The sequence below is a fragment of the Runella defluvii genome, assembly GCF_014195535.1.
In the GTDB taxonomy this organism is placed as follows: domain Bacteria; phylum Bacteroidota; class Bacteroidia; order Cytophagales; family Spirosomataceae; genus Runella; species Runella defluvii.
The window spans coordinates 116,991-174,661 of sequence record NZ_JACIBY010000005.1 but is presented as its reverse complement, the minus strand read 5'-3'; the positions used below and the strand labels follow the sequence as shown (position 1 = coordinate 174,661).

At 46.8% G+C, this 57,671-nt stretch carries 45 protein-coding genes (1 of these 45 only partly in view); 25 read left to right on the top strand and 20 right to left on the bottom strand.

Annotated elements, in window-relative coordinates; genetic code table 11:
- Positions 1 to 72: 72 nt before the first annotated feature.
- The 5 genes from FHS57_RS13410 (at position 73) to FHS57_RS13390 (ending at position 8,150) form a co-directional block, all read left to right on the top strand.
- Positions 73 to 276, top strand: a complete 204-nt coding sequence (locus FHS57_RS13410; RefSeq protein WP_122933399.1) for a cold-shock protein — start codon at positions 73 to 75, stop codon at positions 274 to 276.
- Positions 277 to 400: 124 nt separating this feature from the next.
- Positions 401 to 2,731 (top strand): T9SS type B sorting domain-containing protein, encoded by a 2,331-nt coding sequence (locus FHS57_RS13405; protein WP_183974421.1) that lies wholly within the window; start codon positions 401 to 403, stop codon positions 2,729 to 2,731.
- A 57-nt stretch (positions 2,732 to 2,788) separates the two neighbouring features.
- Positions 2,789 to 5,254, top strand: a complete 2,466-nt coding sequence (locus tag FHS57_RS13400) for an OmpA family protein (RefSeq protein ID WP_183974420.1) — start codon at positions 2,789 to 2,791, stop codon at positions 5,252 to 5,254.
- Between the two features lie 95 nt (positions 5,255 to 5,349).
- Entirely contained in the window at positions 5,350 to 6,837 is a 1,488-nt protein-coding gene (locus FHS57_RS13395; protein WP_183974419.1) for a GH3 auxin-responsive promoter family protein, read from the top strand.
- Positions 6,838 to 7,127: 290 nt separating this feature from the next.
- Complete coding sequence (locus FHS57_RS13390; protein ID WP_183974418.1) at positions 7,128 to 8,150, top strand: lytic transglycosylase domain-containing protein; 1,023 nt, start codon at positions 7,128 to 7,130, stop codon at positions 8,148 to 8,150.
- A gap of 84 nt (positions 8,151 to 8,234) precedes the next feature.
- Here FHS57_RS13390 and FHS57_RS13385 read toward each other — a convergent pair whose 3' ends face one another.
- The 5 genes from FHS57_RS13385 to FHS57_RS13365 all read right to left on the bottom strand — a co-directional run bounded on the left by FHS57_RS13385 (position 8,235) and on the right by FHS57_RS13365 (position 13,690).
- The gene (locus FHS57_RS13385; protein ID WP_122933394.1) at positions 8,235 to 8,768 is read right to left on the bottom strand and encodes a YceI family protein; all 534 of its coding nucleotides are present in this window, start codon (positions 8,766 to 8,768) and stop codon (positions 8,235 to 8,237) included.
- A 156-nt stretch (positions 8,769 to 8,924) separates the two neighbouring features.
- Positions 8,925 to 9,704: a polyprenol monophosphomannose synthase gene (locus tag FHS57_RS13380; protein WP_183974417.1), complete on the bottom strand. Its 780-nt coding sequence runs from the start codon at positions 9,702 to 9,704 to the stop codon at positions 8,925 to 8,927.
- A 151-nt stretch (positions 9,705 to 9,855) separates the two neighbouring features.
- On the bottom strand, positions 9,856 to 10,887 hold the full coding sequence (gene hemE, locus FHS57_RS13375; RefSeq protein WP_183974415.1) for a uroporphyrinogen decarboxylase: 1,032 nt from the start codon (positions 10,885 to 10,887) through the stop codon (positions 9,856 to 9,858).
- Between the two features lie 120 nt (positions 10,888 to 11,007).
- Positions 11,008 to 12,414: an FGGY-family carbohydrate kinase gene (locus tag FHS57_RS13370; protein WP_183974413.1), complete on the bottom strand. Its 1,407-nt coding sequence runs from the start codon at positions 12,412 to 12,414 to the stop codon at positions 11,008 to 11,010.
- 1 nt (position 12,415) lies between these two features.
- On the bottom strand, positions 12,416 to 13,690 hold the full coding sequence (locus FHS57_RS13365; RefSeq protein WP_183974411.1) for a sugar isomerase: 1,275 nt from the start codon (positions 13,688 to 13,690) through the stop codon (positions 12,416 to 12,418).
- A 585-nt stretch (positions 13,691 to 14,275) separates the two neighbouring features.
- Between FHS57_RS13365 and FHS57_RS31980 the strand changes: the two genes are divergently transcribed.
- The gene (locus tag FHS57_RS31980) at positions 14,276 to 14,410 is read left to right on the top strand and encodes a hypothetical protein (RefSeq protein ID WP_262889941.1); all 135 of its coding nucleotides are present in this window, start codon (positions 14,276 to 14,278) and stop codon (positions 14,408 to 14,410) included.
- Positions 14,411 to 14,499: 89 nt separating this feature from the next.
- Here the strand turns inward: FHS57_RS31980 and FHS57_RS13360 are convergent, their stop codons facing one another.
- Entirely contained in the window at positions 14,500 to 16,632 is a 2,133-nt protein-coding gene (locus FHS57_RS13360; RefSeq protein WP_183974409.1) for a bifunctional aldolase/short-chain dehydrogenase, read from the bottom strand.
- Positions 16,633 to 16,768: 136 nt separating this feature from the next.
- On the opposite strand from FHS57_RS13360, the gene FHS57_RS13355 reads away from it, so the two are divergent.
- Entirely contained in the window at positions 16,769 to 17,740 is a 972-nt protein-coding gene (locus FHS57_RS13355) for an NAD(P)H-quinone oxidoreductase (protein ID WP_183974407.1), read from the top strand.
- Positions 17,741 to 17,914: 174 nt separating this feature from the next.
- Here FHS57_RS13355 and pheS read toward each other — a convergent pair whose 3' ends face one another.
- The 7 genes from pheS to FHS57_RS13320 form a co-directional block, all read right to left on the bottom strand.
- Positions 17,915 to 18,955 carry a phenylalanine--tRNA ligase subunit alpha gene (gene pheS, locus FHS57_RS13350; protein ID WP_028524824.1) on the bottom strand — a complete coding sequence of 347 codons (1,041 nt, stop codon included), beginning with the start codon at positions 18,953 to 18,955 and terminating at the stop codon, positions 17,915 to 17,917.
- Between the two features lie 46 nt (positions 18,956 to 19,001).
- Positions 19,002 to 20,612: an amidohydrolase family protein gene (locus FHS57_RS13345; RefSeq protein WP_183974405.1), complete on the bottom strand. Its 1,611-nt coding sequence runs from the start codon at positions 20,610 to 20,612 to the stop codon at positions 19,002 to 19,004.
- 141 nt (positions 20,613 to 20,753) lie between these two features.
- The gene (gene hpf, locus FHS57_RS13340) at positions 20,754 to 21,128 is read right to left on the bottom strand and encodes a ribosome hibernation-promoting factor, HPF/YfiA family (RefSeq protein ID WP_183974397.1); all 375 of its coding nucleotides are present in this window, start codon (positions 21,126 to 21,128) and stop codon (positions 20,754 to 20,756) included.
- Between the two features lie 186 nt (positions 21,129 to 21,314).
- A complete protein-coding gene (gene kduI / locus FHS57_RS13335; protein WP_183974395.1) occupies positions 21,315 to 22,151 on the bottom strand; it encodes a 5-dehydro-4-deoxy-D-glucuronate isomerase in 837 nt (278 codons plus the stop codon).
- Positions 22,152 to 22,160: 9 nt separating this feature from the next.
- The gene (locus tag FHS57_RS13330; RefSeq protein ID WP_183974392.1) at positions 22,161 to 23,222 is read right to left on the bottom strand and encodes an NAD-dependent epimerase/dehydratase family protein; all 1,062 of its coding nucleotides are present in this window, start codon (positions 23,220 to 23,222) and stop codon (positions 22,161 to 22,163) included.
- A gap of 2 nt (positions 23,223 to 23,224) precedes the next feature.
- Positions 23,225 to 25,180: a KUP/HAK/KT family potassium transporter gene (locus FHS57_RS13325; protein ID WP_183974390.1), complete on the bottom strand. Its 1,956-nt coding sequence runs from the start codon at positions 25,178 to 25,180 to the stop codon at positions 23,225 to 23,227.
- A 228-nt stretch (positions 25,181 to 25,408) separates the two neighbouring features.
- The gene (locus FHS57_RS13320) at positions 25,409 to 26,860 is read right to left on the bottom strand and encodes an NADH-quinone oxidoreductase subunit N (protein ID WP_183974388.1); all 1,452 of its coding nucleotides are present in this window, start codon (positions 26,858 to 26,860) and stop codon (positions 25,409 to 25,411) included.
- Between the two features lie 39 nt (positions 26,861 to 26,899).
- Here FHS57_RS13320 and FHS57_RS13315 point away from each other — a divergent pair, with 39 nt between their 5' ends.
- On the top strand, positions 26,900 to 27,541 hold the full coding sequence (locus FHS57_RS13315; protein ID WP_183974386.1) for a hypothetical protein: 642 nt from the start codon (positions 26,900 to 26,902) through the stop codon (positions 27,539 to 27,541).
- 61 nt (positions 27,542 to 27,602) lie between these two features.
- On the opposite strand, the gene FHS57_RS13310 is transcribed toward FHS57_RS13315, so the two are convergent.
- Positions 27,603 to 28,790 carry a phosphoglycerate kinase gene (locus FHS57_RS13310; protein ID WP_183974384.1) on the bottom strand — a complete coding sequence of 396 codons (1,188 nt, stop codon included), beginning with the start codon at positions 28,788 to 28,790 and terminating at the stop codon, positions 27,603 to 27,605.
- Positions 28,791 to 28,981: 191 nt separating this feature from the next.
- On the opposite strand from FHS57_RS13310, the gene FHS57_RS13305 reads away from it, so the two are divergent.
- The 7 genes from FHS57_RS13305 to FHS57_RS13275 all read left to right on the top strand — a co-directional run bounded on the left by FHS57_RS13305 (position 28,982) and on the right by FHS57_RS13275 (position 41,440).
- Positions 28,982 to 29,680 (top strand): RNA polymerase sigma-70 factor, encoded by a 699-nt coding sequence (locus tag FHS57_RS13305; protein WP_183974382.1) that lies wholly within the window; start codon positions 28,982 to 28,984, stop codon positions 29,678 to 29,680.
- Complete coding sequence (locus tag FHS57_RS13300; RefSeq protein ID WP_183974380.1) at positions 29,677 to 30,684, top strand: FecR family protein; 1,008 nt, start codon at positions 29,677 to 29,679, stop codon at positions 30,682 to 30,684. The genes FHS57_RS13305 and FHS57_RS13300 overlap by 4 nt, the downstream gene beginning before the upstream one ends.
- A 35-nt stretch (positions 30,685 to 30,719) precedes the next feature.
- Complete coding sequence (locus tag FHS57_RS13295; protein ID WP_221225625.1) at positions 30,720 to 34,217, top strand: SusC/RagA family TonB-linked outer membrane protein; 3,498 nt, start codon at positions 30,720 to 30,722, stop codon at positions 34,215 to 34,217.
- A gap of 161 nt (positions 34,218 to 34,378) precedes the next feature.
- Positions 34,379 to 35,842 carry a RagB/SusD family nutrient uptake outer membrane protein gene (locus tag FHS57_RS13290; RefSeq protein WP_183974378.1) on the top strand — a complete coding sequence of 488 codons (1,464 nt, stop codon included), beginning with the start codon at positions 34,379 to 34,381 and terminating at the stop codon, positions 35,840 to 35,842.
- A gap of 135 nt (positions 35,843 to 35,977) precedes the next feature.
- Positions 35,978 to 37,036: a cellulase family glycosylhydrolase gene (locus FHS57_RS13285; RefSeq protein ID WP_183974376.1), complete on the top strand. Its 1,059-nt coding sequence runs from the start codon at positions 35,978 to 35,980 to the stop codon at positions 37,034 to 37,036.
- 7 nt (positions 37,037 to 37,043) lie between these two features.
- The gene (locus FHS57_RS13280; protein WP_183974374.1) at positions 37,044 to 38,750 is read left to right on the top strand and encodes an arylsulfatase; all 1,707 of its coding nucleotides are present in this window, start codon (positions 37,044 to 37,046) and stop codon (positions 38,748 to 38,750) included.
- 191 nt (positions 38,751 to 38,941) lie between these two features.
- A complete protein-coding gene (locus FHS57_RS13275) occupies positions 38,942 to 41,440 on the top strand; it encodes a glutaminase family protein (protein ID WP_183974372.1) in 2,499 nt (832 codons plus the stop codon).
- Between the two features lie 86 nt (positions 41,441 to 41,526).
- Here the strand turns inward: FHS57_RS13275 and FHS57_RS13270 are convergent, their stop codons facing one another.
- The 3 genes from FHS57_RS13270 to FHS57_RS13260 all read right to left on the bottom strand — a co-directional run bounded on the left by FHS57_RS13270 (position 41,527) and on the right by FHS57_RS13260 (position 44,512).
- Complete coding sequence (locus tag FHS57_RS13270) at positions 41,527 to 41,865, bottom strand: HigA family addiction module antitoxin (protein WP_183974370.1); 339 nt, start codon at positions 41,863 to 41,865, stop codon at positions 41,527 to 41,529.
- Positions 41,866 to 42,108: 243 nt separating this feature from the next.
- Complete coding sequence (locus FHS57_RS13265) at positions 42,109 to 42,714, bottom strand: NAD(P)H-dependent oxidoreductase (protein WP_183974368.1); 606 nt, start codon at positions 42,712 to 42,714, stop codon at positions 42,109 to 42,111.
- A 169-nt stretch (positions 42,715 to 42,883) separates the two neighbouring features.
- Positions 42,884 to 44,512 carry an NADP-dependent glyceraldehyde-3-phosphate dehydrogenase gene (locus tag FHS57_RS13260; RefSeq protein ID WP_183974366.1) on the bottom strand — a complete coding sequence of 543 codons (1,629 nt, stop codon included), beginning with the start codon at positions 44,510 to 44,512 and terminating at the stop codon, positions 42,884 to 42,886.
- Between the two features lie 119 nt (positions 44,513 to 44,631).
- Between FHS57_RS13260 and FHS57_RS13255 the strand changes: the two genes are divergently transcribed.
- Together FHS57_RS13255 and FHS57_RS13250 are read left to right on the top strand one after the other, a co-directional pair.
- Positions 44,632 to 45,534 (top strand): LysR family transcriptional regulator, encoded by a 903-nt coding sequence (locus tag FHS57_RS13255; RefSeq protein ID WP_183974364.1) that lies wholly within the window; start codon positions 44,632 to 44,634, stop codon positions 45,532 to 45,534.
- Positions 45,535 to 45,604: 70 nt separating this feature from the next.
- The gene (locus FHS57_RS13250; RefSeq protein WP_028524845.1) at positions 45,605 to 46,327 is read left to right on the top strand and encodes an RluA family pseudouridine synthase; all 723 of its coding nucleotides are present in this window, start codon (positions 45,605 to 45,607) and stop codon (positions 46,325 to 46,327) included.
- Positions 46,328 to 46,426: 99 nt separating this feature from the next.
- Here FHS57_RS13250 and glyA read toward each other — a convergent pair whose 3' ends face one another.
- Together glyA and rnhB are read right to left on the bottom strand one after the other, a co-directional pair.
- The gene (gene glyA / locus FHS57_RS13245; protein WP_183974361.1) at positions 46,427 to 47,713 is read right to left on the bottom strand and encodes a serine hydroxymethyltransferase; all 1,287 of its coding nucleotides are present in this window, start codon (positions 47,711 to 47,713) and stop codon (positions 46,427 to 46,429) included.
- A 129-nt stretch (positions 47,714 to 47,842) separates the two neighbouring features.
- Entirely contained in the window at positions 47,843 to 48,418 is a 576-nt protein-coding gene (rnhB, locus tag FHS57_RS13240) for a ribonuclease HII (RefSeq protein WP_183974359.1), read from the bottom strand.
- A gap of 75 nt (positions 48,419 to 48,493) precedes the next feature.
- On the opposite strand from rnhB, the gene FHS57_RS13235 reads away from it, so the two are divergent.
- The 8 genes from FHS57_RS13235 (at position 48,494) to FHS57_RS13200 (ending at position 57,080) form a co-directional block, all read left to right on the top strand.
- The gene (locus tag FHS57_RS13235; RefSeq protein WP_183974358.1) at positions 48,494 to 49,270 is read left to right on the top strand and encodes a polysaccharide biosynthesis/export family protein; all 777 of its coding nucleotides are present in this window, start codon (positions 48,494 to 48,496) and stop codon (positions 49,268 to 49,270) included.
- A 6-nt stretch (positions 49,271 to 49,276) separates the two neighbouring features.
- Positions 49,277 to 50,017, top strand: coding sequence for a tyrosine-protein phosphatase (locus tag FHS57_RS13230; protein ID WP_221225624.1), 741 nt, complete (start codon positions 49,277 to 49,279; stop codon positions 50,015 to 50,017).
- Between the two features lie 24 nt (positions 50,018 to 50,041).
- The gene (locus FHS57_RS13225) at positions 50,042 to 52,486 is read left to right on the top strand and encodes a GumC family protein (RefSeq protein WP_183974356.1); all 2,445 of its coding nucleotides are present in this window, start codon (positions 50,042 to 50,044) and stop codon (positions 52,484 to 52,486) included.
- A gap of 176 nt (positions 52,487 to 52,662) precedes the next feature.
- Positions 52,663 to 53,358, top strand: coding sequence for a tetratricopeptide repeat protein (locus FHS57_RS13220; protein WP_183974355.1), 696 nt, complete (start codon positions 52,663 to 52,665; stop codon positions 53,356 to 53,358).
- 106 nt (positions 53,359 to 53,464) lie between these two features.
- Positions 53,465 to 54,379, top strand: a complete 915-nt coding sequence (locus FHS57_RS13215; protein WP_028524851.1) for a PfkB family carbohydrate kinase — start codon at positions 53,465 to 53,467, stop codon at positions 54,377 to 54,379.
- 108 nt (positions 54,380 to 54,487) lie between these two features.
- Positions 54,488 to 55,468, top strand: a complete 981-nt coding sequence (gene hemB / locus FHS57_RS13210) for a porphobilinogen synthase (protein ID WP_183974354.1) — start codon at positions 54,488 to 54,490, stop codon at positions 55,466 to 55,468.
- 105 nt (positions 55,469 to 55,573) lie between these two features.
- Complete coding sequence (locus FHS57_RS13205; RefSeq protein WP_183974353.1) at positions 55,574 to 56,512, top strand: fasciclin domain-containing protein; 939 nt, start codon at positions 55,574 to 55,576, stop codon at positions 56,510 to 56,512.
- A gap of 61 nt (positions 56,513 to 56,573) precedes the next feature.
- Entirely contained in the window at positions 56,574 to 57,080 is a 507-nt protein-coding gene (locus FHS57_RS13200) for a hypothetical protein (protein WP_028524854.1), read from the top strand.
- A 77-nt stretch (positions 57,081 to 57,157) separates the two neighbouring features.
- Here FHS57_RS13200 and FHS57_RS13195 read toward each other — a convergent pair whose 3' ends face one another.
- Positions 57,158 to 57,671: the 3' end of an ArnT family glycosyltransferase gene (locus FHS57_RS13195; RefSeq protein ID WP_183974352.1), read on the bottom strand. Its footprint extends 1,094 nt past the window's final position; the window shows 514 of its 1,608 coding nt (coding positions 1,095-1,608); its start codon lies beyond the right edge, outside the window — the gene reads right to left on this strand; it ends in the stop codon at positions 57,158 to 57,160.

Sequence of the window (57,671 nt, the reverse complement as noted above, 5' to 3'; positions counted from 1 at the left end):
TTCTTATAAATGAGGTGATTGGCAATCAATCCCTTAAATTATTTTCTCATTTTTCTTAATTTTAGTAGTACAATGCAAACAGGAACAGTAAAGTTTTTTAATGAAGCAAAAGGGTATGGTTTCATTATACTTGACGAACCGGGCGACAAACAACAAGAAATTTTTGTACACGTGACTGCTTTAGGTGGCCTTGTCATTCGTGAGAAAGACCGCGTTGAGTTTGAGGCTGTGGAAGGCAAAAAAGGCGTGAATGCAGCGAAGGTAAGGAAAATATAATCTTTACGTTGGCAAAACGGGATGGGGAACGCCTTAAAGCGTTCCCTATTTTTTTGTCCAGATGCCTTTGGCACGATTTATGATATTTTTATTAACTGAAAATTTTTAGGGTTTACAGTTATTTATGAAAGTATCATTACCAATCGGCTTGTTTTTCTTGACAACACTCCTAGCTCAGCTCAGTTGGGCAAGCGGTGTGCAAGATTGCGATGGATTGTCGGCCCCCACGATAAGTAGTGAAAAGCAAGTAACGTGCGCTGGACAGCCGATTATTTTGAAAGCAGCAGGGTGCAGCGGAACCGTAGTTTGGTCGAATGGCAAAACAGGTAGCCCACTGACGGTATATCCATCACAAACAACCACCTACACCGCCTATTGTCAAAAAGATAGCTGCAAAAGTGCTTCATCAAATGCCCTCCCAATTACCGTTACGATTCCAGCAACGCCTGTTGTAAAAGCCAATAAAACGAGCGTCTGCTTGGGAGATACTGTTACCCTGACGGCCACAGGTTGCACAGGAAACTTCATTTGGTCGAATGGCATGTTGGGGGCGAGCATTCAAGTGCAACCCATCAACACCACAAAATATACGGCTACCTGCCGCACCGAAGGCTGCGTAAGTTGCTTTGCCGACGATGTCATCGTATCCGTCGTAGGAGGCGAACCATTGCTGATTTCTGCCACGAAAGCGGCAGTATGCAAAGGAGAAAGCAGTACACTGGCAGCCCGAGGAAATTGCAGCGGGCAAATAAAATGGTCAACGGGAGAAGTAGGGAAAAGCATAACGGTCAAACCCGAAACATCCACCAATTATTCGGTGTTTTGTGCATCGTCAGTTTGTAAAGCGGTAGAAAGTACCCTACGACTCGAAGTAGCACCGCCCGTAACGCCCGTTTTAAAAGCATCAAAAACCGTCATCTGCCAAGGAGAAGAAGTAGTACTAACCGCCGAAAGCTGCAACGGTGCAGTGCTTTGGAATACGAATGACCAAGGCCGAACCCTTACCGTAAAGCCAACGCAACAAACCCAATATACGGCTATTTGTGTGCGTGGCGAATGCCAGAGTAGCGTGTCTCAGCCAGTGGTTATTTCGGTACAAAGCCAAGCCCCTGCTATGCCTGTTGTGGCCGCCCAACTCAAAAATAATTGCCCATTTGTGACGGTAGATTTGTCGAGCGCGCTTCAACAAAAAGCTGCTGAAGGGATTTATTACGAAGCTCGAATGGGTAACTCACCTACGTCAGCGTTGGTAGCAGATGTGGGTGCTATTTCTGAAAATCGTACTTACTACTTATTCGCCCGAAATGCCAATGGTTGCTACAGTGCGCCAGCGGCGGTGGCGGTCAATATTACTCCTTGCGACAAGCCATTGGCGGTGTGTATCAACAACCCTGCGACAGCGCTCATCACCATAACGGAGCGTACAACCATTGGCAACCACTATCTTGAAGGTAAAATCGGAGGCTCGGCTAGCTCAGGGACGTGGAGTAGCAATGGCACAGGAACGTTTAATACCACCAACGGACTGTCAGTGATTTATGCCCCTTCGCCCGAAGACCGTCAGGCGGGAAAAGTGACGATTCGGTTTAGCAGCGACGACCCCGATGGCGCAGGCCCTTGTCAGGCAGGTTCGTCGTTGGTTGAGCTCAAAATAGATGCAAATACCGACAGACCGAAAGAAATGATTGGGGTCAACAAAGTGGTGAAAAGTTGGAAACGACTCAGTACCAATTTGTTCGAAATCGAATACAGCATTCAGGTAGTAAACATGGGTGCCAACGACCTCGTGGAAGTACGGATGGTCGATAGCCTCGACAAAGTGTTTAACAACGGTGCTGTGATTGTCGGGAAACCGTCGGTGGTGGTGATGGATCCTGTCACAAACACCGAAGTAAAATGGGGGCTTGATACTACCTTTACGGGTAGAAATGGCAACTATGAACTGCTGATTCCTGAAGAGTGTAACCTAACGGCAGGGCAGGCACGGGCGGTCAATTTCAAAATAACCATAGATTTTACCAACGCCCAAGACTCGGTTTTCTACAATACGGCTTTTGTAACAGCATTGGACATGAACGGCCATCTCTGCGCCGATAAATCTGCCAATGGCAACTGGCCCGACATTAACCAAAACGAAGACCCTACCGACGATGCAGAGCCAACGCCTATCGCTTTGAACACCCTCCGTGGTGACGATAAAGACGTGTTTATTCCCGAAGGTTTTTCGCCCAACTCAGACGGCATCAACGATTTTTTTGTGATTAAAAAGCCAACCGCACTCAAGGCTTCGGTGGAGATTTACAACCGCTGGGGAGGGATTGTGTACCAGGCCGATGACTATAAAAACGACTGGAACGGAGGCCTGCAAGGGGCACTCACGACAGGAACTTATTTCTATGTTATTAAGCTGAGTGATGGACGCGAGTTTTCAAGATTTTTGACAATAAGTCGTTAAGCATCATTCGTTAAAAAATTATTAGGAGAACCCTACTGGGTAAAAATGCAATCACCCATGAATAAACTCAAGCATCTTTGTTTAGCTGCATTGGTTTCAGTTTCAGCAATGGCACAAACGCCCGTTCGTGAGACGTTGCTCCAACAAGCCAATCGTCAGTTTGATACACAAGCTTACGCCAAGGCAATTGCATTGTATCAAGACGTTATCGACGATGGGTTGCTTCCCGCTAACCAACGTCAGATGACTTTTCTCAACATGGGGTATGCGTATCTCCAATTGGGCGATAGCGAAAGAGCGGCTAGTTTTTACCAGCAAGCATTGGCCGAAAAAGGGCTTTCGGGAGGGCTTACTACGCACTATTTACACTACGCAAAAGTGTTGGCCAACCTCGGACAAATGCAGGAGTCGCAACGGTATTTTGAGCGCTACCAAGCTGAAAAACAGCAAGAAGGCCGACAGATGCAAAGCGCTCAAACCTATACCAAAAAACGAATTACGTACCGCTTAGATTACTTGGGCATCAATACCTCCGACGCCGAATTTAGTCCTATGTACTATAAAAACGGCTTGGTGTATTTGTCGGGCAAGACGTCGGTGTCTTCGGAGTCAACGCAAAAAGGATACCTCGATTTGTTTTATATTCCGAATCGCGACGAAATCAAGGCAACGACTACGCTTCATTCGGATGGAACAGAAACAAGTGGCAAAGAAGCCAATCGGCCCACAGCCTCAGCCTCCAAAAGCAGCCGTTTGGGTAGTGATGCCTACACGCGTCCTACTTCCAACGATTCACGTACGTTAGGCAGCTATAATTCCTACGGACTTAACAGCGAAGCCGCTACGTCCACGGGCGAGGTGGCCAAACCTGGCAAGCCAGTTTCGTTTAGCAAAGAATTGAATACCCGCTTTCACGAAGGCCCCGCAACTTTTAGTGCCGATGGTTCACGCATCATTTTTACCCGCAACAACTTCAATGAAGGTCAAAAAGGGATGAGTGAAGACAACAACATCAAATTAAAGTTATACACGGCGCAGTGGGGCAATGGCGACTGGACGAACGTGCAGGAGCTTGGGTTTAACAGCGACGAATACTCTACCGCCCACCCCGCGTTGAGCAAAGACGGCAATTTGTTGTATTTCGTTTCAGATATGCCAAAAGGAATGGGAGGGAAAGATATTTACGTGTCGCGTTGGGAAAATGAACAGTGGTCGAAGCCAATCAATATGGGCAAAGAGCTTAATACCCGCCAAGATGAAGTATTTCCGTTTGTGGATGAAGTAGGGAACCTCTATTTTTCTACCTCGGGAAGAAAAGGCGGATTGGGTGGTCTTGACTTATACTATGCCGTGTTAAGCAAAGACGGAACCAAGGTGATTGAGGTCATTCACCTAGACGCTCCTATCAACTCTAAAGCCGATGATTTTGGGATTGTAACCGACGGGGCGCGTACCACGGGGTATTTTAGTAGCAACCGCCGCGAGGGCGACGATGATATTTACCGCTTCACGCGTGAAAGTTCGTTGTACGAATGTCGGGAGCTGTTATTGCGCGTGTTTGATGCCGAAACTATGCAACGCCTCGACAGTGCAACGATTGCCATTCGTTCTAAAATAGGAGGAGAGTCAACCGAGAAAACACTTCAAACTGATGCCGATGGCTGGGCGCATCTTTGTTTGGCGTCTGATAACGATTTCATTTTTACGGTGTCAAAAGAGGGTTTTGTTGATAATACCGTCGGTTTTTCTACCCACCACCTGACCGACGACAAACCCACACGGTTAGAACTTAGTTTGGCGCATCCTGTGGTGCTTCAAACCATGGTGAGCCAAAACGAAAATCCTCAAAAAAAAAAAACATCCCTGACTGATTCGCTTCAAAACCTCAAACATTCGCGCGTTAGGGGAATCGTACGGACGGAAACCGACCGTCAACCGATTGAAGGAGTATTGGTAAGGTTACGAAACGAGTGTGATAAAAAAATATACGAAACGATTACGGGGCCTGATGGTAAGTATGATTTTGAAATCCTAGAAGGCTGCGATTATACCTTGATTTACTCCAAAGACACTTACGGGACAAACACCCTCAAAATCGCTAGAGTACCGAAGAAAACCGCACCAAAAGTATTGTCAAACGATGTGGGGTTGCTAAAAAAGGGGGATATTGTGCAATTAGACAACATCTACCACGACCAAGGCAAGCGCACCATTAGCCCCGACGCCGCCCGTGAACTAGACAAGCTAGTGGCTACGATGAAGCGTTATCCGTCGTTGCAAGCGGAGATTCTTTCGCATACCGATAGCCGTGGTGAAGCCAATCGCAACAAAACAGTATCCCAAAATAGAGCACAAGAAATTGTTAACTATATGGTAGCAAAAGGCGTGGCTCGTAAGCGACTAAAAGCAACAGGGATGGGCGAAAGTATGCCAGTAAACGGGTGCGTTGATGGAGTGATTTGTACAGAAGCCGAATACAGACGCAACCGCAGAACCGAATTTAAAGTCGTAGAAATTAGATAAACAACGCTTTTTTTGAGCAAACGCCATAAATCGTCTATTTTTGGTGCGTCGGTAGGTGTATTGCCTTTCCGTATAACCATTATAACTACGAAAAAATGGGCTTTCGCTCTTCGCTTAGTAAGCCACTGGCTCGGTATATTGCTAACCAGCAACAAGGGTGGATGTACAATGCACCCGCCGCTCAAGACAAATGGCGTCAGCGCCTGATTGGTCAAGCCAAACATACGGTGTTCGGACGAGACCACTTTTTTAAGGATATATATTCGTACGAAGATTTTAAACAAGCCGTCCCTGTTCGGGATTATGAAGATTTAAAAGGGTATATCCAACAAGTTATCGACGGCCAAGACGACGTCTTGTGGCCTGCCAAGCCTATTTATTTTGCCAAAACATCGGGTACTACTTCTGGTACTAAATACATCCCTATTAGTAAAGACTCTATCTCCAATCACATTGATTCGGCTCGCAATGCCCTTTTGAATTACATTCACGAAACAGGCAAAGCAGAGTTTTTAGACCAAAAACTTATCTTCTTGTCGGGTAGTCCCGTTTTAGATACCAAAGGAAGCGTGCCCACGGGTCGTTTGTCGGGTATCTCTAACCACCACGTGCCCGCGTACCTACGCACCAATCAAATGCCTACCTACGAAACCAATTGTATTGAGGAGTGGGAAGAAAAACTAGAGCGCATCATCGACGAAACGATTCATCAACCGATGTCGCTTATCTCGGGCATTCCACCTTGGGTGCAGATGTATTTTGACCGTATCATTGCGCGTACGGGCAAACCCATCAAGGATGTTTTCCCTGACTTTCAATTGTTTGTTTATGGTGGGGTAAATTTTGAACCGTATCGTGCCAAATTATTTGACTCGATTGGCAAAAAAATTGATTCGATTGAAATGTACCCTGCTTCGGAGGGTTTTATTGCCTACCAAGATTCCCAAGATTCTGAAGGCTTGTTGTTGTTGGCCGATACAGGTATTTTCTACGAGTTTATTCCTGCCGACGAGTTTTTCAACGAAAACCCCACTCGCTTGACCCTCGAACAAGTGGAAGTGGGTAAAAACTACGCCCTAATTATCAACAACAATGCGGGGTTGTGGGGGTATTCGATTGGCGATACTGTGAAATTTGTGTCTAAAGACCCGTACCGTTTGCTGGTGACTGGGCGCATCAAACACTTTATTTCGGCCTTTGGCGAGCACGTCATTGGCGAAGAGGTGGAGAAGGCACTTCAATACGCGATGCAGCGCCATCCCGAAACCGAAGTCGTAGAATTTACCGTGGCTCCGATGGTGACTCCTTCAGAAGGGTTGCCTTATCACGAGTGGCTCATTGAATTTGCAACACTCCCTAAGAACATGGAGCAGTTTGCCAAAGATATTGACGAACGTTTGGCAAAATTAAACGTCTATTACGATGATTTGATTTCGGGAAGTATTTTACGCCCGCTCAAGATTACCTCTCTTCCCAAAAATGCGTTCATTGACTACATGCGTTCGCAGGGGAAATTAGGTGGGCAAAACAAAGTCCCTCGTTTGGCAAATGACCGAAAAATAGCCGATGCTTTGGCCAAATAACCAATAAAAGCCCCAAAGGCTAGAAGAAAGGTTGCTGTAAAAAGGCGACCTTTTTTTGTTGATTTTTGCTCGTAAAAACGGCTAAGAATTAGGCACGGTTTTTGATTCCTTTGTGATAAAACGTAGAGTGATTTTTTGCAACTACCTGATAATCTACCGATAAATATTTGGGTAATTGTACAATTTTTTACTAACTTTACGTTAACAAAGCAAAATCAGCTATGGAAAAGCGGCGTCCTGTGACTTTTTTAAGACTATACGTCGCAATGTTTAACTAACCAAAATTTGTTTTGAAAAGGAAACAATGTCTTATTCTTTCAACACTTCTGTTGTACACAGTAGGAGCGCAAGCCGAGGGCTTTAACGAATCTACTTGTATCCGTTTTTGTGACGAACCATTGCCAGTTTACGAAAAGCAGGTACTTACTTATTTTCAATCTGCGTTGATGCATACAGCTAGTATGCCCCTTCACGAGATAAAACCTCGCGCGCAGAAATTCTTTCGGGTAATTGATCCCATTCTCAAGCAGTACCAAGTCCCTTCAGATTTTAAATACCTGTGTGTCGTTGAAAGCGCACTTGATGCAAAGGCGGTTTCGCACCGAGGTGCTTATGGGTATTGGCAATTTATGCCACAAACAGCCCGTGCGATGGGTTTAGTCATCAACGGAAACGTCGATGAGCGGGAAGATTTAGTGAAATCTACACACGCCGCTTGTCAGTATTTTGTCAACCTGTACCACGAACTTGGGTCGTGGTCGATGGTAGCTGCTGCTTATAACGCAGGGCCTACCAAAGTAAGAAAATACCTGAGTCGGCACGGTAAAACGGGGTACTACAAACTTCGTATCAGTGCCGAGAACCGTAAGTATCTCTACCGCGTTTTGGCGGCAAAAGAGCTCTTTACGCGCCCAGAGGTATATGCACCCGTGATTCTAGAAGAGGTTTCGCTCGTTAAGTTTATGAAGCAGTTTGGCTTGGCTTTGGGCTTGGTCGCGCCACCGAAAATTAAGGTGAAACCAAATGCCGCCAACGAATTGCAGCTTGCGGAAGTTGTGACTTCGCTCAATGAAGCGCTGGTCACAGGCTTTGAAGAGCTAATCCCACTTTCGTTCAAACGAACAGGGGTATTTCATTTTCCTTATAATGAGGAAAAAGCAGACCTCGAATTGGCACAAAATTCGGAAAAGCACCAACGCTACATTTGGTGGCGTGCCATCCGCTTAAACTACCGCCGTCGCAACGACCTCAAAGCGTTGTTGGCCGAGTCGCGTAGCCTAGATTTAAGCATTGCTTCGCCTTTAGCGGCTTAGTAGCCTTTCTAGTAGTACAAACAAAAGCGGCGATTTTCATCAGAAAATCGCCGCTTTTGTTGTAAGTAGCAAAGCAAAAGTTAATTACGCTTGTTTTGCCACTTGGATATTGAAGTGAAGTTTCACTTCGTCGCTTACTACCACACCACCTGCTTCGGTTACTGCTCCCCAGTTCAAACCAAAATCTTTACGGTTGATTTTTCCTGTAAGTTCAAAACCAGCTTTGGTATTTCCGTAAAAATCAACCATTTGACCACCGTAGTTAACGGCAAGGCTGATAGATTTTGTTACACCTCTAAGGGTTAAATCTCCCGTAAGTGTAAATTCATCATCACCTTTTTGAACAAATGACGTAGAAGCAAACGAAAGGGTAGGGAAGTTTTCGGCATCAAAGAAATCGGCGCTTTTTAAGTGACCGTCGCGCTGTTCCATGTTGGTGTCAATGCTGTTTACGTCGGCTGTAAATTGGATGCTCGCACCGTCGAAGCTGTCGCCTTCAGTTTGAACTGAACCTTCAAATGATTTGAAGCTACCTGTTACGGTTGAAATCACAAGGTGCTTTACTTTAAACTGTACTTCTGAGTGTGTTGGGTCGATTACCCATGTTGAAGTTGCCATTGCTTTATTGTCTTAATTGAGTTATATCAAAATTGATGATGCAAATATATATGTATATACATATAATGTCAATACATTTTACGAAAAATATTTTTTACAACATAAAAAAACCGCTTTAGGAGCTCCTAAAGCGGTTTTTTAGAAAATAAAATTTGATTAAGCCATTTCAGTAACGCCCATGATGGGCACTTCTTTCGGCTCGTTGTGTCGAATATAGGTTTTAAAGAAGCTGCGAATTTTAAGATAAAGTACGCCTAATACGGCTTCTTTAAAAATCTTGGTGGACATTTTGGAGACTCCCTTGGTACGGTCCGTGAAAATAATCGGTACTTCCGTAATTTGGTATCCATATTTCCACGTATTAAACTTCATTTCAATCTGGAAGGCGTAACCCACAAACTTGATGTCGTCAAGGCCAATACCTTGAAGCACTTCGCGTTTGTAGCAAATAAAACCCGCCGTAGGATCCATGATTTGCATCCCCGTCACAAAACGCACATACACACCCGCAAAGTAGGACATCAGAACCCGCCCCATTGGCCAGTTGACCACGTTGACACCCTTGATGTAACGCGAACCAATCGCCATGTCGCTACCTCCTTCGGAACAGGCTTGGTAAAGGCGTTCCAAATCGGCAGGGTTGTGCGAGAAATCAGCATCCATTTCAAACAAATAGCGGTATCCTTCCCGAATCGCCCATTTGAAACCGTGGATGTAGGCCGTGCCTAGCCCTTGTTTACCTTTTCGTTCTAAAATATGCAAGCGACCAGTAAATTCGTTCTGAAGCTCTTTTACTTTGAGCGCCGTGCCATCGGGCGAGCCATCATCTACAATCAGGATGTCAAAAGGCTGCGAAAGACCCATCACACGGCGAATAATCGCTTCAATGTTCTCAATCTCGTTGTACGTCGGAATCACTACCACACACTCTTTCATAGCTTTAGCGGGTTTGGGGATAATAACTGCTCTAATACAAAAACGATTCCAAACTATGATAAGTATGTGACAAAATCGTTAAAAAGAGTTAATTTTTATAGGTTAGTGCAAGGGGTTGTTCCCAACCCCTTGAGTTTTGCGGGCAAAGTGCTTACAAACTAGAATATTCCTTTACGGTTTCAATAAAGCAACGCACTTTATCGGGGTCGGTGTCAGGATAAACGCCATGTCCTAAGTTGGCGATGTAGTGTTGTGTTCCAAAGGTATCTATCATCTTGCGCACCTCTTTGCGAATTTGGTCGTAAGGAGCGTATAATACGCAAGGGTCGAGGTTGCCTTGGAGGGTTTTATTGGGAATCAGCACGCGCGACTCAGCAGCGTCCATGTTCCAATCCAACCCAACTACCGAACAGCTCAATTGTCCAATTTCTTGGCGGGCAAAAAATGCGCCTTTGGCAAAGACTGTCACGGGAGCTTCGGTAACGGCATTGCAGATTTGTTTGATGTAAGGCAACGAATACTCGCGGTATTGTTCTGGAGAAAGAATTCCCGCCCATGAATCAAAAATCTGCACCAAATTAGCGCCTACGGCAATTTGCGCTTTTAAATACGCAATGGTGCTGTCAGTGATTTTTTGAAGCAACTTATGTGAAAACTCAGGGTCAGCATAAAGGGCTTTTTTGGCGACTGAAAACGTCTTTGACCCACGGCCTTCTACCATGTAGCAAAAAATAGTGAAAGGAGCACCTGCAAAGCCAATGAGTGGTACGCGGCCGTTGAGGTCACGCTTCACGATTTTGATGGCTTCCAACACATAGCCTAAGTCTGTTTCAGGGTCGGCAATGCGCAAGGCGTCGATATCGGCCGTCGTTTTGACAACGTTCGGAAATACGGGGCCGCGTTTTTCTTCCATTTCATACGGCAATCCCATGGCCTCGGGCACTACGAGAATGTCAGAAAAAATGATGGCAGCATCTACGCCCAACAAATCAACGGGCTGGATGGTCACTTCGGCGGCTAGCTCGGGCGTGGTGGCCAATTGGATAAAACTTCCTGCTTTCTCGCGCACAGCACGGTACTCGGCTAAAATTCGACCCGCTTGACGCATCATCCAAACAGGTACACGTTCGGTTTTTTCTCCGCGTGCAGCACGCAGAAACAAGTCATTTTGTAGTAATTCCATACTGCAAATGTACGAAGAAGCGGGCAGTTGAGATGGGGGTAGGGGTAGAAATATCCGTTTAATAAAAAAGCCGCCAGCGGGTTTGATCCCAATTGGCGGCTAGGAGTTTATAGAGAAAGGTTACGATGCTAATCCGTCGAGGAAAAGATGCCCATTATAAAAACGTAAATCAATCAAATCGGGAGGGAGCGTTTTGGGGTTCCAGTGGCGATGAATGCTCAACGCTGCCCCCAACGAAGTAGCTTGTGCTACCGATGCCGCAAATACCTCCAGGTCAGGAAATGCCCCCGCCAAAAGATTCATATAAATGGGGTTTTTGGAAAAACCACCGTCCACAAAAATCCGCTTAACGGTTGAGCCTCTTAACACCAACTCCGTCGAAATAATTTGTTGGCCGACAATGTCCAAAATCAATTGGTGATACGCCTGCTCGTATGACTCAAAGGCTGACAAATCTCTTTTTCCAAACAACCCTTCCGTCATCGGAGGTTTTGAAAGGCTTTCAAAGTCGATGCCTTCGGTTTTTTTCTCCGTTTTAAGTTGGTGAATGATGGCCGCATCAAACGCCACTTTTTTGTAGAAATCAAGGTCTTTGTCGAAATGAGCCGCCAATCGCTTGGTTTGCTGTTCGTGCTCGTAGCCCGCAAACAAGCGCGATGCCTTCACAGGCTTGCCGTTGTATTGCATGTAGCACAAACAGTCGTATTGAAGCTCCTCGGCAGTCAGCGGCGTATGATTGTAAGGATTGAGGCTAATGCACCACGTCCCCGTTGAAATCAATACAAAGGGCTCCAAGAAACTAACCAAATACGGAATCAAAGCTGAAGAGCTATCGTGCAAACCGACGCCCACAATGCGCTCTTGCTCATTAAGCACGTGAGTCGAAACTACGTCTGCGGATTGAATGGGCGCAAGTTTATCCCCAATTTGCTCTTGTGACACCCACGCGTGGTAAGCGTTCGTATCAAAGTCCCAGAGGTTGGTATGGCAACCAATGCTCGTAATATCGGAAGCAAATTGCCCCGAAATCAACGAACTGACGTATTGGGGTAAGTGCAGTGAGTACATTATTGTTTCAAACAACGCAGGGTTTTCATGCTTCAGGCGATAAATAATCATACCCGAATTGAGGCTTCCTAAAATAGGAGAGGCCGTTTTGCGAGAAAACTCCTGTTCGCCGCCGTAGGTATCATAAAATTGTTTTTTGAGTGCCTCGGGGTACGGTTTTAAGTAGTTGTACAAAGGGGCAACGGGTTTGCCATCTTCGCCCACGTGAACAAAACTTGCCCCGTAGGTGGAGAAATTAATGGCTTTGACGTCGTATTCTTCGAGCGATAACACTTCTTGGAGCGATTGAATCACCCAATCGGTCAAGAGGTCAACGTTTTCGCAGGGGTCGCCGTCTTCGTCGGTTGTTTCGGGAAATTGCCCCGATTTTTCCAAAACGATGCGGTAGTTTTCGTCAAAGAGAAATACTTTTTTGTTGGTTTTACCAATGTCCAATACGGCACAAACAGGAGTTTTCATTTTACAAGCCAGTCGCTACAGTTTTAAGACCACGTTCGGCGATGAGGTTTTCGCGCACTTTTAAGTGACGGAAAAGCCCCAATGGGTTCAATGCCCCGCCCGCACGAAGACGAGCTTCGGCCACGATGGCACGAACGTCAGTACGGAACGCATTTTGGAGAATTTCTTGGCAACGAACTACATCGCTGATGGCTTGGGCTTCTTCGAGCGCCTTTCTATCGACCGAAAGCGCCTGAGCATACGCCATCATAATGCCTTCGACCGACTGAAGCAAATCTTCAAGCGGGTCTTTGACGTTGTGCGAAGCATCAATCATCCAGCCCAAATCAGTGGCGTGGTTTAACCCACGGGCATCCATACCGTCCACTAATTCGTTGAAAATAAGAAACAATTGATACGGTTTCATGGCACCTGCCGTGAGGTCGTCGTCGCCGTATTTAGAGTCATTGAAGTGGAAACCACCAAGTTTTTCTTCCATCAATAATAGAGCTACGATTTGCTCAATGTTGGCATTGGGTAAGTGGTGTCCTAAGTCAACGAGCGTATAGGCGCGGTCTCCGAGTTTTTGTACGTACGAATACGATTGCCCCCAGTCGCCCACGGTCGTCGAATAGAAGTTAGGTTCGTAGGCTTTGTATTCCAAGAACATCTTCCAGTTATCAGGCATGGCCGCATAAATCTCGTGGAGGCTTTCGAGGGTATTTTGATAAGCTCTGCGGAAATTGAGTTGTCCAGGAAAACACGAACCATCCGAAAGCCAAACGGTCAACGATTCCGAACCAAGCTCGATACCGTGCTTAATCACTTCAATGTTATGTTCGATGGCTTGTTTACGAACGCCTTTGTCAACGTTTTGCAACGAACCAAATTTATAGCTTAACGCTTGGTCGGCTTGGTCTTGGAAGGTATTGGAGTTAACGGCGTCAAATTTCAAGCCGTGTTGCGCTGCCAGCGCTTTAATCGCTTTGGCATCTTTTGGAATATCCCAAGGGATGTGAAGGGAAATCGCGCCCGATGCTTGATTCAAGGCGTGTAATAAACCTACGTCTTCGATTTTTTCTTCGAGGCTGCGAGGTTCGCCACCACCCGCAAAACGGCCAAAGCGCGTTCCGCCCGTTCCAAGTGCCCACGAAGGAATGGCGATTTGAAAATCAACCAATTTTTGGATGATGGCTTCAGCGTTTTCAATTTCTGAAACAGCAAAGCTCAAACGGCGTTGATGTCCCGTAAGTAGGTCATCGTTATGCTGTTGTATTTTATACTTTTCGAGTTGCATAATTGAACTTTAGTTATCTTTGTTAATGGACAAACCTATTTACCAGCTTCAATCCTCAATTAAAAAAAAAACAATTAAAATATAGGTTTACTATTTATTGCAGGTTTAACGCATTAAAATGTAGAATGGCTATTGATTGCTCCAGAGGAGCTACATCTTAGTAGAAAAATGGATGAAATCCCCCCAATCCCTATCGGGGCGGCCGACGTTCGGTGAAAGATGTCACCCCGATGGGGCTTTTGGATGTCCTTTACCTCTTTTTTCTACTAAGATTTAGCCTCGCTGAGGCTACTTTTTTTAATGCGTTCAACCTGTATTTATTGCTCCAGAGGAGCTACATCTTAGTAGAAAGAATGACCTAGACTTTCCCCAAAGCCCCATCGGGGTGGCATCTTTCACCGAGAGTCGGGGTAGCCCCAACGGGGCTTTGGGAGGTGTTTGTTTGTCTTTTTCTACTAAGATTTAGCCTCGCTGAGGCTCCTTTTCTTATCTCTATTATGACTTAGTCGGAATTACTGAAAACGGGATACTTGAACGTTTTAACAGTAAGGGCAACTATGTCGGATATTTAATAACTCAAAAATCATGAAAACCAAAAAAGCAGCACCAACGTACTCTGAAAAAACGATGCCATATATCAATTTGAAAAATCCTGAGATTAAAGAGCAAATAGATAAAATGGCTAACATTTTAAAAAAAAGTACAACTACCTATTCCTAAGAAAGGAGTTTCGTAGATAAAATCTAACGCCTGAATTCAGGCGTTAGATTCGAGTATTAAACTAACCTATGATGAAAAAACAATCTTTTTTAGCGAACAAACGCCATGGCTACTCCGCCATCTACGTTCAAAACGTTACCCGTTGACTTGCTGAGTAAACCTCCTACGAAGGCGAAACATGCATTGGCGATATCGTCGGGAAGGATAGCTTCGTTGAGAAGCGTACGTTTGGCGTAGTACGCAGGAAGTTCTTCGATGGTGATGCCGTACGCTTTGGCGCGTCCTGCTGCCCAGCCACCTGCCCAAATGTTCGAGTCAGCGATAACAGCGTCGGGGTTAACCGTATTGACACGGATTTTATCTCCGCCCAATTCGGCTGCATTCAGGCGGCTCAAGTGCAATTGTGCTGCTTTGGCCGAGCCGTATCCTGCGTTGTTTGGCCCAGAAACAAGGGCATTTTTACTCACAATATTGATGATATCGCCCCCAAAACCTTGCTTGCGCATCACTTCTACCCCCGCTTGTGTCACAAGGAACTGGCCTTTGACGAGGATGTCGTACAAGCGATCCCAATCTTGAAGGGTATGGTCTTGGATGGGTTTTGAAATACTGATACCTGCGTTGTTGACGATGATGTCAACCCCGCCAAACGCAAGCGCTGCGGCATCCATCGCATCCACGATGCTGGCGGCGTCGGTTACGTTAAGGAGCGTAGTCGATACAGAATCTCTGCCAAATTTCTTGACAAATTCGTCTTTTGCTCCTTCAAGGCGCTCTTCGTTGATGTCATTGAGAACCACAACGGCACCTTCTTCGGCAAATTTTTTGGCGATAGCTTTACCAATCCCGCCTGCGCTACCAGTCACCAACGCTACGCGTCCTGATAAAGCTTTGGGCTTTGGCATCCGTTGAAGTTTAGCTTCTTCCAACAACCAATATTCAATATTAAAAGCTTCTTGGCGAGGCAAGGCCGTATATTCTGAAACGGCTTCGGCACCTTTCATTACATTGACGGCATTGATGTAGTACTCAGAGGCCAAACGAGCCGTTGTTTTATCTTTTGAGAAGGTAAACATCCCCACGCCTGGGTACAAAATCACGACGGGGTTAGGGTCGCGCATGGCAGGGCTATTAGGGTGTTTGCAAGCTTCGTAATAGTCGGAGTACATCACACGGTAGGCTTCAAACGCAGGTGTTAACTTAGCTTTGATAGCCGCTACGTCCGATAGGTCTTCGTCGGGAGCAAGTTCAAGCACCAACGGAGAGATTTTTGTGCGGAGGAAGTGGTCGGGGCAAGAAGTTCCGAGGGGGGCCAATTTGTCCAAATCGTTTGAGTTTACAAACTCCAATACGCGCGCATCGTCGGTAAAATGCCCCACCATCGTGCGGTACGACGAGCAGAAACCACGCAAAATAGGCGCTAATTTTGACGCTTGTTTTGTACGTGCTTCTACAGGAAGGCTCTCGATTTTGGGTCCTCCAAATACGGGACGAGTCTTACCGTAATTTGCTTCTAAGTATTCGGCACATTTTTCGATTACTTCAAGGGTATTGAGGTAGCTTTCGTAGGCAGTGTCTCCCCACGTAAACAAACCGTGTGAGCCAAGCATGATACCACGCAATTTGACACCGCGAGAAGCAGCCTCTTCCAAACAAGCGCGGAGCTGAAGGCCAAGCTCAAACCCTGGGCGTTGCCAACCTACCCAACCTACTTCACCACCAAACAATTCTTCGGTGATTTTCTTCCCGTCTTTGGCCGCGGCAATGGCAATGGCTGCATCTGGGTGAAGGTGGTCGATGTGCGCAAAGGGTAAAAATCCGTGGAGAGGAGTATCAATAGATGGTGCTTTTGAGGCGAGATCAAAGATACAGTGGTTGAACAATTCTACCATTTCATCTTCAAACTCCACACCACGATAAACGTTTTCGAGGTTTCGTAAGCGCTCCATATACAATGCCGCGCATCCTGATTTTTTGAGCGTACCAATGTCTCCGCCTGAGCCTTTTATCCACATTACTTCGACATCTTTGCCCGTAAGTGGGTCTTTATCCGTAATTTTAACGGACGTGTTACCGCCTCCGTAGTTAGTCAAACGAAGATCGGCGCCCAGAATGTTGGAACGATAAATAAAAAGAGCTACTTCGTCGCCCGCGAGTTCGGCGGCTTTGGCTTCGTCCCAAAGATAGCTCACATGTTTGAATTGCGTGGTAGTCGCTGACATGGTGTTTTGTGCGATTATGAATAGTATAGTACCTGTTCTGAGATTGATAGTACAAATTTAGGTGACGTTTCTTGGGATAGTGTCATGTACCTTCATGGACTATTTTTATATTTTCTTATCTTTTATTTTTACGACCATGAAAGCAATGATAGTTACCCAAACTGGAGGACCTGAGGTTTTGTCTTTAGAAGACCGTTCTGTCCCTATTTCTACTGGTACAAAGGTGCTTATCCGCGTTTATGCGGCGGGCATAAATCGTGCCGATATTTTGATGCGTCAAGGTCGTTACGGGATTTCGTCGCAGCCGCCTACCGAGCCGCTGGGGCTTGAAGTTGCGGGAATCATCGCCGAAATTGGCGAAAATGTGTCGCGTTGGAAAGTGGGCGATAAGGTGTGCGCGCTCATTAAAAATGGCGGATATGCCGAGTACGCCTTGGCCGAAGCAGACCATTGTTTGCCTGTTCCAACGGGCATGTCGTTTGAAAAAGCTGCTTGTTTGCCCGAAACGACAATGACGGTTTGGAGCAATGTGTTTCAACGAATGCACTTAAAAACTGGCGAAAATTTTTTGGTACACGGAGGCACGAGTGGCATTGGCGTCACGGCGATTCAGTTGGCAAAGGCGTTTGGCGTGCAAGCGTTTGCGACGGCAGGCAGCGACCAAAAATGCCGTTTCTGCGAGGAGCTTGGCGCCGTTCGTTGTGTCAATTATAAAACGCAGGATTTTCTGGAGGAACTAAAACCCTACGGAATGGACGTGATTTTGGACTACGTTGGAGGAGATTATACCGCAAAAAATATCCGTCTGCTGCGCACCGATGGCCGTTTGGGTTTTATCGCGAGTTTAGGCGGGGCGCAATCTCAGTTCAATATTTTGGAAGTAATGAGCAAGCGAATCACGATTACGGGAAGTATGCTTGCCCCGCGCGACGATGCGTTTAAGGCGCAGTTGGCCGCCGAGGTAGAAAAACACGTATGGCCGTTGATAGAAGCGGGTACGTTTGAACCTATTTTGTATAAAACGTTTCCGTTAGAAGAAGCCGCTGAGGCGCATCGCCTGATGGAAAGCAGCGAGCATATTGGGAAGATTGTGCTGCGTGTGGACTAAGAAAGTCAGGGCGTTGGTATCGGTCGGGTTGTGAGCAACCCTCAGCACAAAGTGTGGGTCGGGTTGTAAGCAACCCGACCCATATTTTGTATAATAAAGTGAAAGTTTTCGTGTACTTGTAAAAGTGTAATTGATTGGCTTTGAACGGATAACAATTAACTTGCGCTTTAGCACTTAAACTCCTTCAAACTGACGCAAGAAACGAACGTCGTTTTCAGAATAAAGACGAAGGTCGCGAACGCCGTAACGGAGCTGGGCAATGCGCTCAACGCCCATTCCAAACGCAAAACCTGTGTACTCTTCGGGGTCGATGCCGCAGTTGGCCAACACGTTCGGGTCAACCATGCCACTTCCCGCAATTTCTACCCAACCTGTCCCTTTTGAAAGGCGATACGTTTCTTCGGTATCGGTTCCTAACCAAATGTCGATTTCGGCGCTAGGTTCGGTAAAAGGAAAAAACGAAGGACGCAGACGAATCTTCACGTCTTTGTCGAACATCTCTTTGGAGAAATGATAGAGGGTATCTTTTAAGTCTTTGAAACTTACGTTTTTGTCAATGTAAAGCCCTTCTACTTGGTGAAAGAAGCAGTGAGCACGGGCCGAAATGGCTTCGTTGCGATATACCCGCCCAGGCATGATGGCGCGAATAGGCGGCTTTTGGCGCTCCATCATCCGAATTTGTACGTTGGACGTGTGCGTACGCAACAGCATATCTTGGGTAGGGTCTTCGGCGTTTTTGGCCACAAAAAACGTATCCTGCATTTCGCGCGCAGGGTGATTTTCGGGAAAATTCAACGCGGTGAAGTTATACCAGTCTGACTCGATTTCGGGGCCGTCGGCTACGCTAAAGCCCATGCGCTCAAAAATCTCGATGATTTTGGCGCGTGCCAACGTCAGCGGGTGAATGCTGCCTAGTTGGTTTGAAGCAACGGGCAGGGTCAAATCAATGGCTGGACCCGCATTGCCACCGTCGTTAGACTCGAATTCTGCTTGAATGGCCGTAAAACGGTCAGTAGCAAAGTTTTTGAGGGCATTCAGTTCTTGCCCTACTGCACGACGGGCTTCTTTTGGGATGTCTTTGAGTCCTTCAAACAAGGCTTCGACCGCCCCTTTCCGACCTACAAATCGCTGGCGGTATTGTTCTAACTGCTCTTTGGTAGCAACTTCAAACTGCTCAATTTCTTGATATATCTCTTTGACGCGTTCTGTTAGCATGAGGGTGATTGGTGACTTTAATAGCTGCAAAGTTAAACATTCTTCCCTATTTATTGCTACCTGATACTTTGCCCGCCTTTTGGGGAATACCAGGCTGGGTGATTTCAAAATTCTCCTCTTTTTTAGCGTCAGCCACAATTTTACGAACGTCGGCCAAAAGCTTTTTGGCGTCATAAACAATACCATCTTTGACGGTATATTTTACGCCACCCGCACGAACCACCTCGTTTTTGTCGTTCAGACGAATCGCGCCTGTGCCGTAAAGGACTTTCAAATTGGCCAGCGGATTTTCTTCGGTAATGACAAAGTCGGCCAATTTCCCAACTTCAACCGAGCCAATTTCTTTGGCCATTCCCAATGCTTCCGCCCCTTTGATGGTGGCGGCCCGAACGACTTCCATCGGGTGGAAACCTGCTTCGCGCAGCAACTCCAACTCGCGGATGTATGCAAAACCGTACAGTTGGTAAATAAAGCCCGAATCAGAACCCGTCGTGACGCGGCCACCTCGGTTTTTGTATTCGTTGATAAACGCCATCCACAACCGATAGTTTTCTTTCCACGCTACTTCTTGTTCCGTGCCCCAATTGTGCCAATACGACCCGTGCGAAATTCGGCTTGGGCCATAAAACCGCCAAAGCGACGGCAGGGTATATTCGTCGTGCCACTCGGCGCGGCGGGCGAGCATCAGTTCGCGGTTGGCTTCGTAGATGTTGAAGGTAGGGTCGAGGGTGAAATCTAGTTTCAACAATTCTTCCATTACGTAGTTCCAACGTTCTGAACCTGGTTTGGCGGCTTGCTTCCACAATTTTCCTGCTTCTTCAAAACGGTTTTGCTCGTTGTTGTAATTATAGTCAGAAGGATAATTTTGGACGGTTTTGTCGTCAAAAAGGGCTTCGGGTAGCCCGTACCAGTGCTCCATGCTGGTCAGCCCCGCTTTGGCGGTCGCCAGTACGTTCATGCGTGCTACTTCGGTTTGGGCGTGGTGGCAGGCCGAGCCAAGGCCGAGCTTTTTGTTTTCTTCCAATGCCGCCTTGAATACATCGGGTTCGGCTCCAAAAAACTTGATACCATCGGCACCCTTCTGGGCGTTTTGACGTACCCATTCGCGGGCTTGCTCGGGAGTGGTGATGAAATCTTTCGCTCCTTGTCCAAACACCGTGTAAGCCTTGATACGCGGGGCGGTAATCAAGTTTTTGTTGCTTTTTTCTTTTTGGTCAAGTACCCAGTCGAGCCCATTCCCGCACGACGGGTCGCGGACGGTAGTGACACCGTGGGCCATCCAAAGTTTAAAAACATACTCGGCGTTGGCACCTTGCTGCACGCCACCGATGTGTCCGTGCATATCCACAAACCCAGGCATGAGGTACATGCCACGGCAGTTCAGTTCTTTGTCGGTGGAGGATGCTTTGATGCCGTCTTGGGCGGGCATACCAGGGTAGCCTGCTTGGCGAATTTGGGCAATTCGGTTGTTCTCAACCAAAATATCCATGGGGCCGATTGGAGGCGAACCTGTGCTATTGATGATGGTCACACCCCGAATAATAAGGCGTTTGTGAGGGCCATCGCCTTCGGCGCGGTTGGGCGCTTTTTGGACTTGAGCCAATAGCCCAAACACCTGAAAGCAAAGAAGTGAGGTTAGGAGAAGTTTACTTTTCATGTAGTGTTCAAAAAGGTTGATGAGTAAAAATCAAATGTACAGAATTGAAGACCGAATAGCGAGTAATCCATTGGCGAATTTTTGAATGACACAAAAAAAGAGCGAGGACCGCATCCTCGCTCTTTTTTGTGAAAATCTGACTTATACTTCGTCGATTTCTACTTCTTCTTCTACCTCGGTGCCGCTTTGGGCATCTTTGATGGTTTTATTTTCTACCTCTTGGCGTTTCGATTTGAACTTCTTGATTTGGCTTTTGAGGGCTTCCAACGCAAGGTCGGTAGCTTCTTCAAATGACTTGCCTTTTTCTTTGACAAATAGCTCACCGCTAGGTACTTTAATTTTTACTTCTAGGATTTTATCTTTGACTTTACTGCTTTCGCTTTTATCTAATCGGAGATACACTTCTCCTCCTGTTATTCGGTCATAGAACGTTTCGAGTTTTTCAAGTTTTTTCTGAATGAATTCGAGCAGTTTTGGATCTGCGTCGAAGTGGATAGCGTGCATTTGCAGTCTCATAATTTTACGCTTTAAGTTTAACAATCATTTGCAACCGCATTCGTGGATTTGAAAAGGGTAAAAAATAGCGGTCTGTCACAAACAGACCGCTATTTTCAGGACTTCGGCCCACCTGTTACGATTGTGAGTCTAAACTGTGTATTTATTTTGAGAAAATCAAGGACTACGGCTACTTTTTTTGAAATTTTATTTCAACTCGCTCAGTGCCAACGTATCCATATCGGTATAGACATAGTTCTCTCCAGCCATTGCCCACAAGAAAGAATAACTCGTTGTACCAGCACCCGCGTGAATCGACCACGGAGGTGAAATGATGGCTTGTTCATTGGCAACCAATAAGTGCCGCGTCTCGGTAGGTTCGCCCATAAAATGGAAAACGCGGTGGGCGTCATCTAAGTCAAAGTAAACGTAGATTTCGGTACGGCGGTCGTGGACGTGCGGCGGCATGGTGTTCCACACGCTGCTGTATTTCATGGACGTCATGCCCATCACCAGCTGACAACTTTCGAGGCCATCGGCATGGATGTATTTATAAATGGTACGCGTATTGGCTGTTTCGGGCGAGCCCATATCGGCTGGACTTGCATCGGCGGCTTTCATCATGGCCGTGGGTACGGCGCGGTGAGCGGGCGTCGAAACGAGAATAAACTTAGCGGGAAATTCAGGGTCTAGGCTTTTGAAAGTGACGGTTTTATTGCCTTTGCCTACGTACAAGCAGTCCCGCTTTTGAAGCGTAAACAACTCATCTTCGACCATCACAAAGCCATCGCCACCGATGTTAAGAATGCCCAATTCGCGACGTTCCAAGAAATAATCAGAGCGGAGTTCGTCGTAGGTTGGCAGTTTGTGCAACTGCCCGACGGGCTTAATTCCCCCCACAATCATGCGGTCGTAGTGAGAATACACAAAATGGAATTGGTCGGGGACGAACATTTTTTCCATCAAAAACTCTTCCCGAATACGTTGAGTCGTGTAATTTTTAAAATCGACGGGATTGGTCGTATGGCGTACCTGAATGTGCATGAGTAAAGGTTATTTTAAAATTGGTTCTAAGGCTTTGTTGTTTTGATCGAGCCATTCGGTGATTTCTTCGACAATTTGGCGAACTCCAATTTCTGGTTTCCAACCCGTCAGACGAGTCACTTTGCTGTTGTCTGTAATGTACATCCGAATATCCGCCGTGCGGGTTTCGGGTACTTGTTTGATTGGAATGGTTTTGCCCGTTACTTCTTGACAAATTTTGGTCAATTCTTGCAACGACGTGCTGCTTTCTACACCTCCACCTGCGTTCAAAATTTCGCCATTTACTTGGTCGATGTTGTGCAATTGCCAGTCAATCAAACGGTACAAATCGGCCACGTGGAGCATATCGCGGGTTTGTTTTCCCGTACCACCGTAGCCAAAATACCCAAGTTGCTGTTCCCAATAGTGTTTGGCAATCCAAAGCACCATCACACCTTGATCGACTTTTCCCATTTGCCAAGGCCCCGTGATGACCCCGCAACGGTTGATGATTGTACGAAGGCCATAAAACTCGTTGTATTCTTGAATCAAAAGCTCTGAAGCGAGTTTGGTGGTGCCGTACAACGAACGAGCGCCGTCGAGCGGAAAATCTTCGGCAATTCCCTTGGACGATACGCCTTTGACGGGTTGGTCGTCGGTGAGAGAAAAGCGCGTTTCTTCTTCCACAAAATTCAACGTTTCAATCGTCTTGATGGGATAGACGCGGCTCGTTGAAAGAAATATAAAATCAGCTTTGTGCTTGAGGGCGTAGTTGAGGCAGTTGACCGTCCCGAACAAATTGGTATTGATGAGGTAGTCGGGTGTTCCGTCAAGTCCAGCCAATACCGAAGGCTCGGCCGATGCTTCGATGACCGCATCGACGGCGGGCAGCGAGTCAAAGTCTTCTTTGCTACGAATGTCTCCGTGAACATACGTAATGCCCGCTTGGGTCAATCGAGAAACGTTGAGTTCTGAACCTTTTCTTTTTAAATTATCTAAGCAAAAGATTTCGTACGATGGGTAATTGGTTTTTAGCGCAATGGCCAACGATGAGCCTACAAAACCAGCTCCACCTGTGATTAATATTTTCATTTTTAACTATAAATACGTTTTAATTTGATGTTTTCGGCTGGACGAATAATGAGCGGTACTTTTTCGATTTTTACCGCGCTACTGTCAAGTCCAAACCATTTATCCTCGCTGGTTGTAAAGCCTTTGATAAAGAAATACGCCTTCATAATGGCCTGTTCAAACAGCGGAAGTTCGTTTTCGAACGACAAGAACTTCTCTAATACTACAAACCGAAAATCGCCGATAACATTGTGTCGATTGAGCGATTCGTAGCGGCTTGTGATATCCACTTCCTTGTTTTTTACCATTTCTTCAATCACTTTTTTGAAGTAAAGGTTGACCCGTTGTTCGATACGGAAGCCCAAACGGAAGTTTACCCGAATGACGTCGTCGGGTTCGATGACGTTTACTTTGTATTCCATTGTATATGGGTCATCGGTGGTATCGACGTGAACAAACCAGTAAATATCGGCGCGTTTCGGGCGTTTTTGGAAGATGGAGTAAATCACTTTTGATTCGATTTCCGACATCCGCGAAGCATTGCTCATAAAAATGAGGTGGGTAGCGTATTTAGGAATCGAAATGTCGCGACTAAGCTCTTTGAGTGAATCCACGTAATCGTTGAGTTTGACGTATTCGGTCAAGCGAAGTTTAATGTAGAAAGCACGGTACCAAACAAACATCAACCCGGCTATCATAGCCCCAATGACGAGCGATACCCAACCTCCGTGCATGAACTTGACAAGGTTAGCTATTAAAAATGAGCCTTCAATCGCAATGTAGATGGCCATAAAAGCAACGACACCCCACATTTGGAATTTTTTGGCGTAGAGGTAATAGGACATCAAAATCGTCGTCATCAACATGGTCAGGGTAATGGCAAGACCATAGGCCGCTTCCATAGCTGATGATTCTTTGAAATACAACACTACGCCAACGCAGCCCAACCACAATAACAGGTTGACGCTTGGGACGTACAACTGCCCTTTTTGAAGGCTTGGGTAGCGCAAACGAACTTTAGGCCAAAAATTGAGACGAATGGCTTCGCTCACGAGCGTAAACGAACCCGAAATCAAGGCTTGGCTGGCGATGATGGCCGCCGAAGTAGCGATTGCAATCCCTGGAAGAAGAAACCAGTCAGGCATGAGTTCGTAGATGGGACGGCGTCCGTCTAGCGACTCGCCCGCGTGTGCAAGCAACCAAGAACCTTGTCCAAAGTATTGGAGGATTAAGCACAACTTTACAAAGACCCAACTGACACGGATGTTGGCGCGGCCGCAGTGTCCCAAGTCAGAGTAGAGGGCTTCGGCTCCCGTGGTACACAAGAAAACAGCTCCGAGCAACCAAAAACCTTCGGGTTTTTCGAACAAAAGCTGATACGCGTAGTAAGGGTTAATAGCCCGCAAAATGGTCCAATCTTTGGCAATCCAGATAATTCCGAACGTCCCGAGCATCGAAAACCAAATAAACATAATGGGGCCAAAAGCGCCGCCTACTTTATTGGATCCAAAAACCTGTACCAAAAACAAGGCAGTGATGATTCCTATGACGATGGGAATAGTCTGAATATTAGGATAAATAATACGTAACCCTTCGATGGCGGAGGAAACTGAAATAGGTGGGGTAATAATACCATCGGCCAAGAGGGCAGCTCCCCCAATAATGGCGGGAACGGTGAGCCATTTAGCATGGCGACGTACTAAGGCATACAAGGCAAAAATCCCTCCTTCGCCACGGTTGTCGGCTCGGAGAATCAGTACCACGTATTTGACAGTAGTTTGGAGCGTTAGTGTCCAAAAAACGCAAGAAAGGGCTCCCAAAACCGTTTGAGGCGATATGATAGGGTCTTCTTTAAAAATGCTGTCCATCACGTACAGTGGAGAAGTACCAATGTCGCCGTAGATAATCCCAAAAGCAATCAATAACCCAGCGGCTGAAGCTTTATCTAGGTGGTGGTGATGCCCGTTATTACTTTCCATGAAAAAGATATTGTGAATGAATAATTGAGAACACTATCTGCAAGAGTGATATCGATGAATGAAGACCAAATACATGGAGATGTCCTAAAACGTAGTTTATCAGTGGGTTTTTAAAAAATCGGACAAATATAAAGGTCTGTAACATCCGTTGTTCTCGGAAGGCCAAAATTATTCGTCATACCTACTAAAACCAAGGTAAATACCTGCTAAAAGTCATAAAATCACCCACTAAAGCTGCTTTATCCAGAGCATCAACCAGTCTGTTTTTAGAAAAAGGGTAACGATAAGCACCGTCAGCGCTACGACCAAGGCCGTTCCAGCAGGCTTTGGGGTTTCGTGGTTAGCTTCTCGAGCCTCCTTGAAAAATAGATAAAAGGGTATTTTGAAGTAATAGACCAAGGAAATGACGGCGTTGAGTAGCCCTATCACCAACAGCGTGGTAAGCAGCGAAGAAGGGGCGGTGGTATTGGCTTCCCAAAGGGCAGAGAAGACCAAGAGTTTGGAGGTAAAGCCCGCTGTTGGAGGTAAGCCTACCAAAGCCACCATGACTATGACAAAACAAACGGCAAGTACGGGTAGCTGTGCCCCTTTGCCTGACAATGAAAGTAAGGTCGGGCGGCCAGAACTCACCAAGTCAACCAATAAGAACGCCGCGAGGTTGGTCAAAACATAAATAACAATATAAAACGTAGCGCTTTCAAAACCCGCTTGGCTGAAAGCCACCACGCCTACGAGTGCAAAACCCGCTTGCGCAATGCCCGAATAAGCCAAAAGACGCTTGAGGTCGTTTTGCCAAAGTGCCGACAAATTTCCTAGCAAAATGCTGCTGAGTGCCAAGAGTGCCATCAGCTGCTGAAAATCGGCGGGGAGCGCACTCAACAAACGCATCAACAAGAGCAACGCAGCGGCTTTGGGGGCGGTTGATAAAAAGGCGACAATGGGCGTGGGTGCTCCTTCATATACGTCGGGTGCCCACACGTGAAAGGGAACCAAGGAAAGTTTGAAAAGAACGCCACCAAGCGTCAGAAAACCAACAATGAGTATAATAACGAGGTGGTTTTGGGCAAGATGATTGGCAAAAACTTCGCTGGTGAGGTCGAGTGAGCCCGTCATTCCGTATAGAAACGAAAGGCCGTACAGCATAATGCCCGAGCTCAGTGCGCCAAAAAGCAAGTATTTAATTCCTCCTTCGGCGGCCAATTTTCCTTTGCCAAGGCTCGCCAACAAATACGAACCAATCGAAACGAGTTCAATTGACAAGTAAAGGCTAAGGCCATTGACGGCCATGGTCATAAAACAAAGCCCCAGCACAATGGCGAGTAGAATGGCGTAAAACTCAGGCGGTAATTGGGCGTGAGTGACGCGTATATGCAGAAGAACAAAAAGGGTAGTGATGAGCACAAGCCCCTTAAAAAAAACGGCCTTGGTGTCAAGATAAAGCAGGTGGTGAAATAAATAGCCTTCGGGGGCGTTCCATTGGAGAATAACCAACAGCAGCCCAGCCAAACTCAGTCCAAACGCTGAAAACCACAAAACAGTGGACGTCTGCTGCGACCAACGCGTTAGTTTCAACACTAACTCGGCCGTAACCAACAGCAGAAAGGCAAAAGCCAGCCATGTTTCGGGCACTACCCGTGGAAGACTTTCGATAATATGGAGTAAATGCTCTTTGAGTTGCAAGGTCGTTCGATTAATTTGCCAGCAAAAGTACAATTCAACATGAAAAAGTCATTACTCTGTCTCGGATTGATTTTAGCGACCATCGCTGCCCATGCCCAAGGAATGTTCATTCAGGACATCAACGGGCGTCCTATTTTTGAAAATGGCTATACCGAAATCGAAGGCTCGCCTTACCTGAAAGATGAGTGGGCGAGAGGAACGGTGAAGGCCAAACACAACGGCAAAACCTACGAGTTGGCCAAAATGCGGTACGATACGTACAAAGACGAACTGGAGTACGAAGAGAACCAAAAATCGTATCGGTTTAGCAGTGAAATTACCGAATTTGCCACCACAGATGGGGTTTTTCGTAACAATTTCCCTGTCTATGAGTCACTTTCTGGACGTAATTTTTACCAAGTACTGTCCGACGGAAAAGTGAAATTGCTGAAGCGGACAGTTACTAAAATTCAGACCGAAAAACTGTACAGCTCGGCTACGGTGACGAAGCGTTTTGTCAAAGAAGAGTTTTTGTATTTGTTCAAAGACGGCGCGATTATTCGCCTCAAGAAAGACAAGAAGGCGTTGTTAGAAGCCCTAAGCGATAAACAAGCCGATTTGGAGGCGTTTATCAAAGAACAAAAAATTAAATTCTCGAAAGAAGAAGATTTTCTGCGCGTGATTGAGCGCTATGAGCAGTAAATACGGTGAAGAAGCAAAAATAATTTCGCCCCGATGAAATCTCATCGGGGCGAAATTATTTTTAAGCCAATGCTGCTACTCCTGGAAGAACTTTTCCTTCCATGTATTCAAGAAGCGCACCACCACCCGTCGAAACGTAGCTTACGCGGTCGCCGTAGCCAGCGTTGTTGATGGCAGAAGCAGAGTCACCACCACCGATGAGCGAAAACGCATCGTTTTGCTCGGTAGCTTGTACTACGGCTTCAGCGATGGCGTTGGTGCCTGTCGCAAAGTTCGGGAATTCAAATACGCCCATTGGGCCGTTCCAAAGAATCGTTTTAGAATTACGAACGGTTTCTTCAAACAATGCGATGGTTTCTGGGCCAATGTCCAAACCTTCCCATCCATCCTCGATTTGTCCCGTTTTCACGATTTGGCGGTTGGCATCATTTGAGAAAGCATCCGCGCAAACATTGTCCAAAGGCATCAATATGTTCACGCCTTTTTCTTTGGCTTTTGCCAAAATTTCAAGCGCTAACTCTTGCTTATCGGCTTCCAAAAGCGATTTTCCAATCTTTCCACCCAAGGCTTTGGTAAAAGTATAAGTCATACCACCGCCGATGATAAGGTTATCCACTTTGTCCAACAAGCGCTCAATGATGAGGATTTTGTCCGAAATTTTAGCACCTCCCATGATTGCCGTAAATGGACGTTCGGCTTGTTCCAACACGCGTTGCGCGTTGTCGATTTCGGCCTGCATGACGTAGCCACACACGCGGTCTTCAAAAAACTGACCGATAACGGCCGTAGAAGCGTGGGCGCGGTGAGCCGTTCCGAAAGCGTCGTTTACCCAAACATCGCCTAGTTTTGAGAGTTTTTCGGCAAACTCAACGTCGCCTTTTTCTTCTTGTTTGTAAAAACGAAGGTTTTCCAACAACAATACTTCGCCTGGTTGAAGCGCGGCGGCTTGTTCGGTTGCCGAAGCACCGATGCAATCGTCCGCAAATTTTACAGAGACACCTAAAATCACTGAAAGTGGATTGATAAGGTGTTTGAGCGAATATTTTTCGGTTGGACCATCTTTCGGGCGACCCAAGTGCGACATCAAAATGCAAGAACCGCCGTCTGCCAAAATCTTACGAATGGTAGGTAGCGTAGCTTGGATACGAGTGTCGTCAGTAATTTCAAATTTTTCGTTGAGAGGAACGTTGAAGTCAACGCGAATGAGGGCACGTTTGCCCGCAAAATTGTACGAATCTACGGTTTTCATAGGATTCAAGTGGGTTGAAAGATTGTTTTTCATGGCAAAAATAGTTTTTTCGCTCTATTAACCCTAGCAAAAGGCCATTTAGCCGTGTTTTTGGTGAAATTCTTGGAAAAAGAAAAAAAAATCTACGAATTGACTAAGGGGAGAAGCCGCTTTTTGTGACTTACCTTATAGAACCCGAAAAAAAACGACCCATGGCCGAAAATCAACCGAGCCAACCCCAGCCTTCCAACCATCCGTTTCAAAGGCCAGATGTTGAGCCCATACTCCTTGACGTTGAGTATCTTATCCGACAAGCGTTTGAGGAAGATGCGCGGCGAGGCTATGAACTGTTGTTTCGGCGCTACTATCGTCCGCTCTGTAGTCAGGCGGTGCGCTTTGTGTATTCAAGGGCGGTGGCCGAAGATTTGGTAAGCGAAGTGTTTTTCAGCTTTTGGAAAAACCAAGCGCAACTTCACATTACAACCACCTACCAAGCTTATTTGTATTCGGCCGTTCGGAAGCGGGCGTATTCGTACCTCCAGCGCGAGTTTCACCAAGAGATGCCCATTACCGACGAGAATGCAGAAGGCATCAATAACAACGTAGAGATTGATCCAGAGCAGTTGTTGCAATACACCGAATTATACCAGCGCATCGAAGAAACGGTGCGTACGCTGCCACCGCAGTGCCAGCGGGTGTTTGTAATGAGCCGCTTTGAGGGGAAAAAACACCGCGAAATTGCCGACGAGTTGCAGATTTCCCCCAAAACGATTGAAGCCCATTTGAGCCGTGCCTTGTCACAACTGAGGCAAGTACTGCGAATGGGGCTTTTTTGCGGACTTATGTTTTTTGTCCCAGCTACTTCGCCTTCCGAAATATCCACACCATCACCAACATACTGCCATCAATGAACAAAGCCATAATGAAAGAACTGCTGTTTGCGCATTTTAGCGGACGCTCAACGGCACTTCAGCGAACGACGATTGCTGATTGGCTGCAACAACCCGAAAACCAGCTTTTGTACGTGGCTTGGCTCGATGAATGGGAGCGCCAGCACCTTCAGTACATGGCCGAAGAAGAAGAGGCTTTGGCACTGCTACACGAGCGGATTGAGGCATGGGATCAGCAACAAAATATGGAAGAAGCCGACGAGAGTACGGAGCTGCCCGTTCGCCGAAGGTTTGCCTTTACCCAGTGGCTGGCGGCGGCTTCGGTGGTGTTGGTATTGGTGGCGGGAATGTATGCGGGAAGAAGCTATATTTTTTACCAAACAATAGAGACGGCTTTTGGAGAAACCCGCCAACTTACCTTGCCCGACGGCTCGCAGGTGTCGCTCAATGCCCATTCGTCTTTGCGTTTCCCTCGGTTTGGATTTGGCCCGCGCTCACGGGTAGTGTGGCTGACGGGCGAAGCGGCGTTCTCCGTACAACATACTCCTACGCACCAACGCTTTTTGGTCAAAACTGCTCGTGGGGTGCAGGTGGAGGTGTTGGGAACGGAGTTTAACGTGTTTGACCGTCCCAGCGGAACTAAAGTCATATTGAGCAAAGGGGCGATTCAGCTTAATTATACGGGGGCTAAAAAAGCGGTGAGGGGCCTGCGGTTGAAACCAGGCGATGCCGTCAACGTGGATGCCAAAGGAAACCTAACGCAGATGCGTATCGACGAGCCCGAAGTAAGTTCGGCTTGGAAAGAACATCGCTTCAATTTTAACAGCACGCCCGTTCGGGAAATTGTGGAATTGCTCCACGACAACTACAACCTGCGCGTTGTCCTTAAAAATCAGGAGATTGGTGAGCGAACGGTGACGGGCTCATTTCAGGCCGATAATTCGGATGAGTTTTTACAAGTAGTGGCCGAATTGCTCGAAATCAACTACAAACAAAAAGATTCTACGGTTACCTTTTTTGAATAATAACCAAAGTTTACCCTTTTCTAACTACACTCTTTATGCGCTCTATTTTTATCCCAACTACGCTGGTAGGGTTGCTTACTGGCGCGTTGTTGGTCGAGCCTCAACTTGCCAATAGTCAGGCAATGGCGATGGTTAGCTCGCAACAACGCCCCACCTACTCTGCTGCCTCGGCAACGACCACTCGCCTTTCGGATGCCTTAAATGGGCTGAAAGCCAAGTACAAAGCTGATATTTTGTTTGAAGACCGAACAGTAGCTAATCTGACGGTTCCGACCGATGTGTTGGCGGGAACCACCTCCCTCGAAAATGCCCTTTCTCGTTTGTTAAAGCCCTTTAATTTGCGTTATAAACAAGTAAAAGCAGGTACATGGGTGGTATTGGCCAAAAAATCGTCGGCTTCGGTCGGAGAGGCCCGATTTCCCGTTACGCCCACCAACGAAGAAAACCAACCCCAAACCGACCCCGCCTCCAACGGCTCATTGACCACGGTTGTGGCATCAGGCCCGCTCGAAACCCGTGCCGAAGAAGTGACCATTAGTGGAACTGTAACCACCGCAGATAATAACGGGGTCATTCCAGGGGCAAACGTGGTTGTAAAAGGAACTGTCCGTGGGACAACCACGGATGCCAACGGGCGTTATCAATTACGTATTCCCGAATCGTTAGGAAAAGCGAGTGGATTGGTGTTGGTGTTTTCGTACGTCGGGTACGAGGCACAAGAAGTGACGGTGGGTAACCGAACGGAAATCAACGTGCAATTGAAAGAAAGTGACCAATCGCTCAATGAAGTGGTGGTGGTAGGATACGGCACCGTACGCAAAAGCGATTTGACGGGCTCGGTGATGTCGTTGAAAGCGCAAGATTTGACCCGTGGCTCCAATATCAACCTTCAACAAACCTTGGCAGGGCGCGCGCCTGGGGTGCAGGTTTACCAAAAAAGTGGTGAGCCAGGTTCGGCCATGAGCGTGCAAATCAGGGGAATAACTTCCATTACGGGAAACAACGACCCGCTGTATGTAGTAGATGGCTTGCCCGTAAACGATGGAACGGCGATTGGCTCGGCAAGTGCTGGGGGAACGACCAGCAATCCCAACAACCGTACGCCGCTTAACAGCTTAAACCCTGCCGATATTGAGTCAATAGAAATTCTAAAAGATGCCTCTGCTACAGCCATTTACGGTTCGCGCGGAGCAAACGGGGTGGTACTCATTACTACCCGCCGTGGAAAAGATGGGAAGCTCAAAGTAGAATACAACGGAACACACGGCGTACAGAAAGTGGCGAATACGCAGCGTTTTTTGACAGGAACGGAATACACGGATGTCATCAACTCCATCATTGATTTGGGAAAACTTTCGACCCCAAAAGTGACGGGAACCAACGCCAATACCGATTGGCAAAGTCTATTGCTTCGCGATGCCCCCATTCAGTCGCACGACCTCTCGTTTAGCGGGGCGGGAGGAAATACCCGTTACTACATTTCGGCGGGTTATTTCAACCAAGATGGGATTATGCTCAAATCAGGGACAAGCCGCTACAGCGCTCGAATGAACCTTGAAAATGGCGTGGCCAACAAATACAACGTAGGAGTAAGCCTAAACACCTCTTACACCAGAGATTACTACAATGCAACGGGGGTAGGGCTAAACGACAACGCCAGCGCGCTGTACATGGCCCAAAACTACGACCCCACGGTGCCTGCTTATAACCCCGACGGAACGTACTATCGCTCGTCGTTGATGGCGCCCATGGATAGCCCATTGGCGGTGATTAATGGACAGTATGGGATGGGCGATACGTACCGTACGTTTGGAAATATTTATGCCGAATATTACTTCGTTCCTTCGCTGTCGGCCAAAGTCCGCGTAGGAGCGGATTTTAATGATAACCAACGGTATTTCTGGATTGACCCCAGTACCTTGACGGGGCTTTCGTACAACGGTTATGCCGATGTTCGCGATGGAAAACGAGGCTACTACCTGACCGAAGGAACGTTGAATTTCAATAAAGAGGTTAAAAATCACCGCATTAGCGCCGTGGCAGGAGCTACCTACGAACGCTATACTTCAAGTTCTATCATTGCCAATTCGCGTTCTTTTGCCTTGCCCGACCTTACCTTCAACGCGCTCGGTACGGGCGATAATACCCTGAATGGCGTAGGAAGTGGCCGTCAAGAAAACAAATTGGTGTCGTTTTTGGGGCGGGTGAACTACTCGTTTAACAGTAAGTATTTACTAACGCTGTCGATGCGGGCTGATGGTTCGGCGCGGTTTGGCCCCAACAAGCGTTTTGGCTATTTCCCGTCGGCGGCCTTGGCGTGGCGGATTCAGGACGAGGCTTTCTTGAAAAATGTAAATTTCTTGAGCGAACTTAAACTACGTGCCAGCTACGGTGCAACGGGTAACCAGCCGACCATCAATTACTTGTATTTCTCTACTTTTTCGGCGGGACGCAATGCCGTTTTCAATGGCAACCGCTACAGTTCGTTGCAGCCATCGCGCAGCGCCAATCCTGACTTGCAGTGGGAAGCCGCCGTGCAAGCTGACTTAGGGATTGATTTTGGCTTTTTCAACGGTCGTCTTACGGGTAGCATCGACTATTATAACCGCAAAACGTCTAACCTGCTTTACGACATTCCACAACCAGCGAGTACGGGTTTTGGAAGCCGCATCGAAAACGTGGGAAGTATGCGTAATACGGGAGTTGAGCTTGCTTTGAAGGGTATTTTGACCGATAAAAATGGCTTCCGTGTCGATGCTGGTTTTAATATTACAACCCTCAAAAACCGCGTGCTGAGTCTTGGAAAAGTGCCTCAGTTCATCGGGTCAGGCCCAGGTAGCATTGGCCAAGTGAGTATTCTCAAGCCAGGTGAGTCGATTGGGTCGTTCTATGGGTATTTGGTGGATGGCGTTTGGCAAACGGGCGAAGACTTTACCCAAGCGCAGTCAGGCGTACGCCCAGGCGATTTGAAATACCGCGACCTTGACGGAAACAAAGTCATCAATGCCAACGACCGCGTGGTGCTTGGTAAATCGCTGCCTGACTTTTTCTATGGTTTCAACACCAGTGCTTCCTACAAAACCTTGGCATTGGATATTTTCTTGGAAGGCTCACAAGGAGCTAAAATGCTGAACAGTAGCTTGGTGGACGCGTATTACCCAGTGGATTATCGTCGAAATAAATTGGCTGTTCCGTACCTAAACCGTTGGACACCGACCAATCCTACCAACGACTACCCATCGTTTTTGCCCAACGACGTGCAAGGCCAACGCCAAGTAACCAACAAAACCGTCGAAGATGCTTCGTATTTACGTGTTCAATCAGTGCGGTTGTCGTACAAAATTCCAGTACCTAAAAACCGCTATGTAGGCAGCGCTTCGGTGTTTGTGAATGGTCAAAACCTGTACAATTTTACCAAGTATTCAGGTGCTGACCCAGCAGCCAATGCTTTAGGAGATAATATTTTACGGATTGATTACAACACCTATCCACTAACGCGTACTTACACCGTAGGGGTTAATTTGCAATTTTAGGTAAGGGGGTGTTAATGGTTAACGGTTATTTGTTAACGGTTAATCGAAAAATGGCTAATTTGTTGATTATGAGCGGTCATTTGCAGAAACAGGCCGCAGATAACAAGTAACGGTTAACAGATAACAAATAACAGTTAACAATGAACAAAATGACAAATCAAATGAGACAATCATTCAACTATAGCTTAATCATCGGAGGGTTTCTGATGTTGACGTCGTGCGAAAAAGCGCTGGAAGTATCGCCGAGGTCCGAGTTTTCACCCGACAACGTACTCACGTCGGAAAGCGGTATCAAAGCGTTGCTTTTTTCGGCCTACGCACACCAGCAAACCCAATCTAATTCGCGCTACGTGATCAACGATTCGGAAGTTTGTACCGACATGGGTTTTAACACGGGTGGCGCTGAAAATGGACAACTTATTCAGCTAATCAACTTTACGTGGGACCCGACGCTCGGAACCTTGGCGGCCGATATGTGGGATCCTAACTACCGCGTGGTACGTGATGCCAATGGTGTAATCGAAAACATTGGGAATGTAAAAGCAACCGAAGCCACCAAAAAGCTTTACAAAGCTGAAGCACGGGTCTTACGGGCACAAGCCTATGCGCTTTTGATGACTTTTTTTGGAACGGTTCCGCTGCGGACTTCCACCACACAACCTGCTGAATTGGCACGGGCAACGGAAGAAGAATTAAAGGCGTTTGTTGAAAAAGAAATCACGGAGTCGATTCCAGATTTGCCCGACCCAGGCAAAGAAGAAACCTATGGACGGTTTAGTAAGGGCGTTGCTTACAGCATTTTGGCGAAGTTTTACCTCAACACCAAGCAATGGCAAAAAGCGGCCGATGCTGCCAAAGCCGTGATGGATTTTAATTATTACGCCCTCAATCCTGATTTTGTGGGGATGTTTAGAGTCGAAAATGAAGGTGCGGCCAACCGTGAAATGATTTTGGCACTTCAATGCCGCCCCGAAGACCCGTTTGGCAATTGGTACCAAGCTGGAGCACTGCCGCCAGGCTACAAGAGCAGCCCTCAGTTTCCGAATTTTACCTACAAAACCACTATGTCGAATTTTGCGACGCAGTACCGCTTGCGGACGGCATTTACCAGTTCGTTTGCCGCCAACGACAAGCGTTTACAGTTGATTTGTACGAGTTATGTCAATACGAGCAACCAAACCGTCGATTTGTCAACGGGAGATAATGCGCGTAGTTTTAAGTATTGGGATAACAATACCGTTGGAAATAACAGTGGAAATGACGTTCCAATACTGCGTTATGCCGATATTCTACTTACCAGAGCAGAGGCACTGAACGAACTCAATGGCCCCACAGCGGAGGCATTTACGTTGATTAATCTCGTTCGTACACGGGCAGGGATTCCCAATTTGACCCAAACGGACACTCCTACAAAAGATGCTTTCCGTACGGCCATTTTTAGAGAAAGAGGCTGGGAGTTTGTCTCAGAAGGCAAACGCCGCGAAGACCTCGTTCGCCAAGGGACGTTTATTTCATTAGCTCAAGCGCGCGGCATCACCAATGCCAAGCCCGAACGCGTGCTGTTCCCGATTCCACAAGCGGAAATTGATGCTAATAAGCTTTGTGTTCAAAGCGCTGGTTATTAGTGGATTAAAGGGGTCTTAGGTTTGCAATCAATGGCAGAAAAACATGAAAGGGTATTAGTTTTTGGCCAAAAGTGTCTTAAACTATTGATTGTAAAATTTTCACTGTGAACTAACTATCTAACAAATCATCATTTTATGAAACAAGTAACACTTTTTGCGATTGCGTTGCTCCTCACGGTATCTACCCTCAAAGCACAACCTCGCTGGACGGCTCAACAGGCAAACGACTGGTACAAAAAACAGGGCTGGATTAGAGGCTGTAACTTTCAACCAAGTACGGCCATCAACCAATTGGAGATGTTTCAGGCGGAGTCGTTTGATCGCCAAACGCTTGATAAAGAGTTAGGATGGGCCGAAGGTCTTGGCTTCAACGCCATGCGGGTGTATCTGCATCACATCGCGTGGACGACCGATGCGCCAGGTTTTAAAAAACGCCTCGACGAGTACCTCGCCATTTCGAGCAAGCACGGAATCAAAACCATTTTTGTGTTTTTTGACGACTGCTGGAACGACGAATACCACCCAGGTAAGCAGCCTGCCCCTAAAACTGGCGTTCACAACAGCGGTTGGGTACGCGACCCAGGTACGATGATTCACAACCACCCAGATAGCTTGGGCATGTTGGAAAAATACGTAAAAGACGTGATGACTACTTTCAAAAACGACAACCGTATTTTGTTGTGGGATTTGTACAACGAACCAGGCAATAACCAATATTTTGCAAAAAGCTTGCCTTTGTTGAAGTCGGTGTTTGCGTGGGCCAAAGAAGTGAATCCGTCGCAGCCAATCAGCGCGGGTGTATGGAGCTGGGGTGAAAAATTCAAAGAATTGAACAAGTTCCAAGAAGAAAACTCGGACGTGATTACCTACCACCACTACGGCTACGTGGATAAACACAAAGAATTGATTAATCAGCTTCGCCAATACGGCCGCCCGTTGATTTGTACGGAATACATGGCACGCCGCAACGGTAGCTTGTTCCAAACCATCATGCCTATGTTGAAGCAAGAAAACATCGGGGCTATCAACTGGGGATTTGTAGCTGGAAAAACAAATACCATTTACGCTTGGGGAACACCTATGCCTGATGGCAAAGAGCCTGAGTTGTGGTTCCACGACATTTATCGCACCGACGGAACGGCTTTCAGCCAAGACGAAATCAAAACAATTAAATACTTGACAGGAAAAAAATAATAATTCGATGAAGAAAAAAGGGGTAGTGGCTTCGGTGGGTTTAGCCGTGGCAGTGTCGGTAGGGCTAACGGCGTTTTATTCAAAACCGTCGCGTTCAAAAGCGGATGCACGTCCGAACATCATTATCATCATGGCCGACGACATGGGGTATTCGGACTTGGGCTGCTATGGCGGTGAAATCAAAACCCCCAACATCGACTACCTCGCCAACAACGGGCTGCGTTTTACTCAGTTTTATAACACATCCCGTTGTTGCCCTACGCGCGCCAGTTTGCTTACAGGTTTGTATAACCACCAAGCAGGCATTGGTAAAATGACCGACGAAGAATCGACACCAGGGTACCGTGGGCATTTGGCCGAAAATACCGTGACGATTGCGGAGGTATTGAAGGCAGCGGGCTACCAAACGGGTATGACGGGGAAATGGCACGTGTCGAACACCATTGTTCAGAAAAACCCCAAAGACCAGCTCGATTGGCTCAACCACAAAAAGGACTTTGGCGATTTTGGGCCGTTGAATCAGTACCCCACTGCGCGTGGTTTCGACAAGTATTTTGGCAATATCTGGGGCGTAGTTGACTTCTTTGACCCTTTCAGTTTGGTCAATGGGACAAAACCTGTGACCCAAATTCCAAAGAATTATTACCACACGGATGCCATTAGCGATTCCACAGTGGCTTACATTCAATCGTTTGCTAAGTCGTCGTCGCCATTTTTCTTGTACGTAGCGCACACCGCCCCGCACTGGCCGCTGATGGCGCTGCCCGAAGACATCGAAAAGTACAAAGACACGTACAAATCGGGCTGGGATGCGATTCGTAAAAGCCGCTACGATAGAATGGTGAAAATGGGCTTGATTGACCCTAAAACCACGCCATTGTCGGAGCGCTGGGACAAACAACAAACCTGGGAAGCAAACGCCGATAAAGAATGGGATGCGCGCGCCATGGCCGTTCACGCGGCGATGATTGACCGTATGGATCAGGGAATTGGCCGTATGTTGCAGACACTGCGCGAAACAGGTCAGTTGGAAAATACGCTCATCGTCTTTTTGTCGGATAACGGGGCAAGTCCTGAAAACTGCGCGGCTTATGGCCCAGGTTTTGACCGTCCTAACGAAACGCGTGACGGTCGGCCTATTTCGTACGATTTGAAAAAACAAGTGATGCCAGGGCCGCAGACGTCGTTTGCGTCGATTGGGCAGCGTTGGTCAAACGTAGCCAACACGCCTTATCAATACTGGAAAGCAGAATCATCCGAAGGAGGTGTTCGCACGCCAATGGTGGCGTTTTGGCCCAAAGGAATCAAAGCGAAAAAAGGAGGTTACAGCGCCCAAATGGGACACGTAATGGACTTCATGCGTACCTGCGTAGAAATTTCGGGAGCAAAGTACCCGCAGACGTTTCAGGGGCGTGCCATTTCGGTCTCAACGGGGCAGAGCCTTGTGCCTGCATTTCAGGGAAAAACCAACGGAGGGCATACGAGCCTGTTCAACGAACACTTCGGCGCGCGTTATGCACGGTCGGGAAATTGGAAGCTGGTCTCGGCAAGTCGCGATACTACGTGGCAGTTGTTTGACTTAGCCAATGACAAAACCGAAACCAATAACCTCGCGGCTACGTATCCCGAAAAAGTAAACGAATTGAAAAAACAGTGGCAAACGTGGGCCAAAACCCACCAAGTTTTGCCCAAGCCTAACACGGTTAGACGATAAGGTATGGTCTGACTATCGTCTGACCAACAACACGGTCAGACGGCAGTCAGACCGCAGACTAACCTCCTAAGGGAGAGGTGAGCCGTTTGTTTTCTGTCCAGAACATGAGCAGTTTCTGGTAGAGCAAGCGCCGCCTCTCCTTTTAGTGTATATTAAATTAACCTCTCAAAATTTCATTAATCACCATTCCAATGTTTTACAACAAACCAACTCTTTTGTTGCTTGCCTTGAGTGGATGCCTCGCGCTAACGTCTTCGATGGCGCAGACGCTCCGTCCACCTGCCTATCCCATCATTACCCACGACCCGTATTTTAGTATTTGGAGTACTACCGACCAGCTCACCGACGGTCCTACGCGCCACTGGACAGGTCGTCCGCATTCGCTGGAAGGCATTGTACGGGTGGACGGCAAGTCGTATCAGTTTTTAGGAGCTCCCCCAACTTTATACCAAGCCCTATTGCCAACGGGCGAAAACAAAGCGTACGACGCCTTATATACCACCATCAAACCCTCAGCAGGCTGGGAGCAGCCCGACTTTATTCCCCAAGGCTGGAAAACTGGCTCAGGGCCTTTTGGTGATTCGCCCGCATCGCGCACTCCGTTTCACAATGGAAAAATTGACAAAGACGGAATTTTTATCCGTCGCGAGTTTAACTACGACGGGCAAGTGGATGCGTCTAAGTTGTTGTTGACCCTTATCAACGACGACGACGTGGCGGTATATTTGAACGGTACGCGCATCTTCACAAAGCCTTGCTGTGCAGGCGAATACATCCACTCGCCCCTTTCGTCCGAAGGCCAGAAGGCGCTTCGTAAGGGGCGTAACGTCTTGGCGGTGCATTGCATTAGCCCCATCGGTGAGTCGTTTGTAGATGTAGGATTGGTAAGTGTCGTTCCTACGGCGCAGGCGGTCACGGCTACGCAAAAGAAAGCCACCGTTACGGCCACCCAAACCAGTTATGTATTTACCGCAGGGCCTGTGGAATTGGACGTTAACTTCTTGTCGCCTCTGTTGATGGATGAATTGGAAGTGGCGGCTCGTCCCGTAAGTTATGTGACCTTCTCCACGCGTTCGTTGGACAACAAACCCCACTCGGTACAGGTGTATTTTGGTGAATCGGCTTTGGTCGCTACCAACGTGCCTTCGCAAGAAGTAGTGGCCGAAACCAAGAAAGACGGCAAGCTGGTTTATGCGTCAGTTGGTACCAAAGAGCAGCCTGTATTGGGCAAAAAAGGCGATAACATCCGCATCGACTGGGGCTATGCCTATTTGGCGGTGCCTGATGCAGCAAGTAGCGTGGTCACGGGGAATCCTGACCAATTGAAAAACGACTTTAAATCAAAAGGTCAATTGACGGCTACTGGTTCGACGGTCTCAGGAACGGCGGGAGAGTTAGCAATGGCGACGGTCGTAAACTTTGGCAATGTATCGGGAAAAACTTCTTCAAAGCACTTGCTTTTGGGTTACGACGATGTGTATTCGGTACAGTATTTTGGTCAAAACCTCCGTGGATGGTGGCGCCGTGACCCTGCTACGACCATGCAGAAAACGTTACAAACGGCCGAAGCAGACTACCCACGTTTGTTGACCAAAAGCACGGCATTCGATAAAAAAATGTACGATGACGCGACCAAAGCGGGTGGAAAAGCGTACGCCGATTTGTGTCAATTGGCCTACCGACAAGCCATTTCAGCCCACAAAATCGTGGCAGGGCCGAAGGGGGAAGTGTTCTTTTTGTCGAAAGAAAATTTCTCTAACGGTTCGATTGGAACGGTGGACGTAACGTATCCGTCGGCACCGATGTTTTTGTTGTACAACAACGAGTTGGCGAAAGGCTTGCTACGTTTTATCTTTGACTATAGCGAATCGGGGCGTTGGAAAAAAGACTTCCCTGCACACGATATTGGGACGTATCCGCTTGCCAACGGCCAAACCTACGGCGAAGATATGCCCGTGGAAGAAGCTGGAAACATGATGATTTTGACGGCAGCTTCGGTGAAAATGGATGGCAATCCAAGCTTTGCGCGCGAGCACTGGCCAATGTTGACCAAATGGGTGGAGTTCTTAAAACGCGATGGATTTGACCCCGCCAACCAATTGTGTACCGACGACTTCGCGGGGCACTTAGCGCGTAACGTCAACTTGTCGGCCAAGGCCATTGTTGGGATTGCGTGTTATGCTCAGATGGCGGCTCAATTGGGTGAACAAAAACTGGCCGACGAGCATTTTACGTTGGCGCGCACCTTGGCCCGTCGTTGGATGGAGATGAGTGCTGATGGCGACCACTATGCCCTTACGTTCGACAAAACCGCAGGAAGTTGGAGCCAGAAATACAACATCGTTTGGGATAAATTGCTCGGATTGAACGTTTTCCCGAAAGAAGTTGCGCAAAAGGAAATCGCGTTTTACCTCAAAAAACAACAAGCCTACGGTCTTCCGCTCGACAGCCGTAAGACTTACACTAAGTCGGATTGGATTGTGTGGACGGCAACCATGGCCGATTCGGACGCTGATTTCAAAGCGTTGATTGACCCCGTGTGGAAGTATGCCAACGAAACGCCCACCCGCGTTCCACTCTCGGACTGGCATGAAACTACCAATGCCAAGCAAGTAGGCTTCCAAGCCCGCTCCGTAGTAGGAGGCTATTTTATCAAAATGCTGGCAGAGCGTTTGGAGAAGGGGAAGTAGGGGAATAAATAGTTGGTACTTATTTTAAGAGCAATTTTCTTCATAAACGGTTTAGTTTTAGAAGAAAATTGCTCTTTATAGTTATGCTACCCCAGTATTGCTTCCAATAACTTCATTTGGCGAGGTTCGGGCAAGTTAAGTTTTTGGAGTGATTTTTGGGCATTATGATAAGCTGTTACACGGTCATATTGGCGTTGTAGATTCAACCAAAATTCGGCTGAAATATCCAGAGCTTGTTCTAACCGTAAAGCCATTTCAAGCGATACCCTTCGCTTTTTATGCAATAGTTGGCTTATAATCGCTTGGCTGACCCCCATTTGAGTAGCGAGGGTTTGCTGAGTCAAATTTCTTGCCTCTAATTCGTCTGCCAATAGTTCCCCTGGGTGAGTAGCTACGGCAGGTATCAATTCATTCGCTCTTTTCATTAGTGATAAGCAGTCAAGTCTTCCAATGTAATTATTTCTACCATTTCCTTTTCATTTAATCGAAAAATTAAACGGTACTGGTCATTATTATCAAACTCAACAATCATAGAATAAAATTATAACATAGTATGTTATAAAACAAAAAAGAATGAACATTTTTTAGAATAGATTTACGAAGCAGAGGCACTTTAACAGATTTTTTAGACTCTCCAAGTTTCAAAAACTTGGAGAGTCTTGCTGTTTTTACTTCCCAAACACACCACGAAGGTGCTCCAAATATTCTACTTTGAACGAAGCTGTCAGCTCAGGCGAGCCGTTTTTTTCAACATCGTGAAAATGCTTGCTAGGTAGCGGTTCTAGTCCACAAAAAGCATTCATGCGGTGGAAGGGAAACAACACGCCATCATCGACACTGCGGCCCTGAAAAAACTCTTCGGGCAGCGTAAAAGCAGTTTTAGGAGCATTCCAAGTCGTAGTGACTAGGTAGCGAGTTCCTTGCATCAAGCCGCCCGTTCCGTAGTTTCGTTCGGGGTTATTGGCCTTCCGTCCGTCGCTGTAATACAGCCCCTTCCGATGTCCAGCCGTAAGTACTTTATCGAAATATTCCTTCAATGAAAAAGGAAGGTACATCCACCAAATGGGAAAGTGGTAGATGACGACGTCGGCCCACACAAATTTCTCCACTTCTTCGTTGGCGTCGTAGTTTTCTTCTCCTACCTGCGTGATTTTCAGCTCAAAGCCATTTTCAGGGGTGAAAAACTCGCCATCCCATTCGGTAAGGGTAGTGTTGAGGCGGCCGCCCGAATGGGCAAAGGTTTTTCCGCCGTTGATAACCAATATTTTTTGCATTGTTTTTCGGTGTTATAAATGACAATGCAAAGGTATTTGAAGGATATGTGTAATTAAAATAATACAAATTATAGAAAACTATAACAAATATTATATAAAAAATATTTTACCCGCAGAAACTTGCCAACTGTGCGCAAGCATGAATATCTGCGGGTAAAACTAGAGCACCTTAAAAAATGTAATCAGTACTCAAAAAGTTAGAATCGTGGTCGCGCACGATGGTATTGAGTAATACCTTGTTGCTTTCGGTCAATTTGGTAGCTACCAACGAACGAATCGAAAAGGAGCGAAGCGCGTCAAAAACCGAAAGCGTTCCTTCGGCGCTGTCTTTGCGCCCCGTGAAAGGAAATACGTCGGGCCCTCTTTGCGCTTGACAGTTGATATTTACCCGACTAACAAGGTTGACAAAAGAATCAATCAACTGAGCCACTTCTTTGGAATCTTCACTAAAAATACTCACCTGCATTCCGTGCGAGGCGTTGACTTGGTAGTCGATGGGCTCGTCGATGGTCTCAAACGGAACGACGGGAATAACGGGGCCAAACTGCTCTTCGTGGTAGAGTTTCATTTGATTGTTGACGGGATACACCACCGCTGGAAACACAAACGAGGCTTCGGTATAGCCACCGTTTTCGTTTTGGACGGTTGCCCCGTGCGCAATCGCGTCTTCAATGCACGCTTTTAAATAGTCGGGTTTATCTTCTTCGGGTAGGGGCGTGATTTTGACGCCATTTTCCCAAGGTAAGCCTGGTTTTAAGGCCGATACGGCCGCGTTGAGTTTTGCAACAAACTCCGTGGCGATTTCTTTTTGTACAAAGATGAGCTTCAACGCCGTACAACGTTGCCCGTTGAACGAAAGCGCCCCGAGGATACATTCATTTACGGCTACGTCTATGTTGGCATTTTTGGTGACAATGGCCGCATTTTTGGCGTCAAGGCTCAAAATAGCGCGGAGGCGGTTGACTTTAGGGTGCAATTTTTTGAGGCCGTTGGCTACTTTACTTGAGCCAATAAAAGCCAACACATTTACTTTTCCGCTTTCCATGATGGGCGAAATAATTTCCGACCCTCTTCCGTACAGCGTGTTGACGGTTCCTTTGGGGAAAGCCTCTTTAAAGGCATTTAGCAAAGGATAGTGCGCCAATACCCCGTGTTTGGGGAGTTTGAAAAGAATGGTGTTGCCCATAATCAGGGCAGGAATGAGCGTCGTAAAAATCTCGTTCAACGGATAATTAAAAGGCCCCATGCTCAGTACCACGCCCAGCGGCGCTCGGCGGATTTGGGCAATGGTTCCTTCTGCTTCCTGAAAACGCGACGATTCGCGGTCGAGGTCTTTGAGGGCGTCAATCGTGTCGTTGATGTAATCGACGGTACGGTCAAACTCTTTGGTGGCGTCGGACAATGTTTTGCCGATTTCCCACATCAACAATTTGATGACCAAATCCCGCTGTTGAATCATCAAGTAAACAAACTTCTGCATACAATTAATCCGCTCGCCCACGGTCATCGTAGGCCATTCGCCTAGTCCATTGTTGTAGGCATTGACAGCGGCATCCAACGCTTCTAAGGCTTCTTTGGGAGAAGTACGCGGAATACTTCCTAAGAGTTTTCGCTCCAAACCGTTGGGAGTCGGAAGACAAACGGGCGAATAAATAGACGTCACGGGGCCATCCCACTGGACAAGTTCACCGTTTAAGAGGTATTCTCGTTGGTGTACTTCTTCTAGTCTAAATTCTTGGGGAATGGCATCTTCTCCTTTAAAAATGGGGGAGAAGGGGAGGTGGGCTGTTGTTGGCATGAGATAGGTATTTTAGTCTCTTTTCAATTAGGTAACAATAGCTGTCTAAACTGGGTTCTCAAACATTTATATATATTTTTATTTATAGTATCTTTGTATTAATATCAGAAAAATTATAAATGCAAACGAATTTAGAGTGGTTTCGCACCTTTAAAGCCATTTATGAAACAGGAACGTTGAGTGGGGCGGCCAAGCAGCTTTTTGTGTCTCAGCCTGGGGTTGGACTTCACCTCAATGCCCTAGAATCGTACACAGGATATGCCTTGTTTGAGCGAACGGCCAGAAAAATGATACCTACCGAAAGGGGGCATCTTTTATACCAACAGATGCAACATTCACTCAATGTGCTGGAAGATATTGAAAGTCGTTTTCGACGAAAATCAGGCAAAGACCGCCCGACGGTGAGCATGGGAATGTGCGTAGAAACGTTTCAGCAAGCGTTAGAAAAGCATATTCCTGAGCTGGATTTTAACTTAATTATGCAATTTGGAGAAAGCGAAAAGCTGATTGATGCGCTGGAAAACGGAGTGATTGATTTGGTATTGGCCTCCCAAAAGAAAAATGCCCTCAACATCGAATGGGAAGCGTTTACGACCGAACAATTGGTGGTGGTAGCGGGAAAAAAAACGGATTTGACCGACTGGCAAACCCTCCATTTGAATAATAAAGAAGCCCTGTTGGATTGGTTTGGCGAACAAATTTGGTACAACACCGCCTCCGATATGAAGCTACTGAGTCGGTTTTGGGAAGCTAATTTTGAGATTCAACCTGAGTTTGTGCCCAATTACATCGTTCCTAATAAGTTTTCCATTATTCGTTGTTTGTCGGTGGGCAAAGGCTTGGCCGTTTTGCCAGACTTCATCTGCCACGAGGCACTCAAGCAAGGCGACATTACCCTACTCTGGCGAGGCTACACCGAAGTCACCAACACCCTTTATTTTGGGAAAAGAAAGAATAGCTTGCAGGCAGCACCCATCGCCCATATCGAAACCCTATTGAAAGGCGAATTTAGTGAAGCGTAACTAACTCGTTCAAGGAATTATGACAGAATTGTTGTTGTTTTGTTCTTCTAAGTGAAAAAAACGTCCCAATATGCTCCGTTACGAGTTCAAAGACCTCATATTGTTTGAAAACGAAGACTACATCGTTATCAATAAACCTCCGCACGTCGCTACCATCAACGAACGTACCGCTGATAAGTCGATAAGTATTTTGCGCATGGCCAAAGAATACAGCCATGATGCCCAAGTTGCCCACCGCCTCGACAAAGAAACATCGGGCGTGTTGGCTATTGCCAAGAATCCTGCGGCATATCGACACATTGCCATGCAGTTTGAGTACCGCGAAGTGACCAAACGTTACCATGCGGTTGCCAACGGCGTCCACGATTTTGACAGTATCTCGGTATTTTTACCCATTGCGCCGCTCAAAGATGGCACTGCCGTGAAAATAGATCGCCAAAATGGAAAAGCAGCCGAAACGGTTTTCTTTACAAAACAGGCTTTTCGGAAACACACGTTGGTAGAATGTATCCCCATTACGGGCCGAATGCACCAAATTCGGGTGCATTTACAGTGCCTCAAGGCACCAATCGTTTGCGATCCTACCTACGGCGGAGCAACGGTTTATTTGTCGGAATTGAAACGAAATTACAATTTGAAGAAAGACTCAGAAGAGTTGCCCATCATTCAGCGCGTAGCGTTACACGCGTTCTCGCTCACATTCAGGCTTATGAACGACGAAACAGTTGTCATCGAAGCACCTTATCCTAAGGATTTTGGGGTGTTGGTGAAGCTGTTGGAGAAGAATAGTTAATGGTTTCCTGTTTGGGTTTTTTCAGTTTCCTGTTTGAGGTTTTGAGTTTCCTGTTCTACAACCCGAAACAGTAAACCCCAAACAGGAAACTGAGAAAAACTACTTATAAAGAGGCACTTCCGCCATCCAGTTGTTTACTTCTTGTTTTACGGCGTCGATTTTTGCTTCGTTTTCAGCGTTCATCAATACCGTATCCATCAAATCCACGATACGCTCCATATCTGCTTCTTTCAAACCACGGGTTGTCATGGCAGGCGTACCTACACGCATACCCGAAGTGACCATCGGCGACTTGGTATCAAATGGAACCATGTTTTTGTTTACGGTAATGTCGGCTTTGATAAGCGTATTTTCGGCCAACTTACCTGTCAAACCTTTGCTGCTCAAGTCGATGAGCATCAAGTGGTTGTCGGTACCGTTTGAAATGATTTTATACCCTTTATCGACAAACGCTTTTGCCATAGCTTGGGCGTTTTTGCGAACTTGGTGGGCGTATTCTGTGTAGTCATCGCTAAGCGCTTCGCCGAAAGCGACGGCCTTGGCTGCGATTACGTGCTCAAGTGGTCCGCCTTGTGTGCCAGGGAAAACGCCAGAATCCAACAACGAAGACATCGAGCGAATGTCGCCTTTCGGTGTTTTCAAGCCAAATGGGTTTTCAAAATCGTTACGCATCATAATTACCCCACCACGAGGCCCACGAAGTGTTTTGTGGGTAGTGGTGGTGACGATGTGGCAATGCTCCAATGGGTCGTTCAATAAACCTTTGACAATCAGACCTGCTGGGTGAGAAATGTCGGCCAACAACAACGCGCCGATTTGGTCGGCGATGGCGCGCAAGCGAATGTAATCCCAGTCACGGCTATAAGCAGACGCCCCGCAGATAATCATTTTTGGACGCTCTTTCAAAGCCGTAGCTTCTACTTTGTCCCAATCAATAAGACCAGATTCTTGTTCTACACCGTAGAAAAACGGCTGGAAGTATTTACCCGAAATATTCACAGGCGAGCCGTGTGTTAAGTGGCCACCGTGTGCTAAGTTAAAACCTAAAATTTTGTCGCCAGGCTGCAAACATGCCAAGAAAACGGCCGTGTTTGCCTGTGCTCCCGAGTGCGGCTGCACGTTTGCCCACGTAGCACCAAACAGCTCCTTGAGGCGGTCAATCGCAATTTGTTCGATTTGATCCACCACTTCGCATCCACCGTAGTAGCGTTTGCCTGGAAGGCCCTCGGCGTATTTGTTGGTCAATACGCTTCCTTGTGCTTCCATTACTTGCGGAGAAGTAAAGTTTTCAGAAGCAATCAGCTCAATTCCAGACTCTTGGCGGTGGTGTTCTTTGGCGATTAAATCAAAAATTTGGGTGTCGCGGGCAATCGTGGTAGAAACCATTGTATGTACGATTTTGGGATGATACAAAATACGATTTGGAAGAAATTTTCCGCAAAGGTACTGCTTCCGAACCACATAGACACACCCAAGCTTGAGAAAATTAGAATTTTGTAGGGGTACTGGGCTGATTTACAACAATCGAAACGACATCCGATGGTAAGAACAGGGGCCAAACTCCCGAATACCTGCCCGATGCACGGGCGTAGGATAGCCCACATTTCTTTCCCAACCATAGTGAGGAAACTCCACCGCGAGGCGCTCCATGAGGTCGTCGCGGTAGGTTTTGGCCAGTACCGAAGCCGCCGCAATGCTCATAAACTTGGCATCGCCTTTGACGATGCAGGTGTGGGGTAAAAACGGATAAGGCGTAAAGCGATTTCCGTCCACCAACAAATGCTCGGGGCGTAGTGTCAATTGGTCCACGGCGCGGTGCATGGCCAAAAAACTGGCTTTGAGGATGTTAATTTTGTCAATCTCTTCGTTAGACACTTCCGCGATGGCCCACGCCAAGGCAGCCTCTTGTATGTCGTTACGAAGGGCTTCGCGTTGCTTTTTATTCAACTGCTTCGAGTCGTTTAGCAGTTCGTTGGTGTAGTCTTTGGGAAGAATCACGGCCGCTGCTACCACAGGCCCCGCTAGGCAGCCCCGCCCCACTTCGTCGAGGCCCGCTTCGGTGAGTTCGGCATGGTAGAAAGGTTTTAGCATACATCGGGTATTTTGGACAGGCGGGCAATTTACGTATTTTTGTTTCGAGGTTATCCCTCCTCGCTATTTTTTGCTATGCGTTTTATCGTTTTGCTTCTTCTTTTTTGTGGCTCTCTTTACGCCCAAAAAAGCACCTCAGATACCACAAAAACCACTCAGATGATTGGCCGTCAGCCTGAGTTGCTGCCAGATACGACAGAGTACCGCCTTAAACCTGGGGATCGTTTGCGAATCCGAAGCCTCAACGCGCTTGAGATTATTTTTCCGCAAGGTGGCAACATCGCCGTAGCCTCCACGCCCATGTCGTCGGGACAGGCAGGGGCGTCTGCTTATTTGATTACCGTTGATCGTCATGGCCAAATCGTTTTACCACAAGTGGGGCGCGTCAAAGTGGCGGGACTGACCAAAACAGACGCTACCAAGGCCATAGAACAGTATTACAAAGACCTCATCAATGACCCTATTTTTGACATTGAGATTTCTAACCTACAAATCAGGGTCTTGGGCTCCGTAGGGAGACAAGGCATGATTTTTCTTGAAAATGAAAAACTGACCTTGGGAGAGGTCATTGCCATGTCGGGAGGGATTGATTTTGCGACGGCCGACAAAACCATTAAGCTCATTCGGAAACGCTCAGGCGTGCAGCAGGAAGTCAATTATGACATCCGCAACCTTGGCGATCCAGCCGTGGCCAATATCCCCGTTTTTGACGGAGATTACGTCTTTGTCCCGCCTTCCAAATGGAGTCTTCGGATTGTTAAAAACCAAAGATTCTCCAGTATATTGTCGCCAGTGGTCATTGGACTCAACGCCGTTGCGGTTGTTTTAGGGCTATACCTTACACTTAAATAGCAGCCGATGTTTTCGTTTTTTAGGAAAAAATCTTCTAGCGCAACGACTCCTTTTTCGCTCGATTTCATGGAAAGTGACTGGCATTGTCACGTGCTTCCTGGTATTGACGACGGTGCGCCCGACGAAAACGTGACCTTGGCAATGTTACAGGAGTACGTACAATTAGGCATCAAGAAAATTGTGGCTACGCCCCACGTTCGGGCCGATTATTTCAAAAATACCATTGAAACCATCCAAGCTGCCGCCGCAAAAACCAACGCACTCATTGAAACCCATTCGCTTCCTTTGGTGCTAGAAGCATCGGCGGAATATTATGCTGACGAAAATTTTGTCCAACTCATTCAAGAAAATCAGCTGCTCCCCATCGAGGGTCAGTATATTCTATTTGAATTTTCGATGCAAGCGCCTAGCCTTTGGGGGCACAAACTGATTGAAAAAATTCAACAAAAAGGATACACGCCCTTGCTCGCGCATCCCGAGCGCTACCGATACTGGCATGGCAAGCCGCGAGAATGGCAAAGCCTAAAAAACAGAGGGGTTTCTTTTCAGCTCAATTTGCTGTCGTTGGTGGGGCAGTATGGGTCGGCAGAACGAAAAGCGGCCGAACAATTGATGGAAAAAGGGTATTATGAGGCATTTGGTAGTGATGCGCACGGGCTTCATCACTTACAAAAATTGAAGGATTTGGGTCGGAACCCGCACTTTGACACGTTACAACAATTACCTTTGCTCAATCGTTTGGGGTAAATAAATTAGAGGGAAACAGCTATTATGCAAAACGGAAACTGGAGCCAATCACAAGATAGATACACTGAAGTATCCGCCGACATTGACGTTAAGCGGATTCTTAAAGTCATTCTAAGTCGTTGGTATTGGGTGATTGGTGCCTTGGTTTTGACCGTCGGCGGATGTGCTATTTTTCTTCAAGTGGCCCATCCGCGTTACATGGCCGAGATGGTGTTAAAGTACAATGATAAACAAACCGAACTTGACGAGCTTAACCGCCTCATTCAGTCGGATGAGTCCAATTTAGAGTACCTTACCGAACTGTATGTCATTAAATCGGAAGAAGTTATCAACGGGGCGATTAAAAAGCTCAATTATCCGTTTACCTTTTATCGTGAACTTACCTTCCGTCACGATGACGTGTATCCATATCAGCCTTTTACGGCACAGGTTATCTCTTACGACCACAGTAAATTTCAGTTTGGGCTTTTTGAAATCAAGCAGTCTGGGCTAATCACGTATAAGACCAAAGACGAAACGGAAAATCTAACCTTCGATTTGTCGAAAGATACCCTCGTTTCGGTACGGGGGCTTTCGTTCAGTGTCAAATCTGTCGAAAGGCTTTCTCAGGATTATGTATTTTCTTACAACGACCTGAACGACCTGCGTGGGCGTCTTGACGGTGGAATTAAAGTAACCGAAGAAGGGGCGAGTTTGCCCATCTTAAACGTGTCCTTTTCGTACTACAACCGACAGTTTACGCAAGATTTTCTTCAAAAACTCATTGAATCGTACGAAGAATATAACCTTGAACAAAAGAAGAGGTCGTCCAACTTGACGATTAATTTTATTCAGGAACAAATCAAAATCTACGCGACAGCACTTCAAAAAGCGTCGTCGGAGTTAGAACGGTACAAACAACGCAGTTCGGTGCCTAGTTTGCAAGCTTCTATGTCGGACGTCATGGGGCAAATGACCCAACTTGAAGCGCAAAAAAATACCCTAGAGATTGCCAAATCGTACATCAATTTGCTCGAACAAAGCCTGAGCAATCGTTTTGAACCCGTCAATGTGGGTAGTTTGGGGCTTGATGGTACCAGCGACGGTGTCCTTCTCAAGTTAGTCTCGGATCTCAACCGCCTCATTCTTGATCGGAAAGCGTATATTATTGGTAAAAACCTGAGTGTCAATAACCCAATTGTCAAAACTGCCGACGACGAAATTGACCGTGTACGGGAGCAAATTCTTTCTAACATCAAGGTACAGCGTCAAAAAAATGAGAGCACACTGGGCATTATCAGTCAAAATTTGGCGCTAATTAAAAGCCGAATGAATGCCCTGCCATCGGTAGAACGAGAGCTTGGGTATCTTCAAAACGACCGTGATGTCAACGAAAAAATATACCTTTTGTTGATTAACAAAGAGATTGAAACCTCGATTGTAAAAGCGGGAGTTTTGCCGTCGTTTACGGTACTTACCCGCAGTTATGCATACCAGATTTACCCACAAGCGCCGCGCCTTATTTCGGTGTCGCTCGTTTTGGGGTTACTGATTGGGTTTGGCTCAATCTTTTTGGCCCGTTTTGCCAACGGGAAATTTACCGAAATTTCCAAAATTGGCGCTTCCGAGCGCGTCAATTTGCTGGGACTCATTCAGCGATTTCCGCACAAAATTTCGCAAAACGAAAAAGATTTGCTGCACTTTTTGGAAAACCGTTCATTGTTTTCCGAATCGGTCAACAGCATCCGTACCAATCTGAGTTTTCTGACCGACGCCCCAAGTCAGCAAGGCAAATTGCTGGTGATTACGTCCGAACTCTCAGGCGAAGGCAAATCGTTTGTGACGCTGAATTTGGCGACGTCTTTGACCAAAATTGGGAAAACGGTGCTGGTGGTTGTGTCAGACTTGCGGCGGTCGAACATGCACCGTTATTTTAACCACAACAACAAAATTGGGCTTAGTACGTACCTGTCGGGAAAGGCAGATGATTTTCACCAGACGATTCACCATTCGGTCATCGAAAATCTCGACTTTATTCCTGCGGGGCCTTCGCCTTTTAATCCAACTGAGCTTATTCAAAATGAGCGCTTTGAGGCATTTATTACCAGTGCTCAGCAAGAGTATGATTTTGTGTTGGTGGATACTGCCCCCGTTGGTTTGGTGTCGGACAACGTTCCTTTGTTGAAGAAAAGCGATTTGGTGATTTACATCATTCGTTGGTTGTACTCGCACAAAGAATCGTATTTGTTGGTCAACCAAATTGCGGAAGAATATAAAATCAAAAACGTGGGTGTTATCATCAATGATTTTTACAAAGATGACCTCTACGCCAACCTCATGCCAGCGGCTTATTATTCGTCGAAAGGCTACGGGTACAGTTACAAGCAGACGTACGATTATTACGGCAAGAAAAATAATTACTACCACAACGAGACGCCATCCAAATCTATTTGGCGAAAAATGATTCGTTGGGTCAAAAAAGAACAGTAAAGAATGCGCAGATTTTGGCTATTTTTTTGTTCTGACGAAATTTTTGGCACTGTTGTTGTCGAGCAAAAGAACAAAGTCACTTAAATAGGCGCTCAATCCGTATAAAAAATAGCTGAGTTCTTTTTGAGTTTCAAGAGTTTTCCTAATTTTGCACTCCAATTTGAAAATCAATAGTAATGAGCAATAAAGACACAGATTCGGGGCTTGATTTTTTAGAGAGCCCAGAAGGTTTGGCAGGAGAGTTAACCAAGTTTGAAAAAAGCATCGAAAAAAACCGCAATATATTCGTCATTGCGGGGGGAGCAATTGTCGTTGCACTAGCAGGATGGTTCGGATATAACTATTACGTAAGTAGCCAAGATGAGCAAGCTCAAGCTGCTTTGTACGCTCCTGTTTTTGCCTTTGAAACCGATTCTCTTAATAAAGCGCTCAAAGGAAGCGCAGGTAACCCTGGTTTAACCAGCATCGCTGATGAATACGGTGCAACACCAGCAGGCAATCTTGCGCAGTTTTACTCAGGAGCTGCCTTGTTGAAACAAGGTAAGTTTGACGAGGCCATTGAGCACTTGAAATCTTTCAGTTCTTCTGATTTGTTGGTTCAGGCCCGTGCGTACTCGTTGATTGGTGACGCTTACATGGAAAAAAATAGCGTTGAGGATGCCATCAGCTACTACCAAAAAGCGGTTGATTATAAGCCAAATGCGTATTTTACACCTTCGTACATGATTAAGCTTGGTGTGGCTTACGAAAAAGCAAAGAAAAACACGGAAGCGATTGAAGTATATAGCGACCTTATTGAGAAATATCCTCAATCGTCAGAAGTGCTAAACGCGAAGAAATTTAAAGGTTTCCTCGAAAGCGCTGCTGAATAAGTACAATATGAAAAATCAAGGAAAAGGATAAGGCTGCTATGGCTTTATCCTTTTCTTTTTTAGAACAATACAATCATTTATTTTTTACTGATTAACAACGAAAACTATGAGTTTGCTAACCGTTGGGTCGGTTGCTTTTGATGCCATCGAAACCCCTTTTGGAAAAACCGATAAAATTGTAGGTGGCGCAGCTACTTACATCACGCTTACTGCTTCGTACTTCACCAAAAAGAACAATATTATTGGGGTTGTGGGCGGTGATTTTCCAAAAGAAATGATTGAGACCTTAGAACAACACGGTGTCAATACGGAAGGATTGGAAATCAAACCAGAAGGAAAAACATTTTTTTGGTCGGGTAAATACCACAACGACATGAACAGCCGCGATACGTTGGACACGCAGCTCAACGTTTTTGGCGATTTTGACCCTATCATTCCTGCTTCTTACCAAGATTGTACCTACTTGATGCTAGGAAACATGGTGCCTGCGCTTCAAATGGCCGTTTTGGATCGTCTTAACAATCGTCCAAAGTTTGTGATGCTTGATACCATGAACTTGTGGATGAACATTGCCCTCGAAGACCTCAAAGCGGTTATTGCAAAAGTAGATTGCTTGACGGTCAACGACGAAGAAGCACGGATGCTTTCGGGTGATTACTCGTTGCGTCGTGCTGCAAAAACCATTATGGCGATGGGGCCTAAAACCCTCATTATCAAAAAAGGTGAGCACGGTGCGCTCCTTTTCCAAGGTGATGAAGTATTTTTCTGCCCAGCGTTGCCGTTGGAAGAAGTATTTGACCCAACGGGGGCTGGCGACACTTTCGCGGGAGGCTTCATTGGGTATTTAGCAAGTACTGATGACATCAGCTTTGCCAACATGAAACGCGCCATTGTGTATGGTTCGGCCATGGCGTCGTTTTGCGTGGAAAAATTTGGTCCTGAGCGCATCATCGATCTTACTCAAGCTGAAATCGACGCGCGTGTGCAAGAGTTTGTACTCTTGTCAACATTCCATATTTAATTAAATCGACGACCGTCGTCTCTCATAAGCGCACACAGGCATTGGTTGTCTGTGTGCCACTCTTTTTAGGTTAGCGGATAACAAATAACTAAAAACGACTTCCCCACTATGAGTTATTCAATACCACGCCGCCCGCGCCGCAATCGTCAATCGGCGGCCATTCGCGCGCTCGCGCAAGAAACTACCCTCTCCGTCAACGACCTCATCTACCCGATGTTTATCGTCGAAGGAAGTGGTGTACGGAGCGAAGTAAAATCGATGCCAGGCATTTACCGCCACTCGCTCGATACACTTTTGGAAGAACTGAAAGAGGTGACCGATTTGGGCATCAAGTGCATTGATTTGTTTCCCAATTATTCGGAAGATAAAAAAGACAAATACGCCACCGAAAGCTACCGCGAAGGAACGTTGTACCTTGATGCGCTCAAAGCCATCAAAGACAAATTTCCTGAGTTGGCATTAATGACTGACGTGGCCATGGATCCTTACAGCAGCGATGGGCACGATGGTTTGGTTGAAAACGGAAAAATCCTGAACGACGAAACCCTCGACATTCTAGCCAAAATGGCCGTGGCGCAAGCACGCGCAGGTGCTGATATTCTCGGCCCCAGCGACATGATGGATGGTCGCGTAGGTTTCATTCGTGAAGCACTTGATGCTGAAGGGTTTACCGACGTGAGTATCATGTCGTATTCTGTCAAATACGCCAGTGCGTTTTATGGCCCCTTCCGCGATGCGCTTGATTCTGCCCCCCGTTTTGGTGACAAAAAAACGTACCAAATGAATCCTGCCAACGTACGCGAAGCCCTGATTGAAGCCGAACTTGATTACCAAGAAGGAGCTGATTTTTTGATGGTGAAACCTGCACTGGCGTACTTGGACGTCATCAAGACATTGAACCAAAACTTTGATTTGCCGATTGCGGCCTACAACGTTTCGGGAGAATATGCCATGATCAAGGCCGCTGCCCAAAACGGCTGGCTCGACGGCGACCGTGCGATGTTAGAAACCCTGATGTCGATTCGTCGGGCAGGGGCAAAGGTTATTTTGACCTACTTCGCGAAAGAATTTGCGCTATTGCAAGCGTAAAGTGTTACAATTTTCGCCTTTTCTATGCGTTTAGTGAAAAGTCACGCCCGTGTGTATTACCAAGGGCGTGGCTTTTTATTCTCAGCTATAAACTTAATTAGAAAGATGAAAAAACTCATTGGGGGCTTGATGTTACTGATAGTGGGTTTGGTAGGCTGCAAAGAAGACGACCCTCAGCCCAAAAGCATTTCCGACGTATTATTAGATCAGCAGGATTTAACCATTTTGCGCGCGGCCATCAGTCATGCGGGGCTTCAAGACGCATTTAAGACCAGTTCAGTAACGCTTTTTGCGCCCAACGACGAGGGGTTTAAAGCGTCAGGCTACGCCGACGCTGGGGCCATCACTTCCCTTCCTCCTGAGCAAGTCCGTGCGCTGATTACCAACCACGTCATCACCTCGCCATTGCCCGTAGAGTCGATGCCGTTTGGGTTAAGTAACCCCGTTAAAATGATGTCGAATGCACGCTTGTTTTTATCAAATCCTGACGGTACTCCCTACCTCAACCATGGCAAAAGTGTCAAATCAAACATTTTGGCCAATAATGGGGTGATACACATTATCAATAGGGTGATTCCGATTCCAACGCAATCATTAGCCCAAATCATCAAAAATACCCCTGATTTTAGCCTATTTCGTCAGGCTACGCGGCGGGCCATTGCGGGAGACCCTCGTCTAGCCACGTTTTACGCCGATACGTTAGGTTCGTTTCCCGTTGACCCTGCGTACACGATGTTTTTACCCACCAATCAAGCCATGATTGCGGGGAAATTTTCGCAAGCAGAAATCAACGCCACTAGCCCGATTGTCTTGGCGCGAATTGTGTCGTATCACATCATGTTGAGTCGGCTTTTTTCAAGTTTTATGGGAAATTCTACCTTGAACATGTTCGACGCTTCCTACACGGCAACGCTTGCCTCCAAATCAACGGGGCTGACCATCGCGGGACGTTCGAACCCCACTCAACCTGCCAATATTACCAAAACCGACATCACGGCCACCAATGGATTGATTCATGTGATAGATAAAGTTTTGATTCCGTGAGGCGGGAACGTAAATTTGTAAAAAATTGTATTGAACGTACTGTCAATTCATCCACGAACGCATGAAAAGTCTTGTAGTTGCTATTCTGATAAGCGCCGTTGCTTTTACGGGCTTTGTAAGTAACCAAACCTCCGAGCAAAACGAAGGAGGGACGAAGTTTCGGTATCGCGCACTTGCGGGAAATAATCCCGTGAAAATTTCTTGGGAAACACTCCGCGACGTGACTTTCAAGAAAAAATGGTATCCCGAGGAGTCGGTATATATGTTGTATCCAACGTTTGGCCCCAACATCAACAAACTCAACGGTAAAGAAATATTGTTGACGGGTTATGTACTTCCCATCGATGCCGAGTCGAACCTATACGCCTTGTCAGCCTTCCCATTCAGTGCTTGTTTCTTTTGCGGTGGGGCAGGGCCTGAGTCGGTCGTAGGCTTGAAGTTCAAGAAAAATGGCCGTAAGTTTAAAACGGACGAGCGCCATACGATGCGTGGTACGTTAAAACTAAACGCTGATAATATTTACGAGTTGAACTACAACATCGACAACGCCGAAATCTCTGACGAATAAGTCGTAAAACACTACAAAGAAGCCCCTGAAACAATGCGTTTCAGGGGCTTCTTTTTTGAATGAGTTTGTACCAATTATTAGCGCACCAATTGATGCCCGTCGTACACCGCTAAAATGGTGTTACCGTCCACCTTAATGCTGTATAGCTCCTTCGTATAAGGCGAAGCATCGGGCCGATAGCGAAACTCCGTTATGAAATAATCACATTCTAACGCCTCTCTCTTCAAGGTGTCTCTCACGGAGGGTTTTAGGTAAGTACACTCCACCCGCGCTCGCTCCGATTTGTCCAAAAGCATTCGATTATAAACCCCTGGCGTCAGGTTGGCTACTACCTTAATGTGCGGACGCTTGTCGTGTTGGACAATCCATTCAAGTCCTTGTTTGTACGATAGTCCCCAGTAATCTATTTCAAAATTCTTAGCGACGGGTGTTGGAGTGAGCGTGTTGAAATAGGTTTGCTGAAACGGATGATTGAGTCCCATCCAAACGCCCATCACAATCAGCTGCGCCAGAACTACTGCTTGGGCAGTTTTTAAGGCCAAAGGGTATTTTTTTGCATACTCAAAAACCCAGTCTAGGCCATACAAGGCT

Excerpts from the sequence above, each read along its gene's own strand:
- FHS57_RS13385 (WP_122933394.1), bottom strand. The coding sequence starts at position 8,768 with ATGGCAACTTCAACATGGGTAATCGACCCAACACACTCAGAAGTACAG.
- FHS57_RS13270 (WP_183974370.1), bottom strand. The coding sequence starts at position 41,865 with ATGAAAAGAGCGAATGAATTGATACCTGCCGTAGCTACTCACCCAGGG.
- FHS57_RS13300 (WP_183974380.1), top strand. The coding sequence starts at position 29,677 with ATGAACAAAGCCATAATGAAAGAACTGCTGTTTGCGCATTTTAGCGGA.
- FHS57_RS13205 (WP_183974353.1), top strand. The coding sequence starts at position 55,574 with ATGAAAAAACTCATTGGGGGCTTGATGTTACTGATAGTGGGTTTGGTA.
- FHS57_RS13395 (WP_183974419.1), top strand. The coding sequence starts at position 5,350 with ATGGGCTTTCGCTCTTCGCTTAGTAAGCCACTGGCTCGGTATATTGCT.
- FHS57_RS13330 (WP_183974392.1), bottom strand. The coding sequence starts at position 23,222 with ATGAAAATATTAATCACAGGTGGAGCTGGTTTTGTAGGCTCATCGTTG.
- FHS57_RS13370 (WP_183974413.1), bottom strand. The coding sequence starts at position 12,414 with ATGAAAACTCCTGTTTGTGCCGTATTGGACATTGGTAAAACCAACAAA.
- FHS57_RS13400 (WP_183974420.1), top strand. The coding sequence starts at position 2,789 with ATGAATAAACTCAAGCATCTTTGTTTAGCTGCATTGGTTTCAGTTTCA.
- FHS57_RS13255 (WP_183974364.1), top strand. The coding sequence starts at position 44,632 with ATGCAAACGAATTTAGAGTGGTTTCGCACCTTTAAAGCCATTTATGAA.
- glyA (WP_183974361.1), bottom strand. The coding sequence starts at position 47,713 with ATGGTTTCTACCACGATTGCCCGCGACACCCAAATTTTTGATTTAATC.
- FHS57_RS13235 (WP_183974358.1), top strand. The coding sequence starts at position 48,494 with ATGCGTTTTATCGTTTTGCTTCTTCTTTTTTGTGGCTCTCTTTACGCC.
- FHS57_RS13295 (WP_221225625.1), top strand. The coding sequence starts at position 30,720 with ATGCGCTCTATTTTTATCCCAACTACGCTGGTAGGGTTGCTTACTGGC.
- FHS57_RS13220 (WP_183974355.1), top strand. The coding sequence starts at position 52,663 with ATGAGCAATAAAGACACAGATTCGGGGCTTGATTTTTTAGAGAGCCCA.
- FHS57_RS13215 (WP_028524851.1), top strand. The coding sequence starts at position 53,465 with ATGAGTTTGCTAACCGTTGGGTCGGTTGCTTTTGATGCCATCGAAACC.
- hemB (WP_183974354.1), top strand. The coding sequence starts at position 54,488 with ATGAGTTATTCAATACCACGCCGCCCGCGCCGCAATCGTCAATCGGCG.
- pheS (WP_028524824.1), bottom strand. The coding sequence starts at position 18,955 with ATGCTAACAGAACGCGTCAAAGAGATATATCAAGAAATTGAGCAGTTT.
- FHS57_RS13310 (WP_183974384.1), bottom strand. The coding sequence starts at position 28,790 with ATGAAAACCGTAGATTCGTACAATTTTGCGGGCAAACGTGCCCTCATT.
- hpf (WP_183974397.1), bottom strand. The coding sequence starts at position 21,128 with ATGAGACTGCAAATGCACGCTATCCACTTCGACGCAGATCCAAAACTG.
- kduI (WP_183974395.1), bottom strand. The coding sequence starts at position 22,151 with ATGCACATTCAGGTACGCCATACGACCAATCCCGTCGATTTTAAAAAT.
- FHS57_RS31980 (WP_262889941.1), top strand. The coding sequence starts at position 14,276 with ATGAAAACCAAAAAAGCAGCACCAACGTACTCTGAAAAAACGATGCCA.
- FHS57_RS13200 (WP_028524854.1), top strand. The coding sequence starts at position 56,574 with ATGAAAAGTCTTGTAGTTGCTATTCTGATAAGCGCCGTTGCTTTTACG.
- FHS57_RS13280 (WP_183974374.1), top strand. The coding sequence starts at position 37,044 with ATGAAGAAAAAAGGGGTAGTGGCTTCGGTGGGTTTAGCCGTGGCAGTG.
- FHS57_RS13285 (WP_183974376.1), top strand. The coding sequence starts at position 35,978 with ATGAAACAAGTAACACTTTTTGCGATTGCGTTGCTCCTCACGGTATCT.
- FHS57_RS13305 (WP_183974382.1), top strand. The coding sequence starts at position 28,982 with ATGGCCGAAAATCAACCGAGCCAACCCCAGCCTTCCAACCATCCGTTT.
- rnhB (WP_183974359.1), bottom strand. The coding sequence starts at position 48,418 with ATGCTAAAACCTTTCTACCATGCCGAACTCACCGAAGCGGGCCTCGAC.
- FHS57_RS13380 (WP_183974417.1), bottom strand. The coding sequence starts at position 9,704 with ATGAAAGAGTGTGTGGTAGTGATTCCGACGTACAACGAGATTGAGAAC.
- FHS57_RS13325 (WP_183974390.1), bottom strand. The coding sequence starts at position 25,180 with ATGGAAAGTAATAACGGGCATCACCACCACCTAGATAAAGCTTCAGCC.
- FHS57_RS13250 (WP_028524845.1), top strand. The coding sequence starts at position 45,605 with ATGCTCCGTTACGAGTTCAAAGACCTCATATTGTTTGAAAACGAAGAC.
- FHS57_RS13290 (WP_183974378.1), top strand. The coding sequence starts at position 34,379 with ATGAGACAATCATTCAACTATAGCTTAATCATCGGAGGGTTTCTGATG.
- FHS57_RS13265 (WP_183974368.1), bottom strand. The coding sequence starts at position 42,714 with ATGCAAAAAATATTGGTTATCAACGGCGGAAAAACCTTTGCCCATTCG.
- FHS57_RS13275 (WP_183974372.1), top strand. The coding sequence starts at position 38,942 with ATGTTTTACAACAAACCAACTCTTTTGTTGCTTGCCTTGAGTGGATGC.
- FHS57_RS13410 (WP_122933399.1), top strand. The coding sequence starts at position 73 with ATGCAAACAGGAACAGTAAAGTTTTTTAATGAAGCAAAAGGGTATGGT.
- FHS57_RS13260 (WP_183974366.1), bottom strand. The coding sequence starts at position 44,512 with ATGCCAACAACAGCCCACCTCCCCTTCTCCCCCATTTTTAAAGGAGAA.
- FHS57_RS13405 (WP_183974421.1), top strand. The coding sequence starts at position 401 with ATGAAAGTATCATTACCAATCGGCTTGTTTTTCTTGACAACACTCCTA.
- FHS57_RS13365 (WP_183974411.1), bottom strand. The coding sequence starts at position 13,690 with ATGCAACTCGAAAAGTATAAAATACAACAGCATAACGATGACCTACTT.
- FHS57_RS13230 (WP_221225624.1), top strand. The coding sequence starts at position 49,277 with ATGTTTTCGTTTTTTAGGAAAAAATCTTCTAGCGCAACGACTCCTTTT.
- FHS57_RS13225 (WP_183974356.1), top strand. The coding sequence starts at position 50,042 with ATGCAAAACGGAAACTGGAGCCAATCACAAGATAGATACACTGAAGTA.
- FHS57_RS13355 (WP_183974407.1), top strand. The coding sequence starts at position 16,769 with ATGAAAGCAATGATAGTTACCCAAACTGGAGGACCTGAGGTTTTGTCT.
- FHS57_RS13315 (WP_183974386.1), top strand. The coding sequence starts at position 26,900 with ATGAAAAAGTCATTACTCTGTCTCGGATTGATTTTAGCGACCATCGCT.
- FHS57_RS13360 (WP_183974409.1), bottom strand. The coding sequence starts at position 16,632 with ATGTCAGCGACTACCACGCAATTCAAACATGTGAGCTATCTTTGGGAC.
- FHS57_RS13345 (WP_183974405.1), bottom strand. The coding sequence starts at position 20,612 with ATGAAAAGTAAACTTCTCCTAACCTCACTTCTTTGCTTTCAGGTGTTT.
- hemE (WP_183974415.1), bottom strand. The coding sequence starts at position 10,887 with ATGGAATTACTACAAAATGACTTGTTTCTGCGTGCTGCACGCGGAGAA.